At 63.2% G+C, this 57,332-nt stretch carries 49 protein-coding genes and 2 pseudogenes (1 of these 51 running past the window's edge); 31 read left to right on the forward strand and 20 right to left on the reverse strand.

Annotated elements, in window-relative coordinates:
• The first annotated feature begins 37 nt into the window (after window positions 1-37).
• Window positions 38-679, forward strand: a complete 642-nt coding sequence (locus BBA01S_RS29835) for an ureidoglycolate lyase (protein ID WP_027819654.1) — start codon at window positions 38-40, stop codon at window positions 677-679.
• Window positions 680-701: 22 nt separating this feature from the next.
• On the opposite strand, the gene BBA01S_RS29840 is transcribed toward BBA01S_RS29835, so the two are convergent.
• Window positions 702-1,382: a VIT1/CCC1 transporter family protein gene (locus BBA01S_RS29840; protein ID WP_027819655.1), complete on the reverse strand. Its 681-nt coding sequence runs from the start codon at window positions 1,380-1,382 to the stop codon at window positions 702-704.
• A gap of 150 nt (window positions 1,383-1,532) precedes the next feature.
• Window positions 1,533-2,405, reverse strand: a complete 873-nt coding sequence (locus BBA01S_RS29845; protein WP_027819656.1) for an AraC family transcriptional regulator — start codon at window positions 2,403-2,405, stop codon at window positions 1,533-1,535.
• A gap of 294 nt (window positions 2,406-2,699) precedes the next feature.
• Here BBA01S_RS29845 and BBA01S_RS29850 point away from each other — a divergent pair, with 294 nt between their 5' ends.
• The 3 genes from BBA01S_RS29850 (at window position 2,700) to BBA01S_RS29860 (ending at window position 5,491) form a co-directional block, all read left to right on the forward strand.
• Entirely contained in the window at window positions 2,700-4,148 is a 1,449-nt protein-coding gene (locus BBA01S_RS29850; RefSeq protein WP_027819657.1) for an MFS transporter, read from the forward strand.
• Between the two features lie 152 nt (window positions 4,149-4,300).
• Window positions 4,301-4,735, forward strand: coding sequence for a hypothetical protein (locus tag BBA01S_RS43315; protein WP_042298114.1), 435 nt, complete (start codon window positions 4,301-4,303; stop codon window positions 4,733-4,735).
• Window positions 4,736-4,879: 144 nt separating this feature from the next.
• Window positions 4,880-5,491 (forward strand): ATP-binding cassette domain-containing protein, encoded by a 612-nt coding sequence (locus tag BBA01S_RS29860; protein WP_027819658.1) that lies wholly within the window; start codon window positions 4,880-4,882, stop codon window positions 5,489-5,491.
• 100 nt (window positions 5,492-5,591) lie between these two features.
• Here the strand turns inward: BBA01S_RS29860 and BBA01S_RS29865 are convergent, their stop codons facing one another.
• The 3 genes from BBA01S_RS29865 to BBA01S_RS43320 form a co-directional block, all read right to left on the reverse strand.
• On the reverse strand, window positions 5,592-6,329 hold the full coding sequence (locus tag BBA01S_RS29865; protein WP_027819659.1) for a 4'-phosphopantetheinyl transferase family protein: 738 nt from the start codon (window positions 6,327-6,329) through the stop codon (window positions 5,592-5,594).
• 57 nt (window positions 6,330-6,386) lie between these two features.
• Window positions 6,387-6,953 (reverse strand): nitroreductase family protein, encoded by a 567-nt coding sequence (locus BBA01S_RS29870; RefSeq protein ID WP_245641634.1) that lies wholly within the window; start codon window positions 6,951-6,953, stop codon window positions 6,387-6,389.
• A 332-nt stretch (window positions 6,954-7,285) separates the two neighbouring features.
• Complete coding sequence (locus BBA01S_RS43320; protein ID WP_042298115.1) at window positions 7,286-8,107, reverse strand: helix-turn-helix domain-containing protein; 822 nt, start codon at window positions 8,105-8,107, stop codon at window positions 7,286-7,288.
• A gap of 313 nt (window positions 8,108-8,420) precedes the next feature.
• On the opposite strand from BBA01S_RS43320, the pseudogene BBA01S_RS48495 reads away from it, so the two are divergent.
• A pseudogene (locus BBA01S_RS48495) lies at window positions 8,421-8,921 on the forward strand (TonB-dependent receptor plug domain-containing protein); the annotation flags it as partial.
• Window positions 8,922-9,373: 452 nt separating this feature from the next.
• On the opposite strand, the pseudogene tssC reads toward BBA01S_RS48495, so the two are convergent.
• The 3 genes and pseudogenes from tssC to tssH form a co-directional block, all read right to left on the reverse strand.
• Window positions 9,374-10,411, reverse strand: a pseudogene (tssC, locus tag BBA01S_RS46175) (type VI secretion system contractile sheath large subunit); the annotation flags it as partial.
• A 69-nt stretch (window positions 10,412-10,480) separates the two neighbouring features.
• Window positions 10,481-11,017, reverse strand: a complete 537-nt coding sequence (tssB, locus tag BBA01S_RS29895) for a type VI secretion system contractile sheath small subunit (RefSeq protein ID WP_027819663.1) — start codon at window positions 11,015-11,017, stop codon at window positions 10,481-10,483.
• A gap of 31 nt (window positions 11,018-11,048) precedes the next feature.
• Window positions 11,049-13,748 (reverse strand): type VI secretion system ATPase TssH, encoded by a 2,700-nt coding sequence (gene tssH / locus BBA01S_RS29900; RefSeq protein ID WP_027819664.1) that lies wholly within the window; start codon window positions 13,746-13,748, stop codon window positions 11,049-11,051.
• Window positions 13,749-14,380: 632 nt separating this feature from the next.
• Between tssH and BBA01S_RS47115 the strand changes: the two genes are divergently transcribed.
• The 5 genes from BBA01S_RS47115 (at window position 14,381) to BBA01S_RS29930 (ending at window position 19,578) form a co-directional block, all read left to right on the forward strand.
• Window positions 14,381-15,046 carry a TagK domain-containing protein gene (locus tag BBA01S_RS47115; RefSeq protein ID WP_167336053.1) on the forward strand — a complete coding sequence of 222 codons (666 nt, stop codon included), beginning with the start codon at window positions 14,381-14,383 and terminating at the stop codon, window positions 15,044-15,046.
• A complete protein-coding gene (locus tag BBA01S_RS43330) occupies window positions 15,043-15,924 on the forward strand; it encodes a type VI secretion system accessory protein TagJ (RefSeq protein ID WP_052391943.1) in 882 nt (293 codons plus the stop codon). Before BBA01S_RS47115 ends, BBA01S_RS43330 begins: the two co-directional genes overlap by 4 nt.
• On the forward strand, window positions 15,921-16,463 hold the full coding sequence (gene tssE, locus BBA01S_RS29920; RefSeq protein ID WP_042298117.1) for a type VI secretion system baseplate subunit TssE: 543 nt from the start codon (window positions 15,921-15,923) through the stop codon (window positions 16,461-16,463). Before BBA01S_RS43330 ends, tssE begins: the two co-directional genes overlap by 4 nt.
• Window positions 16,464-16,552: 89 nt before the next feature.
• On the forward strand, window positions 16,553-18,448 hold the full coding sequence (gene tssF / locus BBA01S_RS29925; protein WP_027819668.1) for a type VI secretion system baseplate subunit TssF: 1,896 nt from the start codon (window positions 16,553-16,555) through the stop codon (window positions 18,446-18,448).
• 26 nt (window positions 18,449-18,474) lie between these two features.
• Window positions 18,475-19,578: a type VI secretion system protein TssA gene (locus BBA01S_RS29930; RefSeq protein WP_027819669.1), complete on the forward strand. Its 1,104-nt coding sequence runs from the start codon at window positions 18,475-18,477 to the stop codon at window positions 19,576-19,578.
• Window positions 19,579-20,241: 663 nt separating this feature from the next.
• Here BBA01S_RS29930 and BBA01S_RS47120 read toward each other — a convergent pair.
• Window positions 20,242-20,499, reverse strand: coding sequence for a hypothetical protein (locus tag BBA01S_RS47120; protein WP_156966130.1), 258 nt, complete (start codon window positions 20,497-20,499; stop codon window positions 20,242-20,244).
• Between the two features lie 271 nt (window positions 20,500-20,770).
• On the opposite strand from BBA01S_RS47120, the gene BBA01S_RS43335 reads away from it, so the two are divergent.
• The 5 genes from BBA01S_RS43335 to BBA01S_RS29960 all read left to right on the forward strand — a co-directional run bounded on the left by BBA01S_RS43335 (window position 20,771) and on the right by BBA01S_RS29960 (window position 26,220).
• Window positions 20,771-21,589, forward strand: coding sequence for an IclR family transcriptional regulator (locus tag BBA01S_RS43335; RefSeq protein ID WP_042298118.1), 819 nt, complete (start codon window positions 20,771-20,773; stop codon window positions 21,587-21,589).
• Window positions 21,590-21,651: 62 nt separating this feature from the next.
• Window positions 21,652-22,353 carry an amino acid ABC transporter permease gene (locus BBA01S_RS43340; RefSeq protein ID WP_052391945.1) on the forward strand — a complete coding sequence of 234 codons (702 nt, stop codon included), beginning with the start codon at window positions 21,652-21,654 and terminating at the stop codon, window positions 22,351-22,353.
• Window positions 22,354-22,499: 146 nt separating this feature from the next.
• Entirely contained in the window at window positions 22,500-23,306 is an 807-nt protein-coding gene (locus tag BBA01S_RS43345) for a substrate-binding periplasmic protein (RefSeq protein ID WP_167336054.1), read from the forward strand.
• A 252-nt stretch (window positions 23,307-23,558) separates the two neighbouring features.
• Complete coding sequence (locus BBA01S_RS29955) at window positions 23,559-25,685, forward strand: putative bifunctional diguanylate cyclase/phosphodiesterase (RefSeq protein ID WP_027819670.1); 2,127 nt, start codon at window positions 23,559-23,561, stop codon at window positions 25,683-25,685.
• 196 nt (window positions 25,686-25,881) lie between these two features.
• A complete protein-coding gene (locus BBA01S_RS29960; RefSeq protein WP_167336055.1) occupies window positions 25,882-26,220 on the forward strand; it encodes a PilZ domain-containing protein in 339 nt (112 codons plus the stop codon).
• Here BBA01S_RS29960 and BBA01S_RS29965 read toward each other — a convergent pair whose 3' ends face one another.
• Window positions 26,221-27,192, reverse strand: a complete 972-nt coding sequence (locus BBA01S_RS29965; protein WP_027819672.1) for a Dyp-type peroxidase — start codon at window positions 27,190-27,192, stop codon at window positions 26,221-26,223.
• Window positions 27,193-27,512: 320 nt separating this feature from the next.
• Between BBA01S_RS29965 and BBA01S_RS29970 the strand changes: the two genes are divergently transcribed.
• From BBA01S_RS29970 to BBA01S_RS43355, 3 genes are all read left to right on the forward strand, one after another.
• The gene (locus BBA01S_RS29970) at window positions 27,513-28,352 is read left to right on the forward strand and encodes a TauD/TfdA dioxygenase family protein (protein ID WP_027819673.1); all 840 of its coding nucleotides are present in this window, start codon (window positions 27,513-27,515) and stop codon (window positions 28,350-28,352) included.
• Between the two features lie 101 nt (window positions 28,353-28,453).
• Window positions 28,454-29,956 (forward strand): MFS transporter, encoded by a 1,503-nt coding sequence (locus BBA01S_RS43350; protein ID WP_084162639.1) that lies wholly within the window; start codon window positions 28,454-28,456, stop codon window positions 29,954-29,956.
• Window positions 29,957-30,018: 62 nt separating this feature from the next.
• Window positions 30,019-31,443: an MFS transporter gene (locus BBA01S_RS43355; RefSeq protein WP_245641628.1), complete on the forward strand. Its 1,425-nt coding sequence runs from the start codon at window positions 30,019-30,021 to the stop codon at window positions 31,441-31,443.
• Here BBA01S_RS43355 and BBA01S_RS43360 read toward each other — a convergent pair.
• The gene (locus BBA01S_RS43360) at window positions 31,427-32,371 is read right to left on the reverse strand and encodes a LysR family transcriptional regulator (RefSeq protein ID WP_052391948.1); all 945 of its coding nucleotides are present in this window, start codon (window positions 32,369-32,371) and stop codon (window positions 31,427-31,429) included. The two genes, BBA01S_RS43355 and BBA01S_RS43360, sit on opposite strands and share 17 nt — an antisense overlap.
• 310 nt (window positions 32,372-32,681) lie before the next feature.
• Between BBA01S_RS43360 and BBA01S_RS29990 the strand changes: the two genes are divergently transcribed.
• The 6 genes from BBA01S_RS29990 to BBA01S_RS30015 all read left to right on the forward strand — a co-directional run bounded on the left by BBA01S_RS29990 (window position 32,682) and on the right by BBA01S_RS30015 (window position 38,900).
• Window positions 32,682-34,901, forward strand: a complete 2,220-nt coding sequence (locus tag BBA01S_RS29990; protein WP_156966131.1) for a TonB-dependent siderophore receptor — start codon at window positions 32,682-32,684, stop codon at window positions 34,899-34,901.
• A 37-nt stretch (window positions 34,902-34,938) separates the two neighbouring features.
• Complete coding sequence (locus BBA01S_RS29995) at window positions 34,939-35,871, forward strand: ABC transporter substrate-binding protein (protein WP_027819675.1); 933 nt, start codon at window positions 34,939-34,941, stop codon at window positions 35,869-35,871.
• 36 nt (window positions 35,872-35,907) lie between these two features.
• Window positions 35,908-36,525, forward strand: coding sequence for a nicotinamide riboside transporter PnuC (pnuC, locus tag BBA01S_RS30000; protein ID WP_027819676.1), 618 nt, complete (start codon window positions 35,908-35,910; stop codon window positions 36,523-36,525).
• Window positions 36,526-36,548: 23 nt separating this feature from the next.
• Complete coding sequence (locus BBA01S_RS30005) at window positions 36,549-37,724, forward strand: phosphotransferase enzyme family protein (protein WP_027819677.1); 1,176 nt, start codon at window positions 36,549-36,551, stop codon at window positions 37,722-37,724.
• Complete coding sequence (locus BBA01S_RS30010) at window positions 37,721-38,611, forward strand: sulfurtransferase (protein ID WP_042298121.1); 891 nt, start codon at window positions 37,721-37,723, stop codon at window positions 38,609-38,611. The genes BBA01S_RS30005 and BBA01S_RS30010 overlap by 4 nt, the downstream gene beginning before the upstream one ends.
• Before the next feature lie 103 nt (window positions 38,612-38,714).
• Window positions 38,715-38,900, forward strand: a complete 186-nt coding sequence (locus BBA01S_RS30015; RefSeq protein WP_156966132.1) for a hypothetical protein — start codon at window positions 38,715-38,717, stop codon at window positions 38,898-38,900.
• Between the two features lie 18 nt (window positions 38,901-38,918).
• Here the strand turns inward: BBA01S_RS30015 and BBA01S_RS30020 are convergent, their stop codons facing one another.
• Complete coding sequence (locus tag BBA01S_RS30020) at window positions 38,919-39,338, reverse strand: DUF6691 family protein (protein ID WP_042298122.1); 420 nt, start codon at window positions 39,336-39,338, stop codon at window positions 38,919-38,921.
• Window positions 39,335-39,781 carry a YeeE/YedE family protein gene (locus tag BBA01S_RS30025; protein WP_027819681.1) on the reverse strand — a complete coding sequence of 149 codons (447 nt, stop codon included), beginning with the start codon at window positions 39,779-39,781 and terminating at the stop codon, window positions 39,335-39,337. The genes BBA01S_RS30020 and BBA01S_RS30025 overlap by 4 nt, the downstream gene beginning before the upstream one ends.
• 257 nt (window positions 39,782-40,038) lie before the next feature.
• Here BBA01S_RS30025 and BBA01S_RS30035 point away from each other — a divergent pair, with 257 nt between their 5' ends.
• Entirely contained in the window at window positions 40,039-40,914 is an 876-nt protein-coding gene (locus tag BBA01S_RS30035; protein ID WP_027819682.1) for a LysR family transcriptional regulator, read from the forward strand.
• 49 nt (window positions 40,915-40,963) lie between these two features.
• Here the strand turns inward: BBA01S_RS30035 and BBA01S_RS30040 are convergent, their stop codons facing one another.
• The gene (locus tag BBA01S_RS30040; protein WP_027819683.1) at window positions 40,964-42,163 is read right to left on the reverse strand and encodes a multidrug effflux MFS transporter; all 1,200 of its coding nucleotides are present in this window, start codon (window positions 42,161-42,163) and stop codon (window positions 40,964-40,966) included.
• A gap of 143 nt (window positions 42,164-42,306) precedes the next feature.
• Complete coding sequence (locus BBA01S_RS30045; RefSeq protein WP_084162642.1) at window positions 42,307-42,978, reverse strand: lipocalin family protein; 672 nt, start codon at window positions 42,976-42,978, stop codon at window positions 42,307-42,309.
• Window positions 42,979-43,241: 263 nt separating this feature from the next.
• Between BBA01S_RS30045 and BBA01S_RS30050 the strand changes: the two genes are divergently transcribed.
• A complete protein-coding gene (locus BBA01S_RS30050; RefSeq protein WP_027819685.1) occupies window positions 43,242-43,547 on the forward strand; it encodes a hypothetical protein in 306 nt (101 codons plus the stop codon).
• 206 nt (window positions 43,548-43,753) lie between these two features.
• Here BBA01S_RS30050 and BBA01S_RS30055 read toward each other — a convergent pair whose 3' ends face one another.
• From BBA01S_RS30055 to BBA01S_RS30075, 5 genes are all read right to left on the reverse strand, one after another.
• The gene (locus BBA01S_RS30055) at window positions 43,754-44,653 is read right to left on the reverse strand and encodes a hypothetical protein (RefSeq protein WP_027819686.1); all 900 of its coding nucleotides are present in this window, start codon (window positions 44,651-44,653) and stop codon (window positions 43,754-43,756) included.
• 125 nt (window positions 44,654-44,778) lie between these two features.
• Entirely contained in the window at window positions 44,779-45,066 is a 288-nt protein-coding gene (locus BBA01S_RS30060; RefSeq protein WP_027819687.1) for a hypothetical protein, read from the reverse strand.
• A gap of 281 nt (window positions 45,067-45,347) precedes the next feature.
• Window positions 45,348-46,421 (reverse strand): NAD(P)/FAD-dependent oxidoreductase, encoded by a 1,074-nt coding sequence (locus BBA01S_RS43365; protein WP_052391949.1) that lies wholly within the window; start codon window positions 46,419-46,421, stop codon window positions 45,348-45,350.
• Window positions 46,411-48,231 carry a LodA/GoxA family CTQ-dependent oxidase gene (locus tag BBA01S_RS43370; protein WP_052391950.1) on the reverse strand — a complete coding sequence of 607 codons (1,821 nt, stop codon included), beginning with the start codon at window positions 48,229-48,231 and terminating at the stop codon, window positions 46,411-46,413. The genes BBA01S_RS43365 and BBA01S_RS43370 overlap by 11 nt, the downstream gene beginning before the upstream one ends.
• A gap of 31 nt (window positions 48,232-48,262) precedes the next feature.
• On the reverse strand, window positions 48,263-49,570 hold the full coding sequence (locus tag BBA01S_RS30075) for a ferritin-like domain-containing protein (protein ID WP_042298123.1): 1,308 nt from the start codon (window positions 49,568-49,570) through the stop codon (window positions 48,263-48,265).
• Window positions 49,571-50,057: 487 nt separating this feature from the next.
• Between BBA01S_RS30075 and BBA01S_RS43375 the strand changes: the two genes are divergently transcribed.
• The 5 genes in view from BBA01S_RS43375 to BBA01S_RS43385 are tightly spaced (at most 12 nt apart) and all read left to right on the forward strand, a layout consistent with a single transcriptional unit that may run on beyond the window.
• Window positions 50,058-51,056, forward strand: coding sequence for a sterol desaturase family protein (locus BBA01S_RS43375; RefSeq protein ID WP_052391951.1), 999 nt, complete (start codon window positions 50,058-50,060; stop codon window positions 51,054-51,056).
• Window positions 51,053-51,949: a hypothetical protein gene (locus BBA01S_RS47665; RefSeq protein WP_052391952.1), complete on the forward strand. Its 897-nt coding sequence runs from the start codon at window positions 51,053-51,055 to the stop codon at window positions 51,947-51,949. The genes BBA01S_RS43375 and BBA01S_RS47665 overlap by 4 nt, the downstream gene beginning before the upstream one ends.
• On the forward strand, window positions 51,946-54,393 hold the full coding sequence (locus tag BBA01S_RS30090; RefSeq protein WP_167336056.1) for a penicillin acylase family protein: 2,448 nt from the start codon (window positions 51,946-51,948) through the stop codon (window positions 54,391-54,393). The genes BBA01S_RS47665 and BBA01S_RS30090 overlap by 4 nt, the downstream gene beginning before the upstream one ends.
• A gap of 12 nt (window positions 54,394-54,405) precedes the next feature.
• A complete protein-coding gene (locus BBA01S_RS30095) occupies window positions 54,406-56,358 on the forward strand; it encodes a non-ribosomal peptide synthetase (protein ID WP_027819690.1) in 1,953 nt (650 codons plus the stop codon).
• Window positions 56,355-57,332 carry the start of a non-ribosomal peptide synthetase gene (locus BBA01S_RS43385; RefSeq protein WP_027819691.1) on the forward strand. Its footprint extends 3,267 nt past the window's final position, so 978 of the gene's 4,245 nt are visible here — the first part of the coding sequence; the start codon lies at window positions 56,355-56,357; its stop codon lies off the right edge, out of view. The genes BBA01S_RS30095 and BBA01S_RS43385 overlap by 4 nt, the downstream gene beginning before the upstream one ends.

Below are 57,332 nucleotides of genomic sequence, written 5' to 3' on the forward strand. Positions count from 1 at the left end.
CTAAGCTGGTCGCTGTTTGATTTCCTGTGAGATTGATATGAGCAAAGCGATCGATTACCTCAACCCGGTGCTTCCCGCAGGCCTGCGGCGCGTGGCCATGCCAGTGATCGACGCGACGCCGGCGACGCTGGAGGGCTACGGCAAACTGGTCGCCGACCCGTCGCAATGCGAGGTGGAAATCGTGCAGTGGCCCGCTGCGGGCACGCGGCCGATCGATGCGGGTACGGGCAACGAAGCGGGGACGACGCAAGGTGTCTTCGTCAGCGAATGGCGCGGCGACATTCTCTATGGCCGTAACGAGGCAGTGGGCGGCCACTATGTGCTTGCGTACGCAACGGAACCGGAGCAGGCAAGCGAGGCGCACGCGCGCAAGCCAGAGCGCATGTTGCTTTGGCATGCGAACTATCATCCTGACGGCGGGCAATTGTTTTTTCCGCTCGACCGCCGCCCGTTCTATGTGCCGCTGGCCTTACCCGGCGACGATATAACGCCGGAGAAGTTCGTGTGTTTTCGCTTCGATGGGCAGCACGGACTCTATATTCATCCGGACATCTGGCATGAAGGCGTATTTACGCTAGAAGGCACGCAGCGCTTTTTCGACAAGCAGGGCGCTGTCCATGCGCGTGTGTCCGTCGAATTCGCGGCTGAATTTGGCTGCCTGCTGGAGGCGGCTATCTAAGCGGCAATCCAGGCCCCCAACGTCAGCCGCCCAGCGCAATGATCGATGCAGTCAGCACGGCGCCGAGCAACGTCATGGCGAACCCGGCTTTCATCGCGCCCGCGCCGGTATAGCGCCCGAGCGCAAAGCCCGCGCCGAACAGCATCGCAAGCGTGAGCACGCGTGAAATCACGAGCGCCGTGACGTGATCCTTGACGAGCAGGAAGGGCAGCGCAACCGGAAACGTCGATACGACGACCAGCAGAAAAATGCCGAGCGCCCCGACAAGGTCAGCGCGTTGCAAATGCGCGCGCGGCGGCAACGTGGGCGCTGCGGCGAGACGCGCGCGGATCTGTTCGAGTTCGGCATCGTCGACGAGCGGCGCCAGCGCTTTCGGCAGTGCATCGCGCAAGGCCCGCACGGCGGCGGCGCGATCCGGCTCGCGCCTGACGGTCAGGGCGAGCGTCAGGCGCTGCCCGCGATCGGCGAGCGTGCGCACGAGAAACATGACGGCGTCAGCGAGACCCCAGGCGAGATTGCAGCCGAGCGCGGCAAGGAACAGCTTGCGGCCCGCGTCCTCGCCTGCCGTAACGGCCTTGATGGCGCCCACGAAGGTCAACGCCATGAACAGCCCGAAGCAGAGTTCGGTCACGCGATCGACCGTGTTGAGCACCGGCTCGCGTTGTTCCTGCGTGGCGGGCCGGGGCGGCGTCGTGGTGGTCATAGGGCCTCGTGCGTGAGGAGATGAGCGGCTGCGCCTTGGCGTTTCGGACGTACAGGCGTAAAAGATACGCCATTGCGCGCAAGGCCAGGCCGCTCGTGGTACGACGCACCGCACGACTTGCCATCCAAGACCCGGATCGGGACTTTCGCCTCATGCAAGCGGAATATAAATATCGGTCTGCCACTGATCGTGAGGCGTTTCGGGAAACACGCTCAGGTAGTGAAAGAACAGCGGCTGGTCGCGCAGTTCTTCTCCGCTTGCGGGCAGCCAGTCGCGATAGACCGGATAGATCGTCTCGCCGATATGCTCGGTCGAGCCCACGTGCCGCACGACTGCGTAGCGGCCACCTGCAATGAACAACTCGCGGACGCTGTAGCTATTGGGCGCAACGGGCTCGTCGATCTCGCCGCAGATGTCGAAGCGGAATGCCTCGGCGGGCGTCGTGTCCGGGTTGCTACGCGGGATGCCGAACGTCCGGCTCGTTGCGACGGGCGACTGGCCGCTCTGTTTGCGCCAGTCGATGAACTTGCGCACGCTTTCGTTGACGAGCCCGGTGGGCCCGCAGTGTTCGAGCGCGGCGACACGGGTCTCGGCAAAATCGAGAATTTGCACTTGCATGGTCAGTTTCCTTGAAAGGTAGGGGACGACAAAATTCGCACTCCAGACCTGCCAGGCCGGCCGCCGCCGGAATGCACTGGGCGACGCCCCGAATGCACGCTTGAACGCACGGCTGAAGGCTTCGGGACTGTCGAAGCCCGCGTCGAACGCTGCATCGAGCACCGAACAGCTTTCCCTCCCGGCCAGGCGACGGGCTGCCTGGCGCAGGCGCATCAGCTGCACGTAGCGTGCGACGGGCATGCCCACATAAGCCGCGAACTGGCGATGAAAATGGAACTTCGAGAAGTTCGCGATGCGGCTGAGTGCGTCCACCGAGAGGTCGCCCTCCAGGTTGGCGTCGATGTAGGCGAGAATCGCTTCGAAACGCTGTGTATAGGTGCGGGTCGCGTTGGCTGGGAGCTGCATAAGCGGCGGGTCGTGGTTGTGCGAATGAGGCCATGGTCGGCCATCTGCTGACATCGTGCCTAGCCGAACTTGCTCGATTGTTCGATTGCTCGCGATGTATTGCGCGAAAGCGAGCGAAAGCCATGCGCGGCAAAGTTTATCGGAAGCGACACGCAGTTTTCCAAAAGCGCCAATGACGTTTGCATTCTGGCTGCATGCCGTTCTTCTTCTATTGCACCGCTTAATGGCGACCTCTACTGGATCGAACGGCAGCGCCGCGCCCCGCGACGCTGCTGTTCCCAATCAGAGGACGTCATGCGAATTGCTTCCGCTTCTCCCGCCACGGAATCCCGTGCGAGCGCCGCTGCGCGGCTTGAGCGCCTGCCGTTTTCCGGCTATCACAAGCTGATTTTCACCATCATCGCGCTGGCGTTTTTCTTCGATTCGGTCGATCTCGGCACGATGACGTTCGTGCTGGGCTCGATCAAGAAAGACTTCGGGCTCTCGAACGCCCAGGCGGGGCTGGTGGCCAGTTCGAGCTTCTTCGGCATGACGCTGGGCGCAGCCGTTGCGGGGCTGCTCGCAGACCGTTTCGGGCGGCGGCCGGTGTTCCAGTGGAGCATGGTGCTCTGGGGCGTCGCCTCGTATCTGTGCTCGACGGCGCATGACGTGAACATGCTGATCGTCTACCGCATCCTGCTGGGCTTCGGCATGGGCATGGAGTTTCCGATCGCGCAGGCATTGCTTTCCGAATTCGTTCCGGCGGCAAAGCGTGGCCGCCTGGTCGCGCTAATGGACGGATTCTGGCCGCTTGGCTTCATCACAGCCGGGATCGTTTCGTATTTCGTGCTGCCGGCGCTGGGCTGGCGCACGGTGTTTGCGCTGCTCGCCATTCCCGCAGCGTTCGTGCTGGTCGTGCGCCGGATCGTGCCCGAATCGCCTCGCTGGCTGGAGCACCGCGGGCAGGAGGCCGAAGCGGATCGCGTCGTCGCGCAGATCGAGGCCCGTGTGATGCGATCCACGGGGCTGGCAAGCCTGCCCGCGCCTGCGCGCCTCGCACAAGCCGTGCCGGTGCGCGGACGCAGCGCATTGCGTGAAATCTGGAGTCCTGAGTATCGGCGCAGGACGGTCATGGTGTGGGCGCTCTGGTTCTTCGCGCTGCTCGGCTTCTACGGGCTGACTTCGTGGCTTGGCGCGCTGTTGCAGCAGGCGGGTTTCGCGGTAACGAAGTCGGTGTTGTATACGGTGCTGATTTCGCTGGGCGGCGTGCCGGGTTTTCTGTGCGCGGCCTGGCTGGTCGAGGTCTGGGGCCGCAAGCCGACGTGCGTCGCCTCCCTGCTGGGCGGTGGCGTGATGGCCTACGCGTATGGACAGACCGCATTGCACGGCGCGAGCATCCCGATGCTGCTTGGTACGGGCCTCGTGATGCAATTCTTCCTGTTCGCGATGTGGGCCGCGCTCTACACCTATACACCCGAACTTTACGGCACCGGCGCGCGCGCGACGGGTTCCGGATTCGCCTCGGCGATAGGCCGTGTCGGCTCGTTGATCGGCCCCTATGCGGTGGGCGTCGTCTTGCCGCTCTTTGGCCAGGGTGGGGTATTCATGCTGGGCGCGCTGTCGTTTGCCGTCGCGGCGCTGGCTGTCTGGACGCTCGGCATCGAAACAAAAGGCTTGTCGCTCGAAGCGCTCACGTCATCTGACGCGGACGCACCCGCCATGCAGGCAGCGCGCAACGAGGTCTGGAAAAAGGGGATGAACTGATATTGGCCGCTGAATTGAGAGGGCGGGCCAATCCTTTCCGTTGAAACGCGAGGTAATGATCCGAGTTTTTCCAGGGTGGATCCGCATGGCTGCCGAGGCTTATTGTACGAACACGTTACAAGCTTCGCTGCTCCGCCACGGAGAAACCCGCCATGAAAAAAATCCAGATCGTTGTTGCATCCCTCGCCTTGACGGCGGCCGTTTCACTGCAAGTGCGCGCCGACGAGCCGCTTCCCCCTGCGCCTGGCCAACACGCGCCCATGTTTATGGGCGACCAGGGGCCGGCTCGTCCGTTCCCTGGCCCGGACTTCGACGTCATCAACGATCTTGAGCAGCTGCGCCGGCTGTATAGCCTGTCTGGACGGCCCGGGGATATCGTCGAGGTGTATCACGAAGTGCTCGACAAGTCGCACAATCCCGTTGTGCGTCGCTACGCCTACGACTCGCTCGCGCGCGAACAGCTGAAACCTGCGGATCCCGCAGCGGCCATTGCCACGATTCACGCAAGCCTGGAAGAAGATCTCGAACGCGCCAACCGCAAGCCGCGCGCCGAAGACGCCCAGAAGCAGGCAGCGCCCCATCCTTGAATTGCTGACAAAAACTTTCCCAAACTTTCGCGGCGCGGCGCGCGATATCGGTGCCAGTACCGCTAATCCGCATGGCTGTGACGGAGGATGAGTTACCATCGCACGAAAAATTCCTGTTTGATTTTTCGTTAGATTCACTCATCCATGCTCCGATTCGAAAACCTCGGCAAACGCTACGGCAAGCACGTTCTTTTTCACGGCCTCAATTACACGGCTGGCAACGGCTGCGTGGCGCTCTGCGATGAAAACGGCAGCGGCAAGAGCACCTTGCTGGCGATTCTCGCCGCCGCGCTGGACGCCGACGAAGGCGAGGTATGGCTCGCGGGCCATTCACTGCGCACCGACCCGCTCAAGGCGAAAGCGGCCCTCGCTTACGTACCCGAAGACTGCATGGACTACCCGCAGGAGACGGGCCGTGCATTTCTCGAACTCGTGGCGTCGGCCAGGAACACGACCGTCGACAGCCGTGCACTCGACCTGGCGAACCGGTTCGGACTCGCACCGCATCTGGACAAGCGTTTCGAGCAAATGTCGCTGGGCACGCGCAAGAAGCTGTTCCTCACGGCGACGTTGATCGGTGCACCGGCGGTCGTGATCGCGGACGAACCGGGTAACGGCCTGGACGCGCCCGCGCGTGCGGTGCTGGTCGATCTCTTCAAGACACTGGCCGCCGATCGCACGGTCTTCTTTTCGAGCCATGACCTCGCGCTGGCGCGTGCCTGCGAGGCAAAGATGATCAGCTTCGCGGATATGTGAGTGAGGGGCTTGTTGGGCGGCGGTTGAGTGGCATTGCTATGAGTGTCACCAAAGCAATGATTTGAGCGCTGAGGCAAAGCGCCCCCACACCGCCGCGCCTTCAAAACGTCCGGTTGAGCCACCCATACGCATGAAGCGTCGACGTCGAAAGCGGCGTGGCAATAGCGGCGCTGATATTGCCGGGCATCGGCAGGTCGATGACCTTGAACGCATTCCCGTCGTCGTCCTGCGTCACCGACATTGCGCCGATCCGTTGCGTGCGCAACGTTTTCACATAATCGACCGGCTGCGCCAGCAATTGCGATGCGCACGCGGCGCGCGCGCTCGCGAGCTTGAGTTCGGCGCCCGCGTTAGCCGTGTCCGGCATCACGGTTTCCAGGCCGAATGCATCGGCGCCCATGCCGAGCGTGATCCAGATGCCCGCGAACGCAATGCGCAGCGAAAGCGGCGTCGCGCAGTCCGGTTCGTGCAGCACCGGTTGGCCGTGGGCATCGTCGGAAAGCGTGATCGTCTCGGGCGCCTTGTCGAGCGCATCGCCAAGAATGCGGCGCAGCGCGACGCGTGCAATCGCGTAGCGTCGCGCCAGTGAGGGATTGCGATGGTGGCGCATACGCGCCAGTTCGTCGCGCGAGAGCCACAGCGCCGCTTCCTCGCGGCTCAAATGATCCCAGCTCGCTGCGAGCCGCCAGATCATCAGTTCGCCGCTGCGGGGCAGGGCGTGCTCCTTGCGCGTATGCAGGCCCGCGCGGTGCGGAATGAACTGGAGACCGGGCGTCGCGTAGATGGGGTGTGACGGATGGAAGCCGCGCGTGGCTCCCGCATGCGATGTGTCCCGCACGCGTCCTCCTTGTGGGTGTGATGGTGTGGCTGGCCTGCGCGTCGCGCGGCGCAATGCTTATTGCGTGGCCGCGCTGGTTGCGCCCGACCATTCGCGCACATAGTCGGTGTGGGGTGGTCGCGATTTTTCGGCGGCCGTTTCCGGCGGCGTGCCGACGAACAGGAAGCCGAGCACGCGCTCGTTGTCCGCGAAGCCCAGCGCATCGTGGACGCGTGCGTCGTAGCTGTCCGCGCCGGTGGCCCAGAATCCGCCGTAGCCCAGCGCGTGGATCGCGTTGAGCATGTTCATCGTCGCGGCGCCGAGCGCGAGCACCTGCTCGACTTCGGGAATCCCTTCGCTGTGCGAGATCGACGCCGCCAGTGCGATTACGAGCGGCGCGGCAAAGGCCCGGTTGCGGCGATGCGCGTGCGCCTCGCGGGGCGAGTCCGGCGTGCGCGACGCCGCGATATCGACCAGCACGTCGCCCAGCGCGCCGCGCGCCTCGCCGCGCACGACCACGAAGCGCCAGGGCCGCAGCTTGCCGTGATCGGGCGCGCGCATCGCGGCGTCGAAGATCAGGTCGAGTTCCGCGTCGCGCGGCGCCGGCTCGGCGAGCGGCCAGTGCGAGCGGCGCGAGAGCAGCATGTCGAGAGCCGCATCGGCTCGGGCCTGATCAGATGAGCTGGGCGAGGGCGACGTGGCGTTCGAAGCGGTGACGGTCGAAGAAGCAGGCGCGGAAGTCGTCATGAAGATCAAAGGCAGGCAGGAAGACTCAAGAGGGTCTCTATGATCGTCAATTTTTTCCGTAATTGCAAATGATTCGCATTCATGTAAAGACATGGCGATTCTGAACGGCATCGTGCGACAGGCGTGAAAGGCCGTGCCAGAGCGGCTTTGGCTGGGCTACAGGCGATCCGGAAATATTCGAAGGCGCGACGCATCGCTGGCAGCTCTAGAAGCTGCGCGCGCTGCCAGTTTTATTGCACTGGCTGCGCCGCGTCCGCTTCCAGCCTGCCGCGATTGCGCAGGAAGCGCTGCGGCGTCTCGCCCATCGCGCGCCGGAACATCGTGATGAAGGCGCTGGAGTTGCGGTAGCCCAGCTCGGTGGCGATCGTCGAGACCGGCATGCCCTTGGCGAGCCGCGAAATCGACTCGACAAGCCGCAGCCGCTGCCGCCACTGGCCGAAGGTCAATCCGGTTTCGTCCTTGAACGCGCGTTCGAGCGTGCTCTCGCTCGCACCCACGCGCATGCCCCAGTCGTTGAGCGGCGTGCTGTCGGCGGGCGCATCCATCAGCTGGCCGCAGATCTGTTGCAGGCGGCGATCTTTCGGCAGCGGCAACAGGCCTTCGGTGGCCAGCTGCGCCTCGCGCATTTCCTGGATCAGCAGCGGATCGATCAGCGCGGAGCGGCGCTCGGCGTTGCCGTTCTGCTGGTCGAGCACGAGCGCCGCCACCAGTTCGTGCAGCAGCGACGAAATCATCAGGACGTGGCAATCGCCCTCGTCGCGCGGAGCGACATCGACTTCGAAATAGACGGTGTACATCACCGCAGGGCTGACCGCCTGCAACTCGTGGGCGACCAGCGGTGCGATCCACAGCCCCCGGTAAGGGCCGAGCGTCCACGCGCCGTCGGGCGTGATGACGCGCAGCACGCCGCGCGTCGTATAGACGAACTGCGGCTGCGTATGGGAGTGCCAGCTTTCACTATCGCCTAACTCAAAGTTATAGCGCTTGGCGATGACAGGGCGCTTGAGATAGCGCCGCTGCATACCGTTAAAGCGTTGCCAGATCTCGGTCATTTTGTGAGCTACTGAGAAAAGTATCGCAAGACCGTCAAATTTAGACGGTTTCGCGTAGCTATTTGACAGGACGTCGGCGAAACACAGGCCGTATTCTATCGTCCTCGCGCCGATTTACGAATGACAATAGTAATGATTCTTATTTGTACTGAGGCCAAACTTAAATTTTGAAAGGGTGCGTGGGATGAATCGGGGATGTGTTGGGGTGACATCGAACAACATGGGTAACGGCGCGGTTAAGGCGGGAGCGGCTAAGGCGACGCAGGCGAAACGAATGAAGGTGCGCACGATGACGGCGGTCGTCGCACTGGCGATGGCGAAGATCGCCAGCGCGCAGACGGCGGCGCCCGTGGCGGCTTCGGACGCAGCGGCAACGCAGGCCACGCAGCCGGGGCAACAACTGCCCGCCGTGGTGGTGAAGGGCTCGCGCGACGCGGAAACGGCCACCGGCCCGGTGGTCGGCTACGTGGCCAAACGCAGCGAAGCCGGCACCAAGACCGACACGCCGATCATCAAGGTGCCGCAGGCGATCTCGGTCGTCACGCGCGACCAGATGGACGTGCAGGGCGCGCAAAGCGTCGCCCAGGCGCTGCGCTACACCTCGGGCATCAACCCGGAACAGCGCGGCACCAACACCGATTCGCTCGAATACCTCTACGCGCGCGGCTTCCTCGTCGACGAGTTCTGGAACGGGCTGCGCACACCGGGCCCGAACGGCGGCTTCGGCTACAACGTGACGAGCTTCGATCCGTACATGTTCGAGCGCATCGAACTGCTGCACGGCCCGGCTTCGGTGCTGTACGGCCAGGGCTCGCCGGGCGGCACGGTCAATCTCGTGAGCAAGATGCCCACCGACACGCCGTACCACGAAATCGGCGCGCAGACTGGCAGCTACGGCCGCATCCAGGGCTTCTTCGACATGAGCGGGCCGATCGACAAGGACGGCAAGGTGCTCTATCGCCTGACCGCCGACGGCTTCAACACCGGCACGCAGACCGATTACGTGAACCAGCAGCGTTTCTCGATCGCGCCGACCATCCAGTTCCGCCCGAGCAAGGACACCACGTTCACGATCTTCGCGAACTACCAGACGGATCCGGAAGCGGGCATCTACAACTCGGTGCCCTACACCTGGAAAAGCCGCAGCGAATATCCGGGCGAGCCGACCTGGGACAGCTTCCGCAAGACACAGGAATCGATCGGCTATCAGTTCGAGCATCGCTTTAACGACGTCTGGTCGGTCAAGCAGAGCTATCGCTTCATGCGGTTCTTCGAGAGTTCCGCTTCGCGGCGATCCGAGATGGCGATTTCCGTCGGGCACTTCATGTCGACACCACCGTCGTCTGTCGGGAACGTGTGGCAGGGCAGGTTGTCCACCGTGCCGCCCGATTCCACACCGCGGATCAGCGAACACCAGCCGTACGCCTTGAACGAGCGGTTGATGTTCACGCCCATTGCGTACGCAGCGTTGGCCCAAGCGTAGTTGCGGTGATCCGGGCCGTTGGTGTTTTCCTCGAAGTCGAATTCGTCGACCGGGTTCGTGCGCGCGCCGTACGGCAAACGCGACAGGAAGCGCGGCATCGCGAGGCCGATGTAGCGTGCGTCCTCGCTGTTGCGCAACGAATTCCACGGTGCATATTCGAGGTTCTGGTTAAAGATCTTCGAGAGATCGCGCGGATTGGCCAGTTCCTGCCATGACTCCATCTGCAGCACGGAGGGCGAGGCGCCGGAGATGAACGGCGTGTGCGCCGACGCCGCGATCTTCGCGATTGAGCCCAGCAGGTCGACGTCAGCCGGCGTGTGATCGAAGTAGTAATCGGCCACCAGGCAGCCGTACGGTTCGCCGCCGAGCTGGCCATACTCCTCTTCGTAAATCTGCTTGAAGAGCGGGCTCTGATCCCATGCCAGTCCCTTGTAGCGCTTCATCGTGCGGCGCAGCTCTTCCTTCGACACGTCCATGAAGCGGATCTTCAGGCGTTCATCCGTCTCGGTATTCGAGACGAGGTGATGCAGGCCGCGCCATCCCGACTCCAGCTTCTGGAAATCAGAGTGATGGATGATCAGGTTGATCTGCTCGGAGAGCTTGTGGTCGATCTGCGAAATGATCGCCTCGATGCTCTTGTAAGCGTCGTCGCTGATGGTGATGGACTGTGCCAGTGCCTGCTCGGCAAGCGTGCGCACGGCGTAGTCGACTGCCTCCCGTGCCTCGGAGGTCTTCGGACGAAACTCCTGCTCGAGAAGCTTCGAGAAGACATCCGGTGAATGTGTGCTGCGACTGGCCTGGTGTGCCTGCTGTGCTTCCATGATTTTCCTTCGTTATCCTGTTTAAATGAAAAGCATTTCGACGCGCTGTTGGCGTGAACCCCGGGGAATTCAGCCAGCCGGAGTTTCTGCGTTCGAGTCGTTTTCGATCACGGGCTTAGGTGCAGCAGCAAGCGAGCGCAGCAGCGCCGGATCCGCGAGCAGCTTGTTGATAAGCGATTCGGCTCCCGACTTGCCGTCCATGTAGGTCTGCAGGTTGGCGAGCTGCGTGCGTGCGGCGAGCAGTTCGCTGAGCGGCCCCACCTTCCTGGCGACCGCCGCAGGCGAGAAGTCCTCGATGCTCTCGAATGTCATGTCCACCAAGAGCTGACCTTCACCCGTGAGCGTGTTCTGTACCGCGAAGGCTGCACGCGGCTTGATGGCCTTCATGCGCTCATCGAAATTGTCGATGTCGATATCGAGGAAGCGGCGATCCGCAACGGCGGGCAGCGGCTCGACTGGCTTACCAGACAGATCGGCGAGCACACCCATGACGAAAGGCAGCTCGACCTTCTTCTCCGAACCGTAGACCTCGACGTCGTACTCGATCTGCACACGCGGGGCGCGGTTGCGCCCGATGAACTTCTGCGAATTGTTGGTGACTGACATGCATGGACTCCGTAGGCGTGGATAGGGCCGATCAGTGCGGATCGACCGTGGCGTGGAAAACAGATTCAGGCAGGGTCTTGAAAACGAGTGCCTGCATGGGAGGCGCCATGTCATCGCCGACATCGATCGCAATCGACTTCAGCGCGGCTTTTTCGGCCAGTGCATCCAGCCAGATGGCGGACAGTCTGGGCAGGATGTGCTGCTCGATGAATCCAATCAGGACACGGGCACCCGTCTCCTCAACGAGGCAGCGCGACACGACGTAGTCGACGACGCGTTCGCTGTAGGTGAGCACGACTCCCTGGTTCCCGGCCATGCGGCTCACGAGGCGCTCCAGATGCAGGCGCACGATGCCGGCGAGAGTCCCGCGGGCCAGCGGCCGGTAGGGTATGACGCTGACGCGCCCCAGAAATGCGGCCGGGAAAGTCTTGAGCAGCTCAGGCGCAAGCGCGCTGCGCAGTCCATCCTGATCGGGTGAGAGCGCCTCATCGGCACACAGGCTCGCGATAAGCTCAGACCCTGCGTTGCTGGTCAGCAGGATCGTCGTATTGCGAAAGTCGATGAATCGACCATCGCCATCTTCCATATAGCCCTTGTCAAAGACCTGGAAGAACATTTCGTGCACGTCGTGGTGGGCTTTCTCGATCTCGTCCAGCAGTACCACCGAATACGGATGGCGGCGCACCGCCTCGGTGAGCACGCCGCCCTCGCCATAGCCAACGTAACCCGGGGGCGCTCCCTTTAGACCGGATACGGTGTGCGCTTCCTGGTACTCGCTCATGTTGATCGTGATGAGATTCTGCTCACCACCATAAAGCGCGTCAGCAAGCGCCAGCGCGGTTTCTGTCTTGCCGACGCCGGAAGGCCCGGCGAGAAGAAACACACCCAATGGTTTCTTCGGGTCGGCCAGTCCTGCCCGTGCCGTCTGCACGCGCTCGCAGATCTGGAGCAGGGCGCCCGTCTGTCCGATGACGCGTGCTTCCAGCGTCACCGGCAGCGCGCGTACTGCAGCGATTTCATCCTTGACCATGCGGCCGGCAGGAATGCCAGTCCAGTCCGACACAATCGCCGCGACGATCGCTTCATCAACGACCGGGAAGACCATTGGGTTTTCACCCTGCAACTCGCGCAGCCTTTGTTCAAGCAGGCGAAGCGTCTCGCACATGCGGCTGCCTTCGTTGTGTCCCTCGTCACGCTGCGCGATGGCTTCATTGCGGGCGTCAAGCAGCGCCTGGGCAGCTGAAGCCTGTTCCTGCCAACGGGCTTCGAGAGCAATTTCCTCAGTCGCGAGGAAATCGATGCGCGCACGAACCGCGTTAATTACCGGGTTGGCGGGCAGACCCATCTGCAGCTCGCGTTCAAGCAGTTCAAGTTCGACGCGTGCAGCGGCCAGCCGCTGACGGACATCCTGAAGCTCCCGCGGCGCCGTATGCTGCGAGAGCGCTACACGTGCGCAGGCCGTATCCAGCAGGCTGATGGCCTTGTCGGGTAGCTGGCGCGACGGGATGTATCGATGGGATAACAGGACTGCTGCCTGGACAGCCTCATCAAGCACAAGGACACGGTGGTGTTCGGCAAAGCCTGCCGTGACTCCGCGCACCATGTCGATGGCTTTGGCCTCTTCGGGTTCCGCGACCTGCAGAACCTGAAAGCGTCGCGTGAGAGCAGGATCCTTTTCGATGTGCCGCTTGTACTCCGACCAGGTGGTCGCGCCGATCGTGCGGATCGTCCCGCGGGCAAGCGCCGGCTTGAGCAGATTCGCAGCATCGCCTGTGCCCGCCTGACCGCCTGCGCCTACCAGTGTATGGATCTCGTCGATGAAGAGCACGATGGGTACGGCAGATCTGGCCGCCGATTCCAGCACGTCTTTCAGGCGCTTTTCAAATTCCCCCTTCATGCTCGCACCGGCGAGCAGTGCCCCGACGTCAAGTGCCATGAGGCGCACCTGGGCTAGTTGCGGCGGCACCCTCCCGTTTGCTATGTCGAGCGCGAGTCCTTCGACTACTGCCGTCTTGCCCACCCCGGCCTCGCCGGTAAGCAGCGGATTGTTCTGCCGGCGCCGCATCAGGATGTCGGTCATTGTGCGGATTTCATGCTCTCGACCGATTACCGGATCGATCTCACCTGCACGTGCACGCGCCGTCAGATCCTGGCAGTACTGCTCAAACGAGCCGGTGCCCGGGGCATTCCCAATAGCTTGAGACGCTTCACCTGGCAGGGCTGCAGAAAAATCGCTGTTGTCGTAGGGCTGCTCGCCCGCTTCCGGAGAACCGTCAATCCATGACTGCAGCGTCTCGGCCAGATTGTCCGAAGGAATGCGGCCGAATGCAGGCGAAATCGCAAGTAGCACACGTCGCAATTCGGGCGAGCCGAGCAGTGCCGCGATGAGCCATGCGCCACGAATGCGCCGCTCCCCGAACTCAAGGGTAGTATTCACCCACGCGCGCTCAATTGCATGCTCAACATCTGAGGAAAAGTCGCACGCTGAACTGGTGCCGGGCAGCGCAGTGAGTGCGCGTGCGATGTCATGGTCAAGGACATCGCGGTCGATGCCCGCATGCCGGACGATCCGGTGCAGATCACTATCAGGTAACTGCAGGAGCTGGTTAAGCCAGTGGGAGAGCTCGATGAAGCGGTTTCCCCTGAGCTTGCAGAAGGCACTCGCCGATTCAATGCTGCGATACAGCGTAACCCCGAGTTTGCCGAACAATACGCGGCGTGGAATTGCCATGGCTTTTGACTTGTATGGAACCGCTTTTTTGATAGATAGCTGATCCGTCAACTCACACTACAAATGCGTCAGACCATCTTCCTTTAAGCTTGAACTGATACTAAAAAAATTTCATTTCTGTAAACGTTCGCTTTGGCGTCGTGATTGAAACGCGATTATCAACAGCAATCTGCCACCACGTCAAATCTGTCGCGGCGATCGTACGCCTATGATTTATCGTTATCTGAACGCAAACATTCATTCGAATCTAAAATTGAGAATTCGTAAATTTGACTTACCTCAATGTGCAGTTAAATCGTTAGGGATAGGAAAAAATACTTTCATGGATGAAAGAAGATCTTTCCGCCATGATGGGTCGCTAAACCCTACTAAATAATCAGATTGTTTTTCGGATTTATCTTGGTCGAATTTTTTAGCAAGTCACTATTGCTGGATTTTTCACCTGAACAGGAGATGTGATGGATCATGCCATGGATTGTGGCGTGTAGACATAAGCGCGGCATTGTGTGTTAATCGCTCAAAGTCTCTGAGCTGTACTTAATGCCTCAGACATCAAGGCCTTGCGGGTACGAGCCAAATGTTGGCCGGTGGATCAGCTTATGTGGATAACCAGGTGGTTGCGCAGTAAGTCGATGGGTATCGATCGCATCGAAGAACCAACGGGTTTGTCGCAGCCTGCTGGCGATATCGGGAATACAGCCCGAACAGATGCCAGTCGCAGCCTGCATCGCGGGCGGGAGGATGCATACCCGCGCGCTGGCCGGGAAGAACATGACGCCCCGATCTTTGATCTTCTCGGCTCACACCTCGGAGATCACGGCCAGGATTTCTATCCAGCAGCTGACCAGCATGTGCCGCAGTCGACTTCTATTGATGGCAGCGGTCTGATGGGTACGCTTTACGTCCACTATTGCAAGGCACTCGATGCACCACAGTCCCTGATGAGCGGGGCGTGGGTGTCGTCAACACCGTCCCTGCCACTCAGCACATCTACCCATGAGCACGACCCGACATGGGATAGCCACGCAGGCGGTGCAATCAGCGGACTCTTTCCGGACATCGAACGGGTAGATCAGGCGTTCGGCCGGCTCGGCATAGGAGAAGCACTGGATCTCGGCGGTGACGATGGTGTTCCGGAAATCCTGAGACTTTTTGCACCACCCGAATACAGCGCAAAACCGCACGGCGAGCCGGTACGACCACCGGCCTTGACGCAGCGTGAGCACCATACCCTGGCGATTGACAGCCCGCTCACAGAACTGAATGGCTCCGCCGGACAAACCAACAATCATTCATGACCGATTCCGCAGAAACACACCTGTCTCAACATCTGACAAGCCAACCAGCCATTGCGGAGCGGATTGCCGCCACCGAGTCGCTGGTGCGGCAGCACCCAGGCGATGCGTCGCATCGATGGGCGCTTTTCCAGTGGTTGTGCATCTGCAGTGAATGGGAGCGCGCGATGCGTCAGCTCCAGGTCTTTGGCCAGCTCAACCCCGCTGGTCTTCCGCTGGTACAGGCCTATCGTGATCTCGTGAGGGCCGAGCGCTGGCGCGAAGACGTGATGCTGGGACGCAGGCCGCCTGGCTTTGTGCTGGACGACATACCGGCATGGATGCAGGGGATGATCAATGCACTGGAGCTGACTGCGCGCGGCGAAGACGCCGCTGCGGATAGCGTGCGCGAGCAGGCACTTGATACCGCGCCATCGACGTCGGGCCACGCGGGTGACACAAGCTTCGACTGGATCGCTGATAGTGATTCACGTCTGGGTACGGTGTACGAAATCATGACCGCAGGATCCTATCGCTGGCTGCCGCTGGATGACATTGCGACATGGACAATTTCCGCGCCCACGGCACTGATTGATCTGGTCTGGGCACCCTGCACAGTCACGCTCCGCGATGGGACGCTCGTGCACGGATTCACACCTTCGCGCTATCCGTTGCCCGCATCGCTGCCTGGTTCAGACTATGTGGCGGGCAACGATCGGGATGTCCTGCACCTGGGATGTCAGACTGTGTGGCATGAAACCGGGCGCACAGGTGTAATCGCGCAGGGTCGCAAGTGCTGGACAACGAGTGCCGGGGATGTCGGACTGTTCGACTGGCTCACGTGCAGCCTTGTCACTGCGCAACGACTGGCAGCGACTCAACCGGCGACGATCCCGCAATGAGACGACGCAAACACGACGTCATACAGCCTGCGGATACGCGACGCCGTCAGGACAACTATCTGATGCCCACGCTGCTTGACCGGCTGTCCGATCCCGCACCGCACCGGCTGCATGAGAGCCCTGGCGAATATGCCATGACGCGCAACCAGATGCGCGACATCATCCAGCGTGACCTGGCTTACCTGCTCAATACGGCAAATCTGGGTGACACGCTGGACGTCTCGCAGTACCCGCTGGCTGCCGCCTCAGTGATCAACTATGGCGTTCCTCCTCTGGCGGGAACGCATGTCGTCAGCCGTAAGTGGGAAGATATCCAGCGTGAAATACGCAAGGCAATTCTCAATTTCGAACATCGCCTGATCCCTGATGCGCTAGTGATTGAGCGGCTCGAAGGCGAGGGGGGCGGCCATTACGGGGATCTGTCTTTCGAGATCCGCGGCATGATCCGGATGGATCCCTATCCACTGGAATTCATGGTTCAAAGCACGCTCGATCTCCAGACAAGCCAGATCCACGCGACATCAAAGCGGATGGGCTGAATGTCCATCTGGTCTTTTCCTGATCCCTGCGTTGCCATCGCCATAACAGGCATGTCGGTCGCGTCTACCCGAAAAACAGAGTGCCCTGTATGGATTCACGGCTGCTGGATTATTACACCGCTGAGCTAGGCCGTCTGCGCGAACACGCGGCAGGTTTCGCGCGGCAACACCCAGCGATCGCAGCACGTCTTGGTGCGCCGGAACCTGAAACAGTCGACCCTTACGTCGAGTTCCTGATTGATGCGTTCTGCCAGATGGCCGCGCGCATGCGGGTCAAACTTGACACCGAATTTCCGCGGTTTGCGGCACGACTGCTGGAGAGTTTCTACCCGGGTTATCTCGCGCCCACGCCTTCTATCTCAGTGGCCCGTGTCTACCCGCGTCAGGCAGGCAACCACTATCCGGCGGGCTACAGCCTGCCCCGTGGCACGATGTTCACGTCGCGCGTCGCACGTGACGAAAAGACGGCCTGTCAATTTCGAAGCGCACAGGACGTCGTCCTGTATCCCCTGGAAATCAGTGATGTCCGGCTCACCGGAATCCCGGCTGACATAACCGGGCTTGAGCGCTACGTCGCGCCGCAGCGCTACGTCCGTGGTGCCATGCGCATGCGGTTGCGCACAACCGATGGCACCAACATCGCAGATCTTCCGGGACTGGAGCGTTTGCCCATTTACCTGTGTGGCGACGAACCTATCGCATCGCACCTCTTTGAATTGCTGCATGCTGCCAGTGTGGGTACGGTCATCGGGGAGCCTGCTGGATCTGGCGCGACTGGTCAGGCGGGTGGGGTAGCCGGTGGTTCGATCGCTCATGAAGGGCTTGGCATTGGCCAGGGGCTGTTGCCGCTGACCTGGTCAAAGTTTCACGGACACAATCTCCTTCGCGAGTATTTCGCATGCCCGAGCCGATTCTACTTTTTTACGTTGACCGGGCTTGCTGACGGGTTCCGGCGCGTCCACGCGCGTGAGGTTGAAATCGTCGTGCTACTCGACCAGCCCACAGACCGGCTGGCCAGTCGGGTGGATGCGTCACGGATGGCGCTGTTTTGCACGCCTGTGGTCAATCTCTTCCGCCGGCGTACCGACCAGTTCGAAATCTCGCCAGGTGGTACGGATACCCTGCTGGCCTCATCCCGCCTCGATCCTCTCGACTATGAGGTCTTTGCCATCGAGCGTGTTACCGCACAGCAAACCCCCACCTCGACTGGCGTCGAGTTCCGGCCAATGTTTGAAACCCTGAACCGGGACAAGGGCAATTACGGTCGCCACTTCGCGTTGCGGCGCGAACAGCGTTGCGCATCTGACGCCGCACGACAAAGCGGCACGCGTACCGCCTATATCGGCACGGAGACATTCGTCTCGCTCGTCGACCAGCATGATGCCCCGTGGAATGGCACATTGCGCTACCTGAGCGCTGACGCGTGGGTGACAAACCGCGACCTGCCCATGCTGGTTCCAAGAGACGGGGTTGACGATCTGGACGTGGATCTGGAAGGCGCACAGGAGGCCATCCGGTCGGTAGGGCTTGTCCGTCCCCCCAGTCTGCCCCGACAACCCGATGCCGGCCAGCGTATCGCATGGCAATTGATCAGGCATCTGAATTTCAACTATGTGCCGATCCGGAACATGGATCATCGCGTCGGCGGCCGCAACATACGTGACCTCCTGCGACTGTTTCTCGGGCGCGGCGACATTCGTGGGCAGCGCCAGGTGGAAGGCCTGATTGGTGTGGAAACCCGCGCGACCGAGCTCATGCTCGAGGACAGTCGACCCTTGATGTTTGGCCGCAGCGTTGCGACCGTCCTGACAGTCGACGAAACCGGCTTCTCCGGGACAAGTCCCTGGCTTCTGGGTCTGATGCTCGAGCATTTTCTGGCCCACCATTCGTCGACCAGTGCGTATTCCCAGACCGAGCTGCACTCCATGCAACGCGGAATGATTGCCCGCTGGCCCGCACGCGTTGCGCCGTCGGGCCATGCCTGATTCACCGATTAACCAGGAAGACCACCATGAGCCGCGAGAAGCGCAAGGACACACAGAAAACAGTAACGTCGCCTCTCACGCATGACTGGATGGTTCCGGTCGAAGACGCGCTTCCGTGCGGGAAAGACCTGGAGTACGACCCCGAGTTTGTGGTGCTGGGTGCCGCGCTCGCCACTCGCGCAGATGCGCAGTATGGTGACTTCGTCGGCGCGCCAGACCCCGTCAGCTGGACCGACGTGGAACGCGATTGCCGGCGCCTGATGATGCGCAGCAAGGACATGCGGCTGGCCATCCTGTACACGCGCTGCTGCACGCGTACAAGAGCGGCGGCAGGACTGGCCGAAGGTCTGGCACTGCTCGTCGCGTGGCTTGAGGCATGGCCAGAAAAAATCCATCCGCAGCCTGACGTAGATGAGGATCGTGACGCTGCGCTGGAAATTCGCATGAACGCCTTGCAGTCCCTGACTGACACTGACGGGCTGCTGGCCGACCTGCGGGAAATTGCACTGGCCCGTTCGACCGCCACACGGCTGCAGGTAAGAGATGTGGAGAGGGCGTTCGCGCATCCAAGAGCGGCAGATGCGCTCGCCCCTGAATCGGTCACGCGGCAGCTTGAAGAACTGCATGCGCAGCAGCCATCGCGGGTGAATGGTTTTGATGATGCGGCCAGAAGCGTCGTAGCCATCGATGCATGGTGTCATGTGCATCTCGGCGCATACATTCCCGATCTGTCTGCCCTCACCCGGTTGCTGGCCCCTCTCGTAACTGCGGTGAATGCCGTGAGTACGGTTGCAACCCCAGACGAACTCGCGATGGAGCCGGCGATGCCAATGGAAGAGAACGAGACGCAAGAGAGCCGCGAGCCTGATTCTGTTGACGCGGCCGTGCGAGCACTGGCGTTACGCGAAGACGTGGCGCCTGCCACGATACCTCCTGCGGCTGAACCCATGGATCGACACGCAGCGCTCGGTCTTATCCAGCAGGCTCGTGCGTGGTTCGAGCGGCACGAACCCAGCAGCCCGATTCCGGTTTTGCTTCGTCGTGCAGAACAATTCGTTGGCAAGCCATACGTTGAAGTTATCAAGGCAATTCCAGCTGACTTGCTTGTGCAATGGGAGGGCGGTCGGTAACGAAAAGTAAATCAACAAAAAACTGATAGCGCTCGATACGATGGGGATCGTGATTCTCCGGATACCGCTGGTACACGTCGCCAATGGCGATTTCCATCACAGAAGGGGCATCAGGCCCGCCACCGCGCCGCCCCTGAAACTGCATCCAGAATCTCGAGCGCGCCTCCTGCTTAAAGACATTATACCGATAATGTCTAAATGACTTCCTAAAAAGTTAGATATCAATCGTAATGCGTAATATTACCGAGTGAAAATAGGCGGGAGCTGGCGTCGTTCCAACGTATGCGTGCTCGGTGCTGGCGGCACACGCAAGGGAGTCGGCCCAGGTCACATGGGGGAAAACGGCAAGCGTGCAGCCACATCGGCTGCAGTCGCAGTTCAGCAAGGGAGCAGGTGGATCGGTCGAAACCGGAAGCAGGCAATGCGGGAGAGCGTCGACGCGTGGCGCCGGTGGAGCAATAGCGGACAGGATCCTCAAGATCGCCTGGATTGATTGCTGCGTGATCGCTAAACGGCGCTTACGGAGCGCAGCAAATGCCGCCTTCCCTGAAATCAAGAAAAGCCGCGGCGAACAACACGAATTAGATGGGCAAACGCAGCAAGGTGCATGAACACCGCGCTGGCCAGAGGCCTTGCACCTCTGCTTCCCCGCCCATATCCAAACTAAGCCTTCAGTGACTCAAGCAGCCGGTCGATCTCGCCGAGCTGTCCCTTCGACAGTTGATTGCACTGCGCGATATCGCGCAAGCGTTTGCGCCAGTAGGCAGGCGGCAAACCTAGATCGTTCATTTCTTGCGCAGACAATCGCCCGAGTACCGACTTGATATGCCGGATATCGTCATGAGCGAGCTTGAGTGAATGAGCGCCCGATAACTTCGGGCTTGCGCCGACATCTAAACCCCGTTCCGACATGATGCCCATTGATTTTCGCCTCAGGAAGCGGTGACGCGCATGCCATGCGCATATCGCCGGCCTGGTGACGTCCTCTTGCCATGTATTTGGGTCGATCGCCCGCTGAGTGCCGCGCGTCGAACGGAGCCGAATATTTATTTGTTCGTTCGGCACTACCGAACCGCGTTCGGTAGTGGTATTTATGGTAGGTTCCACAATGATGACTGTCAACAACGACCACGAATAACAACAACGCTGGCCGTCGGTTCGCTCGGTTCAGCAACCGCAAGAACACGAAAAAATGACACAAGCAGCTCAAACCACTGAAGATCGCTACGCGCTTCGCAGTGTCAGCCGGGCGCTCGACGTCCTGGAGGCCTTGGCCTCCTGCGGCAGCGAGGGGCTCACTGTTGCCGAAATCGCGACGGTCATCGGCGTTTCAAAAAGCACGGCGTTCGCGTTGCTGCAGACCTTGCTCGCGCGCAGCTATGTCATCGATGTCCGCCTGGGCGGCTCGCGGCGTTATCGGCTGGGCTTTGCGCTCGTGCATCTCGGGGATCGTGCGGCGGCTGATGTCGGGGTGTCCCAGGTCGCCATGCCGGTGCTGCGCGAACTGACCGAGGAGACCGGCCTCACGTCGCGGCTCGCGGTGCTTGACGACGACGGCTACGCCGTGGCGATCAGCCGTGTCGATGCACCGGGCATCGTGCGGATCGCCTCTGCGCTGGGGCAGCGCGAACTGCCGCATTGCTCCGCGCTCGGCAAGTCGCTGATGGCGCTGCTGCCGCCCGCGCGCGTCGTCAAGCTGCTCGCGCATACCGGCATGCCGGGGCGCACGCAATACACGCGCGTGACGCCTGCCGAGCTGATGAAAGACCTGATTCTCGTCGCCGAGCGCGGCTACGCCTTCGACGACGAAGAGGACAACATCGGCGTGGTCTGCGTGGGCGCCGCCATCACGAACCGCGATGGCGAGGGCGTCGCGGCGATCAGCGTGACGACGCTCAAGTCGGGGCTCAGCGACGACGATCTGCACGCGCTGGGGCGCACGCTGCACGCTTATGCCGAACGCATCAGCGGCATGCTCGGTGCACAGCCGCAGCCTGTCGCGCGCGGCTGACGCCCAATCGTTCAAAGAAAGCCGATCCTCGAACCCGCACCTGCACGACGGGCAGGACATTCATGCCGACGACCATCCTGGAACTGTTCGATCTTCACGGCGCGAGCAGCTATCTGCCCGATCTGCTGCGCGGCGCGCTCACGAGCCTTGAGCTGACGTTGTGCATTCTTGCGCTGAGCTTGCCGTTCGGCCTCGTGCTGGCGCTTGCCCGGATCAGCCATGCGCGCTTGCCGCGCACGCTTGCCGCCGCCTATATCGAGTTGATTCGCGGCACGCCTGCGCTGTTGCAGCTTTTCTATATTTATTTCGTGCTGCCATCGTTCGGGCTTCGTTTCGATCCGTTCATCGCTGGCGTGATCGGGCTGTCGATCAATTACTCGGCCTATCTTGCCGAGGTTTACCGCGCCGGCATCAAGGCGGTGCCGAAGAGCCAGGTCGAAGCTGCGAAGGCGCTCGGCATGTCCGGCGGCCAGACGATGAAGCTGGTGGTGTTGCCACAGGCGCTGCGCATCGTGGTGCCGCCGCTCGGCAACTACGCGATTTCGCTTTTCAAGGACACGTCGCTGGTGTCGATCGTGACGGTGAAAGAACTGATGTTCACGGGGCAGATTATTTCTTCTACGAATTTTCAGTACGCGACGGTTTTCACAATAATCGGCGCGATATATTTGGCGCTCTCCTGGCCGAGTGCGTACGTCGTGCGCTGGCTGGAGCGCAAGATGGGGAGTCCACGCGTGGCGAATTCAACAACAAACCGGCGATGACCGGCACGCACTAGCTGTAAGAAAAACGAAATCACGGTTGTTTCTTTACGTCGCTGTTTCTGTACGTCACCAATACTCAAACTCTGGAGTGTTTCGTGCGAAAAATAATATTGGCGCTTGTCGCCATTCTCGGGGGGCTGGTTACGTTGACGAACGCTTATGCGGACGGCAACGGTGCGATCACCGGCGTCAGTTTCGAAGGCGGAGATGGCTCTTACGCGCGCGCGGTGCGCAACGGCGTGACGCTTGCCATTGCGGCCGATCCACCATCGACATTTCTGGACGACAAGACCCGCGCATTCGATGGGGCGGACGTGCGTATCTTCAAGGAAATTACCAAACGTCTTGGCATTACCAAGGTCAAGTGGGACATCATGCCGTTCGACGCGATGATTCCCTCGTTGCTCTCGGGCCGCTCGGACGTCATCGTCGACAATCTGCACGCCAATGAGCAGCGCCTGCGCGTCGTGGCGTTCACGAGTCCCGCCTACTGGTATGGCTCGGCGATTGCCGTGCAACGCGGCAATCCCTTGAAGATTCACGGTTGGGACGACTTTGCTGGGCATACCGTCGGCACCTTGCGCGGCAGCATCAATCATCAGTTGCTCGGCGCTCGCACCGACCTCAAGGAACTGAAGCTCTATACGAGCAGCGAGGCCGAATTCGCTGACCTGATCGCGGGGCGCATCGACGTTGCAATGGAGGACGACATCAAGATCAGCATGTTCCTCAAGCAGCATCCGTCGTCGGCGATCGAAATGGTGGGCGATTACCGGCCGTTGCCCCAGGAGTATGGCTACGCGCGTTACGCGCTGCGCAAGGGCGATGTCGACTTGAACCATGCGGTGTCGAGAGCACTGGATGAGTTGCGCGCCGATGGCACGCTGGCGTCGATCCTCAAGCAGTTCGGTTACAGCGACCGCAATCTCTGGTATTTCCCGGTTAAAAACTAGGACGAAAAACCGCCGAAATTCGCTGTAACGCAGTGAAAGACCGATCAAGCGTGGTCGCCCTTAAGATCCGGGCGCATCTGCCGATATGAAAATAGTCGTTACGCATCGATGCGTCCGCAACATTAAACAAACCACGCCGCGCTGAGAGACGCGGCGCGTGCGTGCCTCGCCAGCCCAACGCTGGGGGCGTGCACGGCAATGAGACTTGATCAGAGCGACGCGCAACGGCAATAAGCGCGCAAAGGGCCACGAATGAACGGTGTCTATAACCCGCTGTTGACGTGTCTGTCGGTGGTGGTCGCCTTCCTCGCCTCCTATACGGCGCTCGAAGGCGCCGCCATGCTCAGTGCGGTGACCAGCAGCCGCTGGCGTCACGCCTGGCTTGCGGCCAGCGCTTGCGCCATGGGCATCGGCATCTGGTCGATGCATTTCATCGGCATGATCGCGCTCACCTTGCCGATTGCGGTGGGCTACGACCTGGACGCGACAGCGGGCTCGCTCGCGCTGGCGGTGCTCGCCGCACTCGTTGCGCTCGCAACCGTTAGCCGCGGCTGTCTCTCGGCGCGCCGCCTGCTGGCTGCGGGCATCGTGATGGGGCTGGGCGTGGCGGCCATGCATTACACCGGCATGGTCGCGATGCGCATGTCGCCGTCCATCGACTACGATCCCGCGCGCGTTGCGCTATCGGTGGCCATTGCGATTGGCGCGTCCATCGCCGCGCTGTGGCTCGCGTTCCATCTGCGCGACTCGCGCCGCGAAAACATCGTCTGGAAGCGGCTGGGTGCGGCGGCTGTGATGGCGTTCGCGATCTCCGGCATGCACTACACGGGCATGAGCGCCGCCACCTTCGCGGACACAAGCCGCTGCCTGAGCACGCACAAGGTCGACGCCAACGCGCTCGCGCTGATCGTGGGCGTGGCCTCGACGGTCGTGCTGATCGGCACGTTGTGGATCTTCGGCACGCAGGCCAACCGTCTGTCTGCATCGCTCGACCGCGCCACGAATACGATCCGCCACCTGGGCACGCACGACGCGCTCACCGACCTGCCCAATCGCACCTGGCTGATGGCGCGCGCGAAGGAACTCGCGCAACGCACCGCGCGCACCGGTGGGGCACTCGCCGTGCTGTTCATCGACCTCGATGGATTCAAGGTGGTCAACGATACGCTCGGCCACAAGATCGGCGACGATCTGCTGCGCCAGGCTGCTACGCGCATTGCCGGCTGCGCGCGTCAGGGCGATTTGGTGGCGCGGCTCGGCGGCGATGAGTTCGTCGTCGTGACGGCGTGGCAAACGGGCATGCCCGGTGTTCCGGGTATGTCGGGCTCGCTGAACAACGATATCGGCGACGTGGCGGACGCCATCGCGCGGCGCATCCTTGCAGGCCTTCGCGATGAATTCGTGCTTGCCGAGGCGCTGCCCGTGCGCATCGGCGCGAGCATCGGCATTGCACTCTCGCAGGACGCAAGCGTTGCGCTCGACACGCTACTGAGCCACGCGGACTGTGCGATGTATGCCGCCAAGCGCAGTGGCCGCAATATGTTCCGCCGCTTCGAGGACAGCATGAGCCGCTCCACGCTGCGCTCGCTGCACATCCAGCGCGACCTGCACGTGGCGCTGGCCAGTGAGCAGTTCGAGCTCGTGTTCCAGCCGAAGTACTCCGTCGATGGCCGCGCCATGACCGGCGCCGAAGCGTTGCTGCGCTGGATCCATCCGGTGCTTGGCAGCGTGCCGCCGCTCGAATTCATCCCGGTTGCCGAACGCGCGGGCTTGATGATCGCCATCGGCGACTGGGTGCTGCGCGAAATCTGTGCATACCTGGTCGAATGGGAGCGCGAAGGCCTCCGCTCCATGTCGATTTCGATGAATCTCTCCGCGATGCAGTTCAACCTGCCGGGTATCGTCGAGCGCATCGACGCGATCGTCACGGCAGCGGGCGTGCCGCCCGAGCAACTCATGTTCGAGATCAGCGAGGCCACGGCGATGCAGGACGTCGATCGCACGCGCGAGGTCGTGCAGGCGCTGCGCGATCGTGGCTATGCCGTGGCGCTCGACGATTTCGGTACGGCGCTGTCGAGCCTCGGTCACTTGCAGGACTTTCGCGTCGACCAGATCAAGATTGACCGTGCCTTTGTGAGCGGGCTCGACGATACGTCTTCGCGCAGTTCGGCGCTGCTTTCGGCGGTCATGGCGCTGGCGCGCGTGCTCGGCATCGAAGTCGTCGCGGAGGGCGTCGAAACCGTTGCGCAGTCGCTCAAGTTGCTCGCGCTCGAATGCGACCAGATGCAGGGTTTCCTGTGCGGGTCGCCACTTGCAGGCGACGAATTCAGGCGCGCAATGTCGGGCTCCCTTGCCAGCTCGCTCGCATTAAAAAACTAGTTGTGTGCGCATAGTTTTAATCAGTGATGCGCGCTTGCGGCCAATCACGTTACAATTCACGCGCTGCTTCGCAATTAAATAAATATTTCCTTTTACGGGAAATTCGAGGGCAGGACTTTAACAAAGTCCATAGAAGCGACCAGCGCACGATAAAAATAAATCTTGAGAAACGGGTGTCATTTATATGGCAAGTGAAATGGATTTGCGGCGGGACGTCCGCACACCCATGCTGTTCGGGCCGTTGCTGTTGAACAAGGACGGAAGGGCGCTCGCCCAGGTCGCCGACCTGAGCTCGCACGGCGCGCTGCTGCACGCACGCAGCGGGCTGTTTTCGCGCGGCGAGACGGTATCGGGCTGGCTACAGTCATCGGCGGTCGATGGCGACGATGAAATCGTTGTCGTGGTTGCGCTCGAAGTGCGCTGGATTGCGGAAGATCGCGAGCGGGGCTGGAGCCGCGTGGGATGCGAAATGCGCCCACTGGACTCGCGCTCGAAATCGCGCCTGCGCAGCCTCATTGCGAAAGCCGCGCCGTAACTACGGCGCGAGGTCGCCCAGGAACTTGCGCGCGGGGGCGAAGAACGTCACGCCGGTGACGGCCTTTGAAAAGTCCAGGATGCGGTCGTGCAGTGGCGGCGGATCGCCGATAAACATGCGCTCCAGCATTTTCTCGATCACCCAGACGTGCCGTGAATAGCCGATAAAGTAGGTGCCATATTCGTTGCGCCCAGGCGCTGCGAACGGCATGTTGTCGCGCAGGATATCGTGTTCGCCGTCGGCATCCTCGATCGTGCAAAGCGTCTTGTGCGACTTCTGGCCTTCGGTTGCGTCCGGTAATTCCGTATTGTCGAACTTCCGGCGGCCAATAATGGCTTCCTGCGTCTGCACGCTTTGCGCTTTCCACGCCGCCATGTCGTGCAGATACTTCTGGATCACGACATAGCTGCCGCCCGCATAATCGGGATCTTCGTTGCCGACGATGGTGGCGAAGGGCAGGTCGAGTCCATCGGGGTTGGCCGTGCCGTCGACAAACTGCAATAAATCGCGGCCGTCAAAATAACGGAATCCCGCGACGTCGTCGACCACCTCCACCGCGTTGCCGAAGGCTTCCAGCACGATCTGTTCGAATTCGATGATGACGTCCATCGATTCCGCGCGGATGTGATAGAGCAGGTCGCCTGCGGTCGAGACGGCGGTATGTTTCGCGCCGCGCACTTCCTTGAACGGCGTGAGTTCCTTCGGCAGCGGTTTCGCGGTGAGCGGGCCCCACGCGCGGTGTGAGATGCCGACGTTGCAGGTGAACAGTCCGCCATGCGCCCGGATGCGCACGTCCTTGACGAGATCGTCGGTGCTGGCGAGTACCGCTTGCGCAGTGGCAATCGACGCGCTGTCGTCCTTCACGACCAGCACCAGAAACGCGGCGGCTGCGGTGATGGGGGCGTCGATGGATTGCGGTTCCGTGTCCAGCGCGCGCTGCGCGTCCGGGGTCGGAGACGATGGCTGGGTCACAAGCCCTCCTGTCGCAAGGTGGACAACCCGTGCACCATAGCACCGATGCGCCTGCTTCATTTTCTGCGTGCCAGCGGCGTTTTGTACGAGGATTGCGGCAGCTGACACTCGTGTGCCGTATGCGTTAGCAGCGGCTTTATGACTCGATTGGATAAACGTATCGAATTTGCTTCGTTGTCGGCGTGGATGGGCGCACGTAAATTGAACGCTTTGGCACTCTTAAGGCAATTCGCGTGACGACGACCGCCCATTCGCACGAACTTGAGGTTCGAGAGGTTCAAGAGGTTCAGGACGCTCAACCCGCGCGGCAGCACTTCGATATCCGCGCGCTCGACGCGCCGCTGGGCGCGGAAGTCATCGGCCTCGATCTCGCGCAACCGCTTGGCAGAGAGGATTTCGCGCGTCTGCATCGCGCGCACCTCGATCACCACGTGCTGGTCTTTCGCGACCAGCGCATCACGCCGGAACAGCAGATTGCATTTTCGCGGCGTTTTGGCCCGCTACAGATTCACGTGCTGCATCAGTTCGCGCTGCCCGGTCATCCGGAGGTGCTGATCGTCTCGAACATCGTCGAGAACGGCAAGCCGGTGGGCCTGGGCGATGCGGGCCATTTCTGGCATTCGGATCTCTCATACAAGGAAAAGCCGAGTCTCGGCTCGATGCTGCATGCACAGGAATTGCCGCAGGAGGGCGGCGATACGCTGTTCGCCAACATGCATCTGGCGTGGGACAGCTTGCCCGCGCACCTGCGCCGCGCAGTCGAAGGGCGGCGTGCCGAGCACACCTATCTCGCGCGCTACGCCGAACTCCAGGCGCGCAGTCCGTGGCGGCCCAATCTTTCTTCGGAGCAGGTCGCGCAGGTCAAGCCGGTCGTGCATCCGGTGGTGCGCACGCACCCGGAAACGGGCCGCAAGGCGCTGTTCGTCAGCGAGCATTTCACCACGCGCATTGTCGATTTACCCGACGACGAAAGCCGCGCGTTGCTCGATGAACTCTTCGCGCACAGCGTTCGCGAGGAGTTTGTCTACCGGCATATCTGGCGCGAACACGACATGGTGTTCTGGGACAACCGCTCGCTGATGCATCTCGCGGCGGGCACGCCCAACCATCTGCGCCGCAGGCTCTATCGCACGACGATTGAAGGCGACGCGCCGTTCTGAGCCTAAAGTCCAACATTCCCGCGCTGTCGATAAGGATTCGAAAACTCGTTCGTTGTGCTGGATGAATCGCCCTCGTATAACTGCACGCTGTTCTTGCCGTCATACAGGGGAAAATCTTGAGCACTCTCGATATCGAAGCGGCCGCTTCGGCGTCTGCTTCTGCGTCCGCTTCGGCGCATCATTCTGCGCCGGTTCGCTCCGCCAGCGACGTGTCGCGCCTCATCAACGCCAGCACCGCGCGCACGAGCCACGCGCGCGTGATCGTGCTGCTCGCGCTCGGCGGCGTATTTCTCGATGCTTACGACCTGACCACGTTGTCCTATGGCATTCAGGACGTCGTGCGCGAGTTCAACCTGACGCCCGCGCTAACCGGCTTCGTCACGTCGTCCATCATGATCGGCACGATTCTGGGCAGCCTGGTGGGCGGCTGGTTTACCGATCGCATCGGCCGCTATCAGGTCTTCATGGCCGACATGCTGTTCTTCGTGGTGGCCGCTATTGCCGCAGGACTGGCGCCCAACGTGTGGGTGCTGATCGCGGCGCGCTTCGTCATGGGGCTGGGCGTGGGCATCGATCTGCCCGTCGCGATGGCGTTTCTTTCCGAGTTCTCCAAATTCCAGGGCAGCGGCAACAAGGCATCGCGCCTCGCGGCGTGGTGCCCGATGTGGTACGCGGCGTCGTCGGTGTGCTTCCTGATCGTGTTTGCGCTGTATTTTCTGCTCCCGCAGGAGCACGCCGGATGGCTGTGGCGCGCTTCGCTGATTTTCGGCGCGGTGCCTGCGCTCATCATCATCGCGGTGCGCAGCCGCTTCATGAACGAATCGCCGCTGTGGGCCGCGAACCAGGGCAAGCTCGACGACGCCGTGCGCATCCTGCGCGAATCGTATGGGATCCATGCACATAAAGCCGATGTCGCGCCTGCGCCAGGCCACGCGCCCAGTCAGCCGCCCGTGAGTTTTCGCGTGCTGTTCCAGCGACCTTATCTGGCCCGCACAATTGTCGCGAGCGTAATGAATCTGTGCATTCCATTCGAATACACGGCGATTGCGTTTTTCCTGCCGACGATTCTTTCGCAGTTTCTCGGCGCGGGCGTGTTCGAAACGATCTCGGCGTCGCTTGCGCTCAACGTGTTGTTCGCATTGACGGGCGGCCTGCTCGGCATGCGGCTCGCGCATACGCGGCCTTCGCGCCATGTTGCGCTAGCGGGTTTTGCGCTGCAATTCGTGGCGCTCGTCGCGCTGGCGCTGCTGGGGCATCCGCAAACGGCGCTGGGAATCGGCATTGCGCTCGCGGGTCTGGGCGCGTGGCTGTTTGCGGAAGGCTTTGGCCCAGGTGCGCAGATGATGATTTATCCGGCGCTTTCCTATCCGACTTCGATTCGCGGCACGGGTCTCGGTTTTGGGCGCGCATTGTCGGGCATTGGCAGTGCGGTAGCGCTCTTTGTATTGCCGATCCTCAATGCGCGCCTGGGCACCGATATGTTCTGGGTCGTGGCGCTGGCGGCGATCATTCCCATCGGCTTTCTCGCGCTCGTGAAGTACGAACCGACCGAACACGATATCGACGATGAGGACACGCACGTGCGTGAACGCGCTGCTTCATGAGGGCGAGTGAAAGTCCAGGTAGAGCGCCGGAGGCCGGATTCGAGACCCATCACGCGCGGCCTGTGTTAGGCATTTGCGTGGCGATGGGCTTCACGACGCTGCTCGACCAGACGATCTTCGGCCTGGCGTTGCCGCGCCTGCGCGACAGCCTGCACGCGTCGCCCGATGAGCTACAACTGATCGTATCCGTCTATTCGATCGCATTTGGTATCGCGCTCGTGCCTGCGGGGCGGCTGGGCGACCTGATCGGGCGGCGCCTGCTGTTTCTCGTCGGCCTCGCGATGTTTAGCGGCTTTAGCCTCGTGGGCGGGCTGGCGGGAACGGCGCCGGTGCTCATCGTCGCGCGCCTGTTGCAGGGCGTGGGCGCGGGCATGATCAACACGCAGGTGCTCGGGCTGATCCAGGATCTGTTTCGCGGCGACAGCCAGGCGCGGGCGCTCGGGCGCTATGCGTCCGCGGGCGGACTGGCGGGGCTGGCTGGGCCCGTGCTGGGAGGCTTGATCCTCGCGCTCACGCCCGCAGAAGTGGGCTGGCGGCTGATGTTTCTCGTCAACGTGCCATTCGGCGTCGTGATTTTCTATCTGGCTTTGCGGCATTTGCCGCACGGCCGCGCGTCGGCCGGGAGATTTTCTGTCGATGGCATGGGGCTCGTTTTGCTGAGCGCCGTGACGCTGTTTTCGATGTTGGCGACGCTGCAACAGGCCGATACGCTGCTATCGGCGCGCACCTCGCTGCTCGCAGCCGTTGGCACGGCCGCGCTGTTCCTGCTGTGGGAGCGGCATTATCAGCGGCGCGGCGGCTCGCCGATTCTCGGCGCCGGATTAACTGGCTCGCCGGGTTATGTGCTGGGCACGCTCGTCGCGATGTTTCAGTTCGCGGGCGGCACTACCTTCGGCATGGTCACGACGCTGTTCTTTCTCGACGGCCTGAAAACCGGGCCGCTCCTGTTTGCGCTGCTGTCGATTGCGCCCGCCCTGGGCATGATGGTGTCGTCCGCGCGTAGCTGGCGCTTCGCGGCGCGCTTTGGCCGCATGGGCGTCGTCGTGGCGATCGCGGCTTATATGGCGGCGCTCGTCTTGCTCGGCGCTGGCGTGCTGCTGTTGCCGGCGATGGGGATCTTGCTGCTGTATCCGCTGCCCGGCTTGCTGCTGGGTGCATCCGGTGGCCTGATTCACGCGCCGAATCAGGCGATGGCGCTCGCGGAAGTCGGCGCGGGCGAGGGGCGCGGCACGGCCGCAGGCTTTTTCCAGCTATCGCAACGGCTGGCGTCGTCCATTGGCATGTCGTGGGGGATCGGGCTGTTCCTTGACGGTGCGAAGGCGCATGGCGGGCTGCTCGCATGGCGTCACGCGTTTGCCGAAGCGCTGATCCTGATACTCGGCCTGCTGGGCGGCGCGCTGGCTGCCGCGCTGGGCGACTGGCTCCGTCGACGAAGAATCCGTGCGGTGCGCGTCGGCGCGCTGGGCAGTGCTACAGGGCTGGACTGAGTGCTTTGTAGTTCGCGTCGTGGTTCGCTCTTTTGTTCGCTTCGTCAGTCTCTGCGTGCGGCAGTAGCGCCACGAAATTCGCCACGATCGAATCGATGCCCGCTTCGATGTCCGCCTGGCGCCACGTCAAGCCGACGTCCCAGCGCGCGTCGGCGTCCTTGATCGGCAGGCACACGACCTTCTCGCCGGGCGAGTGCAACGCCGATTCGTGCATAATCGACACCCCCAGCCCCGCGCCGACCAGCGAGAGGATGGTGAGCGACTCGTTCGCATGCTGCACGAAGCGCGGCTCAAAGCGGCGCGACGCGCAAAAACGCACGATGTGATCGTGCAGGCCCGGCGCGCGCGAGCGTTGCAGCATCAGGAACGGCAGCGTCTGCAAGGCGTCGATGTCGAAGCCCGTAATCGTGCCCGCCAGCGCGCGCGGGACGACCAGCGCAAGCCGGTCGGAGAGGATGCGCCGGTGCGCAAGCCCGGGTTGCACCGGCAGACGCACGAAACCCGCCTGAAGGCTGCCTTCGAGCAGCCTTTCCATCTGTTCCGCCGACGACAGATCATGCAGCGCGACCTCGACCTCGGGAAAGCGCTCGCGAAAGCGCGGCAGCACGCGCGACACCGTTTCCACCGTCGAAAAGCTATAGCCGATCGCGAGGCGGCCGACTTCGCCGCGCGCGGCCCGCTTGCCCTGCGAGAAAACGCGTTCGGCCTGCTCGACAAGGGGACGCGCTTCGCCGAGAAAATAGCGGCCCAGCACGGTGAGTTCGGTGCCGTGACGGTCGCGTCGAAACAGCGGCGCGCCGAGGTCGTCTTCGAGGCGCTTGATCTGTTTGGTCAGCGCGGGCTGGGAGAGATTGAGCGTCTGCGACGCAAAACCAAAATGCAGCGAGTCTGCGAGCGTGACAAAGGACTTGAGTAAATGGAAGTTCATATCCGCGAGTTATCACCGCCTGGAAAACATGTCATTAGACCGCGCGGCGCGGCTATGTTCGAATTCGGTTTCGCGCAGTATAGCGGGCGGTTTTACGTCGGAGTGCCATGTAATTCATATATGGAATGACGTGATTTAGTTATTCGAAAATCCGTATGCGGACACGTTGAAAACCGTGTCAACGCAACGGCGCCGTCGCTCGTTCAAGGGCGGATCTACTTGCAGGTATTAAATGAAAAAATTGTCGGGGGGAACACGCGGAGCCGTCGCGCCGCGTGGCAGGGCGGGCGCTTTTGCGCGTCCGGTGGGAATGAGTCTGGGTTTGAGCTTGATGGCGCTGCATCCACTGGCAATGGCGGCGGAACAGGCCGCAAGTGCTGCAGCCGATGCGGCGTCCACAACCGCAACGGCATCTGCAACCGCATCTGCAACGGCCGCCAGCGACGCCCAGGTCTTGCCGACGGTCACGGTCAACGGCGCGAACGGCAACGGCTGGCGTGCGCGCACCGCGTCGGTCGCGGGTTATGACAACGCGCCGCTGCGTGACACGCCGGCTTCGATCACGGTCGTCACGCGCGCCCAGCTCGACGACCAGCAGGCCAAACGCCTGAGCGACGTGGTGCGCAACGACGCGTCGGTGAACAACGACTACGCGCCGGTGGGCTACTACGAAGGGTTTTCGATTCGCGGCTTCGCACTCGACCCGGCCAGCGCCTATCGCCTGGACGGCCTCACGCTGTCGGGCGAGCAGAACGTCGCGCTGGAAAACAAGGAGCGCGTGGAGATCCTCAAGGGTCTGGCGGGCATCGACAGCGGCGTGATCGCGCCGGGCGGCGTGGTCAACTACGTGAACAAGCGGCCCGAGAACGTGGCGAGCGTCACGGCGGGCGTCGACAGCCGCGGCTCGACTTCGGCGGCGGTGGATCTCGGGCGGCGCTTCGGCCCCGACGATCAGTTCGGCCTGCGCGTGAACGCCGCGAAAGAGAACATGCATTCGTATATCGACGGCACCAACGGTCGTCGCAGCTTCGGCTCGATTGCAGCGGACTGGAACATCAACCCGCAGGCCAGCCTGCAACTGAACGCCGAATTCCAGCAGTGGATCCAGCGCTCGGCATCGGGCTATCAATTGCTGGGCGGCACGGTGGTGCCGTCGGCGGTGTCGTCGTCGAAGCTGCTGGGCGCGCAGTCCTGGGCCAAACCCTTGACCACGGATGCGCTCTACATCAATGGCCGCTTCGACTACGCGTTCAACGACAACTGGCGCGCGTATGTGTCGGCGGGGCGCAGCCGCACGATGATCGACGATAACGTCGCGTTTGTGTATGGCTGCTATTACGCGGCGAGTTGCAGCGCGGGCAGCACGTCGCCGTACTTCTTCGGCGCGAACGGCGACTACGACGTCTACGACTACCGCAGCCCCGGCGAGTACCGGCGCAACGACGAAATGCGCGCCGCCGTCGACGGCAAGTTCACCACCGGCGCGCTGCGCCACGACGTGCTGTTCGGCACGAGCGCGCTGCATCGCGTGGTGCATCTGTCCGATCCCGTCTATGACTACGTGGGCAGCGAAAACATCTACGGCCCGGACGAGACCTTCTCGCCGTCGCCCAATTCGCCCAGCGTCTCGTTTCCGCAGCTCGACGCGTGGCAGTACTCGCTGTTCGCCACTGACCGCGTGAGCCTGGGCGACCACTGGCAGGTGCTGGCGGGCGGCCGTGCCGTGTTCCTGCGCCAGAAGGCCTGGACGAGCCAGGACGGCCCCGAGACCGGCACCGACAAATCGGCGCTGCTGCCGCAGGTCGCGCTGGTCTACAAGCCATTCGAGCCGCTGTCGATCTACGCGTCGTACAGCAAGGATCTGTCGCTCGGCGATCAGGCTCCGGTGCGGGCGAGCAATGCCTATTCGTTCCTGCCGCCGGTGGAGTCGCATCAGTACGAGATTGGCGCGAAATACGACTGGGCGAACCGTTTGAGCCTCACGGCCGCGGTCTTTTCGATCACCAAGCCGTTCGAATACGCGCAGCCCGATGCGTCGGAGTCGGGCTACACCTTCGTGCAGCACGGCACGGAGCGCCACGACGGCATCGAATTGTCGGCATCGGGGCGCGTGAGCGAGCGGGTGTCGGTGACGGCCAGCGTCGCCGCGATCCGCGCGCGGGCCTACGATTCCGGCACGCCCGCTTACGAAGGGCATCAGGTGATCAACGTTCCGGCGCTGCACGCAGCCCTCAACGCGGACTGGGCCGTGCCGGGCCTGCCGGGCTTCGACCTGCTGGGCGGCCTCGAATACAGTTCGAGCCGCAACGCCAACGAAGAAGGCACGGCGCGCGTGCCGGGCTGGATCGTGGTCAACGCGGGCGCGCGCTACACGACGAAGATCGCCGGCCACCGCACGGTGGTGCGCCTGTGGGTCGATAACCTCTTCAACCGCTATTACTGGCGCGATGCGGGCGAGCAGCAGGGCGACGCCTATCTGTTCCTGGGTGCGCCGCGCACGGCGCGCCTGTCCGTGACGTACGACTTCTGAGCGGGCCTGGCCTGACCTGATCCGTGGAGAACCCGGCATGACCCGTATCACCCTGATGCTCGAATACTTCCACCCGTGGACGAATGCCGCGGGTTTCTATCTGGCCCGCGACGAAGGCTGGTTCGCGCAAGCGGGACTCGACGTGGAAATCGTCGTGCCCGATCCGGCGCGCGGCGACGCGCTGGCGCATCTCGCGCGTCACGAGGTGGACTTCGGCGTGTTTCCCAGCAACCGGCTGTTCGTGCAGCGCGAGGCGGGCCGCCCGCTCGTTGGCATTGCGGCGATCAACCACCGCGCGCTGGAGACGATCCAGACCGTGGCCGCGACGGGCATCGAGCGCCCGCGCGACCTCGCGGGCCGCCGTCTCGCGCTGAACCCGACGCCGCGCGGCCTCGCGATGGTGCGTCACCTCGTGGCGCACGACGGCGGCGATCCGGACGCCGTCGCCATCGTCGATAGCGGCGTGCGCGAACTCCCGCCGGAAAGCTTTCTTGACGGCGAAGCCGATGCGTCGTTCGGCAGCTACTGGGCGTGGGACACGCTGCTGCAAACGGGCGTGCCTGATGCGCAGCGCCGCATCTGGCCCGTCGATGAGATCGGGGCGCCCGCCTATCATAGCTACCTGCTCGGCGCGCACGAGGACACGCTGGAGACGCGCGGCGAAGTCGTACGCGGCTTCCTGGCGGCGGCGCGGCGCGGTTATCTGGCGGTGGCGCAGGAACCGGCGCGCGCGCTGCCGTCGCTGGAGCGCGTGATTCCGTACTTCCCGCGCGCGCTGCTGACGCGCTCGCTGCCGCTGATCGCCTCGACGTGGACTCACGAGGGGCAATGGGGCGTGCAGCGCGATGCGCTCATGCATCCCTACGCGCAGTGGCTTGGCGCACACGGCGTGCTGCGCGACGCTACGCAGAGCGCGCACGCGTTCACGAACGCGTTCCTGCCCGACGACGCAAGCCGATCGGCACAATAAAGCCGCCCGTACACGACAAGGAAACTTCTACCCATCATGTCTGCACTCGAAATCGTCGGCGTTATCGTGAGCGCGCTGGCCATCTGGCTCACGGCGCGCCGCAAGATGCTGTGCTGGCCGATTGGCCTGGCTTCGGTCGCGCTCTACGGCTGGATTTTCTTCGACGCGAAGCTGTATTCCGATGCGCTCTTGCAAGGCGCGTTCGCCGTACTCCAGGTCTACGGCTGGCAGCGCTGGTATGCGCAGCGACGCGCGCCGGTTGCAGGCGACGCCAAGCCGGTCGTGCCGGCCGGCGACGTGACGTTCGCGCGGCTTGCGCCGGATCTGCTCGCTGCGGTCGTGATAAGCGTGCTGCTTGGCGCGGCGATGGCCCGTTACACCGATGCGGCGCTGCCCAGGGTCGATGCCGCGCTGACCGCTTTCAGCCTCGTCGCGCAATACTGGACGGGACGGCGCTATATCGCGTCATGGACGCTGTGGATCGTCGTCGACGTGATTTACGTCGGCATGTACGTCGTCAAGGGGCTGTACCTCACGTCGGGCCTGTACGCGCTGTTCGTGGTGCTCGCGGCGCTGGGCTGGCGCGACTGGTCGCGCGCGCTGCGTGCCGCCCGCGAAGATGCGCCTTACGCTGCCTCTGAGAGCCGCGTCTGATGGCCGATGAAGCAATTCAACCGATGAAACACGATAACCCGCACGACAGCGGACACGCGCCGCCGCAATTCACCGTCGACGGCGAGAAAACCGAGCGCGACTGGCCGCTCATCACGCGCGATGAAGTCGAGCGCCTGCTGGCGGACTACGATGGTCTCGCGCCGCTCGCGAAGATCGCGTGGCACAGTCCGCGACCGTTTTCGGCGGCGGTGCTGGTGCATACGCTCGATGGACGTGCGTGGTTCGTGAAGCGCCATCACGTGCGCCTGCGCAGCGCGGCGGGGCTGGCGGAGGAGCATGCCTTTATCGCCCATCTGCGCAGCCGTGGCCTGCCGGTCGCCGATGTGCTCGCCGATCGCGCGGGCCGCACGGCAATCACGCGCGATGACTGGACGTGGGAGCTTCACGCGGCGGCGCCAGGCATGGACGCCTATCGTGGCGTGATGTCGTGGAAACCGTTCCTGGACGCGAGCCACGCGCGCTCGGCGGGGCGCACGCTGGCGCGGCTGCATCGGGCTGCGGCGGACTACGATGCGCCCGCGCGTGCGTTGCAGCCGCTGCTGTCGAGCTTTCGCGTGATCGGTTCGCCGTCGCTCGAAACGGCGCTGGAGCAGTGGGTGCAGGCCCAGCCGGGGCTGGCGCGCGCATTGGCGAAGCACAACTGGCGCGCCGATATCGCCGCAACCATCGCCCCCGCGCACGCACGGCTCGCGCCCTTGCTGCCCGAGCTGCGCCCGCTCTGGACGCATGGCGACTGGCACGCCTCGAACCTGCTGTGGACTGACGCGACGCCGGGCGCGCAGGTGCGCTCGGTGCTCGACTTCGGGCTTTCGGATCGCACCTGCGCGGTCTACGACCTCGCGCTCGCCATCGAGCGCAATGCCATCGACTGGCTGGCGGCCCCGGCGGCCTGCACGGTGGAGTACGAACACATCGACGCGCTGCTGGACGGATACGAATCGCTCGCGCCCCTGAGCGATGCCGAATACGCGGCGCTGATCGCGCTGCTGCCCATTGTCCAGACGGAATTCGCGCTGCTCGAAGTCGAGTATTTCGACGATATCCTGGGCGACGAAGCGGGCGTCGTGGCCGCCTACGACGGCTACCTGCTGGGGCACGCGCGCTGGTTCGAGCAGGACGAGGGGCAACGGCTGTTGACGTGGCTGCGCGAGCGCCGCCGCAAGGAGAGCAAAACATGAGCGATGTGCATGACGACGACGCGGCCCGGCGCGCCCGCATCCTGATCGATCCCGTTGAGCTTGCCGCAAGCCTTGGCGCGCCAGGACTGGTGGTGCTCGATGCGCAGGTGGAACTGCCTTCGCCGCGCTTCGACGGCGACTATCGGGTCGCGAGCGGTTACGACGGCTGGCTCGAACAACGCGTGCCCGGCTCGCGTCACGCCGACCTGAGCGCAGCATTGAGCGCGCCGCACGAGGCGCTCTCATTCATGCGGCCCGCGCCGGCGGACCTGGCGCGCGCGCTGGCGGCGCTTGGGGTTGGCGCGGTGTCGCGTGTCGTGGTCTACGACCGCAGCGATGGTTTCTGGGCCGCGCGGCTCTGGTGGATGCTGCGCTGGATCGGCGTCGAAGCGAGGGTGCTCGACGGCGGCTGGCGCGCGTGGCGCGACGCGAATCTGCCGGTGGAACGCGGCCCGGCACCCGCCGTGGAGCCTGCCGATGTCATCGAGGTGCGCGAGCGTCCTGGCATGTGGGCCGACCGAGCCGACGTCGAAGCGATCGTCGCAGGCGATCAGTCCGCCACGCTCGTCTGCGCGCTTTCGGCGGATCTGTTCGCGGGCAGGGCGGCAAGCCGCTACGCGCGGCGCGGACATATTCCCGGCAGCGTGAACCTGCCTGCGCGCACGCTGCTCGATTCGACGGGGCGTTACGCAGCCACGCCGATGCTGCGCGAAGCGCTCGGCACGCTGGCGGCGGGCGCGAAGGTCTGCGTCTACTGTGGCGGCGGAATTTCCGCTGCGGTGGATGCGCTCGCGTTCACCTTGACGGGGCACGACGACGTATCGATCTACGACGGTTCCTTGCAGGAATGGGCCGCCGATCCCGCACTGCCGCTCGTGAGCGCGTAAAGCCTGCGTCGATCAAGCTGCTAAGCATCGTAGAAATGCTTGTTTGGCGGCGGCCCGGGCGATGACTAGATTGGACGATATGCCATCCCGCGAGGATATCGTCATGTCCCAACTCATCGCCCAGCGCCTCTGGAGTGTCTTCAAGCGCGACCGTAGCCACGCCGAACCGGCCCATCCCGACGCCCACGAACAGGCCGAGCGCGCCGCGCTCTACGCGAGCCACGGCTATTTCCACTCCAGCTTCACGCCGCTGCTCTTTCCCTTTGTGCCGGAGATCCCGCTTGAGTAAGGGTGACGATGGCGACGCCTATCGCGCGCTCGTCCATCGATACACCCACCATCCGGCCATCATCGAAGGCAGGAAGTAGAGCGCCTCGATATTCGGCTGCGCGAGCAGCGCAATGGCCGGGCCGGGGCAATAGCCCGCTGCGCCCCAGCCGATCCCGAAGATCGCCGCGCCCGCGATCAGCTTGCCGTCGATGGCCGTGGCGCTCGGCAGCGCAAAGCGCTCGTCCAGCACGGGCTTCCTGCGGCGCAGGATGAAATGAAACGCGAGGGTCGCCACCGTCACCGCGCCGCCCAGCACGAACAGCAGGCTGCCGTCCCACGCGCCGCTCACATCGAGAAAACCCAGTACCTTTTGCGGGCGCGTCATGCCCGACAGCGCCAGGCCGCCGCCGAAGAGGAGGCCGCACGCAAAGCTCGTCAGCAGTTTCAGGGCGTTCATTGCAGTCCGAGTACGTGGCGCACGAAGAAGGTCGTGACGATTGCGGTGAGGAGAAACACAGCCGTGGCGAGCGCCGAGCGGCGTGAGAGGCGCGCCAGCCCGCACACGCCGTGTCCGCTCGTGCAGCCGTGCGCGAGCGCGGTGCCGTAGCCGGTCGCGAGGCCCGCGAAGATCAAAAGTGCTGGCGGAAAACCCGTGCGAGCGTGCGGCGCGAGATCGGCATGACCGAGCGAGCGGGCGAGCGCGTAGCAGGCCGCTGCGCCCGCAATCAGGCCGAGCAGGAATGCGGCGCGCCAGGCGGCGTCGCGGCGCTCGCCCCAGATCAACTGCCGCGCGATGCCGCTGATGCCCGCGATCCTGCCGTTGAGCCAGAGCAGCAGGGCAGCGGACAGCCCGATCAGCAGGCCGCCTGCGAGGGCGCTATAGGGGGTGAAGTGAGTCATGGCGATATAGGGAGGACTGCGCGAACGCGAATGATACGGCACGCCGCGGCGCGCCAGTTCGATTGGCGGCGTCGGTCATCGCCTTCATGTTTCCGGCGTTCGTCGGTTCCGCAAGCGTTGCAGCGTGACATCGAGACTGGCGCGGCCGCGACTGGATTGCAAGAGATTGAAGTCGAGGATATCGAGATTGAGCGCACAAAATTCAACACGTAAAATCGCGTGAAAAAATGCTGGAAGCAGTTGGAAGAAAGAACGACATGAACTGGGATGACGCAAGGGTATTTCTGGCGGTGCATCGATCCGGCACGCTGCGCGAGGCCGCCGCCAGACTGGAAGTCGATCAGGCTACGGTGGGTCGCAGGCTTGCGGCGCTAGAAAAAGCGCTCGGCGCAAAGCTCTTTCTCAAGACATCGACGGGTTTCGTGGCCACGCCAATCGGCGAGGAATCGATAGCCGCGGCAGAGGCCATGGAGCACGCGGCCAGCGAATTCGAGCGCCGCGCGCAGGGCGCCGACGACCGCCTCGAAGGCGAAGTGCGTGTGACCACCACGGATTCGCTCGCCGTCGATTTCGTGTTGCCTGCACTGCGACGGTTGCGGGTGCAACATCCTGCGATCCGGGTGGTCTTGAGTACGTCGATCCAGGTATTGAATCTCGCGCGGCGCGACGCCGATCTCGCGATTCGAACGGTGCGCCCCGAAAATCCCGATCTCGTGTGCCGCAAGCTGGCGGAATGGGAGGTCGGTCTGTTCGCGAGCCGCGAATATCTCGCTGCACGCGGCGAACCCGAACGCGGCAAAGCGTTCGACGGCCACGACCTCGTGATGTATCAGCCTTCGATCACGCGCAACCAGGATGCGTCCATTTGCGGGGAGCCGACGACCAACGGGCGCGTCGTCGCCGAGGTCAGTTCGAGTCTCATGCTGGCGACCTCCGTGCGTGCGGGCATTGGCATTGGCGAATTGCCTGTTTATATGGCCAGGACGGATGAAACGCTCGTGCGCGTCTGGCCTGATCAATCGCGCGCGCGTCCTTATCAGGTGTGGCTCGTGCTGCACGGCGACCTGAATCGCGCCGCGCGGGTGCGCGCGGCAATCGATGCGATTGACGAGTCCTTCGAGCGATTGCGCTAGGGTGTCATTGACGTAAGCAAGGCGCGCGGGTGCATTGCCCGCGCAGCGATCAGCGCCAGGCGCCCTTGCGGAGCATCAACGTGCGCCGCGCGGCGTACCAGCGCGGCACGATCGCGAGCGCAGCGACCAGCGCGCAGCATGGCACGCCGATCGCCAGCACATGGCTGCCGGTGCCCAGCAGGCCGCTTGCTGCGGCCGCCGCGAGCGAAGCGCTGCCGATCTGGAAGAAGCCCACCAGCCCGGAAGCCGTCGCCGCCCGTCCGTGTTCGCTTGCGATCGCACCCGAAACCGCAAGCGACAGGGAAGAACCGTTCGAGAGGCTCACGAGGAACATGGGCAGCACGATCGTGAAGACGTGCGCCATGTCCCAATACTGGAATACGATGAAAGCAATTGCGCCCGCAACGAAACACGCGACCCCGACTACGACAATCGAATCGTACGAGACCCGGTCAAGCAGGCGGCGCGAGACCAGATTGGCGGAGATGATGCCGAACGTGAGCGGCAGATACAGCCAGCCGCTTTGCTGCTCGGACAGGCCAAATCCCGAGAAGATGAACGGCGACTGCGTCAGGTAAATGAACCAGGCGCAATAGATCGCGCAGACCACGAGCGTGTAACGCACGAATGCGCGGTCGCGCAGGACGTCGGCGAAACCCGCGAAGGGATTCATGAGTTGGTGCGATGCGCTGGCCACGCGCGTCTCCTTGAGGCGTGCCAGCACCAGGCAGAAGGCGAGCAGGCCGAACGCGGCGACGAACAGAAAATCGCTGCGCCAGCCGAACCACGCGGCCAGGTTGCCGCCAATCGCAGGCGCCAGCGCGGGCGAGAGCGAGACCAGCGGATAGACGACGCTATATACCTTCGCGGAACTCTTCTTGTCGCAGGTATCGGCGATGATCGCGCGGCCGATCACGAGGCCCGAGGCGGCGCCAAGCGCTTCAAGCATGCGCCACGCCAGAAAGCTGGTGAACCCGTTGGCGCTTGCGCAGCCAAGCGAGCCCAGGACATACAGCAAGATCCCGGCAGAGAGCACCGGTTTGCGTCCCCAGCGATCGGAAAGCGGGCCGTAGAACAATTGCGCGCAGGCCAGCGCAATCAGATAAGCGGAAACCGTTTGCGGCATTTGCCAGGCGCCGACGGCAAATTGATGCGCCATGGCGGGCATGGCCGGGAGGTAGACATCGGAGGCGATGAGGCCGAAGGCGCTCAACATGGAAACGACGAGGATCAGTGAAAAGTTCGACATTCGCATAGCGGGGATGGTGAGCGACGCGCCGATGGTAAGCCGCGTGCGCCGCGTTGCGAATGCGTGAAACTGCATGGCAGTCGTGCGTTTTTGCAATTCAGGTTCGCACGTGTCGATTGCCGCTGTGCATGCGGCGGTTCGCGTCAGTCTCCGCCATCCGGCCTGGCGAATCCCGGCTGACCGACCTGGCTGGGCATTTGCGGTACGCGCCTGAATAGCGACGTGTCGTAGCCCATCGAGTCGAGTCGCGCCAGCAGGGCGCGATATTGCTCGTCGTCGATCTGGGGTTGACGCGCGAAAATCCAGCCGAGCTTTTTGCCCGGATAGCCGAGGAGGGTGTAGTGGTAATCGGGATCGACATACAACGTAAGCTGCGTCACGTGGATCGGCCAGAAGAGTCGCACGCTCCACTCGCCGCCGTCGCTGCCCGGTTTGACGGTATCGAGAAACTGGTAGCGCCGCTCAGGTTCAGCGAATCCGCCTTTACGTCCGACGAAAACGTCGTCGATACGACCGTCGGCGCGCAGCGTCCATTCCGCGCGGCTTGCGACGAAGCCGCGCTCGGCGAAGTACGGGATATTCGCGATCACGTACCATCGGCCCATGTAGCGCGGCAGGTCTACCGGCACGCTCTGTAGCGGCAGCGCGGCGCGCGGATTGGGGTTCGGCGTTCCGCTCGTGCATGCGGCCAGGGTCAGGCAGGCGGTCACGTATAGCAGTCGGGCCAGCGCTGCAGCGCACCGTTTTCGCGCTCGCCCGAGATGGGAAAGCGCGCCTGGCACACGGGCGGCAAGGGCGCAGAGCGCGTCGATCATGCTGGCAATCTCCGTGCACACGCGTGCATTTCCGTGTGCGTTCGCGTTACGAAGTTCTCCTTGTTCTGGTCATATACGAAGGAACAGGCTAAGCGGATTTCTGGGGCCAGGGACGCGTTATTCGAATGATTCATCTAGCACATTCGTCGCTGAAGTGTTGGCTGTAGCGATTTAGCGTAGTTGCAGCAAGTCCTGGCGGCGATTACCGTCCTTTTACGCCGTCGATCATGAACGGCGACACGCTAAAACCTGAGAGACCTACAATGACCGATCAGTTTGTTTCCCGCCGCAACGGCGGTGAGCGAACGCGCGTATGCAGCCTTCCATGCGGGGAAGTTCTCGTCGATATCCGCTATGGCGACGGCGTGACCAGACTCAGCGATCTCGACCACGTACAAACGCCTGGCGAAATCGGAATCGTCGTGCTCGATTCAATTGAGCGCGTCGCCGAACAGCTTCGCGCACAGAGCGAAAAGCTCAATAGCGGCGATGCGCTGATCGTGTTCGTGGCAAACGAAGCGCTGTATTCGGCGGCTGTGGATATGCTGAAAATTGGGGCTGGCGCGTAGCTGCGCGGGAGCGCCAGGGCATCGGTGGTTCGCCCCTGATCGACACGTCGCGCCAGCATGCGCGTCAGTCAGGGCTGGAACCGGACATTTCTAAAGAGCCGCAACATTCAAAACTGCGATAATTAAGATTATGTTAAATGGTGCGCTATGAGGCTGGCAGGTATCGCGGTACTCATATCGCGATGTGATCTGCCCGGCGCAGAATTTTAACCGCCCAGATACTCAGATGCAGTCAAAACAGAGGCCGCAAAAACGACAGCCTTACTGGCGCTGCACACCACGCTAACATTCATCTTCCCGTCGTGATCGAATCGCAGTTTTGTCACCGCATCATCATGACAAAAATAATACGGCCATATCCCTTGGGCGCCGGCTTCGATGATCCGGATCTGGTCGGCCTTGCTGAATATTGCGGTCGATGAATATTGCAGACTGACACCGGAGGCGATGCAAAGGCCGCCCACTAATCGCTGCATATTGCCATTTGCGCCGAATGTCGTCTCCCAGGTGATCGGCGAGTCGGGATTCCACGGAAGTCCAGACTTCCTGGCATAAGCTAGCGAAAGCGCAGACGATACATACCAATCTGACGACGGCGTGGGTGCGAAGAAAACCGAATGCGCCAACTTGAACTGTCCCGAGACATCGCCAGACGCGAACAGGTCACTCGGACTGCTTGCGGGCAAGCTGTCTGTCCACAGACCCCAGAATGGCGGATCGGGAACTTCGTCGTTGGAGAAGTCAAAGCTGACAGACGGGGCCGCCTGAAGTTGCTTGCTCAGGGCCGCCGTTCCAGCACTCCATGCTGCAGGTTTGGTGCCCCATGCGCTCAGGCGTTGTTTCGCAGACTTGATCGGATCAAGCGGGTTGGTTCCCGCGATGAGCGAATTGATTAAAGCAGAATAGGCGTCAAAAAACGTCTCGCGGCCAGTCGGCGCAAAAACGGGCGATCGTGCGGGAAGGACATCCAGGTACGACCATAGATCGTTATCGTCGTCGCTCAATACGGCGGCCGGCTGCAGCACCTGCCCTCGTGCTGAATCGATACCGATCGAGGTAAATTCAGCCCTTGAAAATGCTTGCTGCAAATCGACGAACGACGTCATGATTTCCCCCTTTTTTAAATTGCAGACAATTCGTGTGCGCAATTCGAATGGGACACCGAGGCTGCGAAACGCCCTCCTTGACCGATAAGGAAGGCGTTTTTCAGGGAACGCTCAGCGTGTTGATATCAACCGTAAAACTGGCGGGTCAACAGCTTCGAAGCTTGCTCCTCGTGACCGAGGTACGCGGCAGCCGCGAGCACGATACAACCGATGACCACGGGAACATTGGCCTTGCTCGTGATGTTCACCGTCATCCGTCCATCCTTGTCAAATGCCGCACTGGTGCTCGAACCGCCCGAGCCCCCGGAACAATAGAACGGCCACAGCCCGCTGCCCTGATTGTGCTGGATCTGACTTTGCTCCGACTCGCTGTACTGCGCAGCGGAGACGACTGTGATGAAAGGGAACTGCAAATGACAAAGTAGTCCGCATCTATCCGGGCAAGCCTGGATATTCGCCTTAACCGGTGAGGCGTAGACGCGCCGTTACAGGGCGATCTACTCTCGAACTGACGGTCTCCTTTTTTTGACTCGCACTCATCCCATTGCGTCGTCAATTTTTTGAACTCTAACGCTCGTGCATCGATATTCGGCACCTATCTTTGTAAACAGGCGATCTGTTTCGGAATCCATATTATTTAATGCCCGGCAGACTCAGGCTCGCCTCACAGAAGATCGGCAAAAGTCACTTATTGTCAAACGCGGCGGCGGCTCCAGAACGCTCGATCTGCCCAGCGTAATTCGGATGCATAGTGATGCTGGCGTTCCGCCACGAATCGCCTGAAAGCGGTGTCGGCAAGCGCCGCATAGTCGCGAGCGCTTTCGCTGCGCCCGTCCAGCATGTCCCTGACGACGGGGGCCGCATTCAGCCCGTCGCGCAGTGCGCCTGCGATCCCAGACGAGGTTAGCGGATCGAGCGCCATCAACGCATCGCCGACCGCGAGCCACCCCGCTCCCCCAGCGCGATCGACGCAGCCGCTATGCGCCGCGAAAGCATGCACCTGCAACGGCGCGTGAGGCAGCGGCACATGCTGCCGCAGCATGCGCGTCGCACGCCACGATGCGGCGTAGGCGTCAAATGCATGGAGTCCATGGGTTCGCGCAAGATCGGCATCGGTCATCAGCGCCACGAGCGTGCGGCCGTCCGGCAGTTCGAGCGCATACCACCATCCCAGCTCGCATGATTCGACCAGCGAATAGCCAGCGAGATCAGCGCTCGCGCCCGCGTGCACGACCAGCGCGACGAGCTTGTCGAGTTGACGCCGCCTGCCGCCAAATCGGGTCGCCAGTGGCGCGCGTCGTCCCGCCGCGTCGATCACGATGCGCGCGTGCAGTTCGCGCCCGTCACGCAGGCCCAGGCACCAGCCGCCGCGATGTGCTCGAAGGGTATCGATGCCGCCGCACGCGTGGATCGTCACGCCGCGCGCCTGGACGCACGCGCGCAGTTGCTGGTCGAACATCGTGCGATCGAGATGCCAGCCATGGGCGATGCCACGCAGCATGAATGGCTCGCGGCGCGCTGTCTCGCCGCCCCATAACGACAGATTGCCGTGATACGGACGATGCACCCGCCAGTCGATCGCCTGCGCCGCGCCCAGTTGATCGAGCAGCCTTCGCGTATCGGGAGCGGCCGATTCACCGACCGAAAACGCGCGCGTGAGCGGCCGCTCGACCATGGTGACGCTGCAATCGCCGACCAGCGCGAGTGCCGTCGCGCAGCCGGCGGGCCCTGCTCCCACCACCAGCACATCGCAGACCTCAACGGTCATTGCGTTCCTGCCCGTCCGGCTTGCCGGGATAGAACGGGCGCGGCAGGCTGCGCTCGACTTCCACGAAGCGCTGTTCGCCCTGCACGGTCTTTTCCATCACGAAGCCCAGACCGCTCCAGTAACGCACCATATCGGTATCGTCGGGGAAGACGATGAAGTCGGGCGCCATCTGGTCGAAGTCCGTGCCGATCCACGGCACCTGACGCCCCGAGTGCAGGTCGGGCGGCGGCGGCGCTTCGGCGGCGAACGCCGCGACCTTCAGCGGCGCGGGTTCGAGATAAACGAACTCGGGACGCTGCGCGGGCCACCACCAGAGCGTGCGGCCATCGAGCGGCTGCGCTGCGCATTCGTTGAAATCGGCCTGCCAGGGCACGGCCATGTAGCGCGTGACGTCGCCCGGCTCCATGCCGCGCGCGGGATCGTAGCCCAGGCTCAACGGCCCATGCGGAACAAAATGATTGCGGATACGGAAAGGCTCCGCATAGATCGCCGCTTCGCGCGAAATCCACGTCATTTCGATGCCCGGAGAGAACGGGCCTCCCACGCAGTTGTCGAGCACGCCGCGGGTGAGCGCCTGCGGGCCCGCCTCGACAGGCGGATGGTTGACGAAGTGCCCCGCCACCCATTGCTGGAGAAAGAAATACTGCGTGTCGGTAAGCCGCATGTACTTGCTGGTGGCCGTTCCCGGCTTCAGGCAGTTGTCTCCCGCGAGGTACGGCATCATCGTCGCGCCGCTCTTGCCGATCAGCGTGTTTTCTTCGTAAGGCGGCCGCAGCACATCGGCAATGTACTGGCGCAGACCGTGAAATTCGCTGGCGCCCGCGCCGTCCGGCCCCAACGCGCCAAGCTTCGCGAAATCGAACTTGTGCGGTTTCGATGGAATCGCCGCGACCCACGGATAGAAAGTCGCGCGCTCGATCAGCGGCTGGATCTCGCTCTGGAAATTCGGCAGATAGCCCTGCGCGCCCGAGCGCCAGAAGGCGCCGTCGTAAATCTCGGGATAATGGCCCGCGCGCACCATCGCATCGAAAATCGTGTCGTGCAACGTGACCAGGTTGGGCAGTTCCGGCGCGTACTTGGGCGGTGCCACCAGCACGTGCGCCGACATTGCTTCGGCATGCGAACCATCGTCGAAAAAGAGCGTCGCGCCAACCGGGCCGTCGGAGGTATCGTCCCACCAGCCGTCGTTATTGGCATATTCGTTGATCGTCGCGTCGGGGTCGGCCGAACCGGACACGCCGTAGCCGCCCAGCACGAGCAGGCGCCCCTGCGCGTCGGTACGCAGTTCGCCGAGCGTGTCGATCGAATCGTGCATCGGATACAGCGGCTTCGGCGGAAAATGCGCGCCTTGATATTCGGGCGGCACGTTTGCGAGATCGAAATGTACGCCCGCGCGATTCGCACCGGCAATCTGGCGCGGCCCGGCATCGATCAACAATAGATGGCGGTCTTCGGCCGCGGCATTGCGCAGCGGATGATTCGGCGCATAGCCATGCTCGCCTTCCGCGGGCGCGAAGGTGTACCAGGACGACTTCTTGTTGGCCAGGTGCACGGTCCAGCGAATCGAGCTGATGCCAGCGTGGCCCGGCGTGACTTCTTCAGCCACGCCGTTGTCGATGCGGTACACGCGAAAACGTGCGGCCTGACGGCACAGACGGCCTTCTGCGTCGCGAAAATCCTGCTGCTGGAATGGGCTGCCGTCGGGATTTTCGGGCAGGCCGCGATAGTCTTCCGGCCCGACATAGAACTTCTCCGGCGCATTGCCGACCCGGGCTACGCCGATCGCGGGAAAAATCTTGTATTCAACCATCGAGGTTCTCCGCCTGGTCTCAGTTGACTGCTCAATTGACCGAATGCATGGACGACGCGGCTTCGAGCCGCACCAGTTCCGCCTGTATGCCGGTCAGCGTCTGGGCGACCGCATCGCGTTCGGCGCGATCGGCCACGGTGCCCTGCACCACGTCGCGCGCCTGTTCGAGATAGTCGCCGAGCTTGCCGAGATTGGCGCCTGGCTCATAGACATAGGTAGGCGCCGCATTCGGGCCGACATTGCCGTCACCATTGCTGTGAACGGGCGTCTGCATCAACTGGCGAGCGAGCCGTGGCATGACGCTGTGCATGAGCGGCAACGCGCGGCTCAAGAACGCATCCGGCGCGCCCTGGCCGGGATCGACGAAGCTCTGCTCCAGTGCGTCGAGCATCGCGCTGTAAGCGATATCGAACAACTCGGCGAATTTGAGCGCAACCGGATTGGACAGGTCGCTGCGCTGCGGATTGGCAAGGATTGGCCAGGTAGCGGGGAAGTTGGCCGTGTCCAGCGCGACCGTGCGGAACTTTTTGAAATGTGACATTTCATAAGGCGTTCCGCTGATCGGCCCATAGGTGCCGTCGGTGCGCTTGCCGTAATAGTTATAGGTGCCCCAGGGGCTGAGCGGGATCATCGGTTCGACATCGGGGATGCTGCCCTCACCTTGCTGCACGATCTGCTGCACGCCAAGCTTCGCGCTCGCGAGACTGGTCACCTCGACCGGATCGCCACCGAACTTGCCGAGATAGATCGTGGTGCGCTGGCGCATGCCCGGCGCGGCCTGAAAGAGGGGCGTGACGCCGTGATAGCGTTCTAGTCCGTCGATCAGCGCTTCGTAGAGTTGTGCGATCGTGTCGTACTCCGAGCCCTGCGGAGCGGCATGCGGCGGAGCCGGACGCTCGATCGCGGTGAAGGTGTTCTGGAACACGTCGATCGACGCGCGCGACAGGCCGATGAAAGGTGTGCTTTCCGGGTTGGCATGCGGCAGATAACAGGGGTAGACCGGCACGGCCGCGCCCGTGAGCCGCGGTCGCCCGCCAATGGCGACCAGCAGGTTGGCCGCCTGGTTCACATGGAACATTTCCTCCATGACCACGCTGCGCAGCGTCTGGTAGGCCTCGCTTGCCGGATCCTTGATCGAATACAGCGCCGTCAAATACGGCGGAATCGTTGTCATCTCAACCTGTATGGCGAGCTGGGCCGCATCCTGCAGGATCTTGCGGCTATCGACCTCGCCTGCCTGCGCGGCGTAAGCCATCGCGCGCGGCCCGCTCGCACCCGCGCCGTTGAGACGATCGAACAGATTGCCGAATGGCTTATCCGAATCCGCGATGTGGGGCATCGTGCACTCCTTATTATTCGTCATGACGTGCGCAGCCCGACCCGTCTGCACGAGGCAAACAGGTCTCACTGCTGGCTGCCGGCATGGCCGGCGAAAGTGGAATCGGGTCGAGCGCTGGCTATCCTGAATCGACCGCCAGAAACTGCCCGGCGGCTAGAAATTAGCCTGATGCCATAGCGGCCGATACTATCCGACTGGATAGGTCAATCCTCATTTCTTGCAGCGGCGCGGCCCGCTGGCTCGAATGAAAGTGTTTGTTATCGCGGGCCGGACACTTTTACAGGTTCGCGCGGAAGTGTTCATTCCCTCCTTCATCGCTTTCTTGGGATACTCGGCGCCATATCGAGCGCAGCGGCCAGGCGGCGGCGACGTCGCGGACGTTCGCCATGCCCAGCGCGGATCACGGCGACAGCCACGCCGCTGCCTGACGGCAGCGCGCAGGCCAGACCCTGCGTCGAACCACGCGACACAATAAAGAGGATTACTGATGGTGTCCTTACCGATCACCCTGCACGAAGCCGCCAGGCGCAGCGTCGGCGTCGTCTATCTGCTATTCGGTTTTGCCCTTTATTATTCGCTGCATCGTATCGCGCCCGGGCATCCGATCCTCGTCTATTACGCGGCAACGGTCGGCATGATGGCGTTCACGCAGATGCTCGAATGGCTGCTTCCTTACGAGAAAACATGGCGTCGGCCTGACGACCAGTTCCTCAACGAGATCGCCAGCACGTTCATTTCCGCACTGCTGGGCCACACGACCGGGCGCTTCGTCGCTTTCGCGGTGTTCGGCTGGCTCGTGCTGCACTGGCGCGGGCCGAACGGAGCGGCGTTCTGGTGGCCGACGGACTGGCCGTTCGCCATGCAGGTCGCGCTGTCGTTCGTGCTATGGGAGTTCGGTCTGTACTGGAGCCATCGCTGGATGCACGGCTGGGCGTGGCGCTTTCATGCCTTGCATCACAAACTGCGCCGGCTGTCCTGGCTCAACTCGGGCTACGGTCATCCCATCAGCTTCTTTCTCACCAGTCTGTGTTCGTACGGCATGCTCGCGCTTTCGGGCGCGCCCGCCGAAGTGCTGATTTTCAACAGCTTTCTTTCCGCGTCGATCAATTTCCTCAGCCACGCGAATCTCGATTTGAAGTTCGGCTGGCTCAACTACGTGATCAATGCGCCCGAAACGCATCGCTGGCATCACGTGAAAGACCATCCCGCCGCATTCAACAAGAATTTCGGCACGCAGTTGATGCTCTGGGATCTCGTGTTCGGCACCTTCTATTACCCGAAAGACCAATTGCCCAGCCGCAATCTCGGTGACGACGCCTATATGCCCGCCGGTTTCTGGGCGCAGTGGCTCGAACCGTTCGTCAAGGACAAGGCCGCGCGCTGGCCGCACGCCATTCCCGCCCAGCGTACGGATTTCACGCTGGGTCGCATTCCTGCCCAGCCTCGCACTGTCGATATCGGCACGACGGAGGGCGCCAACTCATGAACGCCACTTTCATGCATCCACCCGCTATCGCTCCGGCCCGCGCGCACACGAGCGGCACCATCGTCCATTCGCGTTACCGCCTTGAATACAACACGCGCGCGCAGCCGATCGGCATCGAACGCGGCGCCCAGGTCGCCGCGGATCTCGCACGCGGCCTGCCAGCTTTCAACGTGGATCAGTATTTCGGCTCGCAGCCGACCATCTTCGAAGACTACGATCATGTGGTCACCGCCTACGCGCGCGACTCCGGTCGCGCGGTATCGCTGATCGCCGCGCGCTGGCTGGGCAACGCGGATCTGCGCTTTCTGTATCTATGGACGGCGATGGTCGCCGACGACTATCGCAACACCGGCGTATTCCGCCGCTCGCTGGCGTGGTTCTTCGAACGCGTCGCCGCTTCGGAAGGCGATCAGGCGGTGCCGCCGCTGATCGTGACCAAGACCTACAACCCGGTGGTCTACAAGGTCTTCAGCATGTTCGCCGCCACCGGCAGCGCCGTCGATCTGTATCCGCGCATTCCGGCGGCCTCGCAATCGCCCGAGATGATCGACCTCGCGCGCCGCGTCGCGCATGCGATCAGCCCCAAACTCCAGCTGATCGAACAGACCGGCGTGGTGCTCGGCGGCCAGGCGATGGTCGCGCCGGACTTCTTCCCGCTCATGGAGCAATCGAAGGATCGCCACGTCAACGCGCATTTCGAGCGCCATCTCTCGCGCGCCGACCAGATTCTCTGCATCGCCCGCGTGCCCGATGTCGACCGCGCCGCGATGCTCGAAACGCTGGTCTGCGCGCATCCGCAGGGCACGCCGCGCACGCAGCACCGTCAGCCCTCACGCCATACCCACGCCGAGCCTGCCGGATTCGCTTGCGATCGCTCGCCGTTCAAAGCATGAAGTCCATCACCCGTCCCATGACCCTGCTGAATCCGCCAGCCCGCCGCCTTGCGTGCGTCTCCCCCCTCGCTTCGATCGTTCCACTAGCCGCCGCCGTCGCCGCCAGCCTGCTGCTGGCCTCCTGCGCGGGGAGCGTGGTGCAACCCTCGTCCGCCGAACTGATCCGCACCGAAGGCGGCGTCGTGCACATCAGCGCGCCGGACTTCGCCAGCCTGGGTTACGGCATGGCCTACGCCTATGCCGAAGACAACATCTGCATGCTCGCGGATCACCTTCTGACCGTGCGCGGCGAGCGCTCGAAGTATTTCGGCCCCGACCTCCCGGCCACCCCGAGCGTGCACGGCGAATACTCGGCCCAGGTGCAGTACACGCCGGGTTTCGTGAACGAGCAAAGCGACTTCTTTTATCGCGCCTACCTGGATTCCGCCGCGCTCGAACGCAGTGAAGAGGCGCTTTCGCCCGACGCGCGCGCGCTGCTGGGCGGCTATGTGGCGGGCTACAACCGCTATCTCGCGCAACACGCGCAATCGCTCCCGGCGGCCTGTCACGACGCCGCGTGGGTCAAGCCGATGACGCCCGACGACATGCGCCGCCTGATCGCCGAAAAGGCCATTCACGCGACCGGCGAGTATTTCCGCGCCGCCGTGCTCGCGGCGCAGCCGCCCGTTGCGCCTTCGCCGGAACCGTCCGCACCCCACGCCGGCAATCCACCTGTGCAATCGCCTGGCGAGGCGCGCGAAGCGTGGATCGCGGGACTCGCCTCGCACGATCTGGGCAGCAACGCGCTGGCAATCGGCTCGGCGCTCTCGCAGGACGGACGCGGCCTGCTGCTGGGCAATCCGCACTTCCCATGGTTCGGCCCGGATCGTTTCTACGAAGCCCATCTGACGGTGCCAGGACGCTACGACGCCATGGGTGCGACGCTGGGCGGCCTGCCCGTCATCGTGATCGGTTTCAATCGCGACATCGCCTGGACGCACACTGTCACCACGGCGCGCCACTTCGCCTTGCTGCGTCTCGCGCTCGATCCCGCCGATCCCACGCATATGCGCTATCGGATTGACGATAGCTGGGCGAGCATGGTGCGCAAGCTCGTCAGCATCGATGTGCGGCAAGCCGACGGCACGCTTGTCAAGCGCCAGCGCGCGTTCTACACGACGCCGCTTGGCGCGGTGATCGCCGCTCCCTCGCTGGGCCTCAAATGGGACGCACAGCACGCGTACGTGCTCAGCGACATGAACCGCAGCAACCTGCGCATGATCGACCAGTGGCTCGCCATTGGCGCGGCCAGGCGCGTGGACGACATCGCGCAGGCCGAGCAGCGCTATTCCGCCATGCCGTGGGTCAACACCATTGCCGCCGACCGTTCGGGCGCAACGCTGTTCGAGGACTACAGCACGGTGCCCAATATCGCGCACGCCGCGCTTACACAGGGCTGCCTGCTGGATCCGCGCCTCTTCGTGCTGGACGGGGCACGCGCCGCGTGCGGCGCCAACGCCGGGCCGGACGGCATCTTCGCGCAGCACGTCGCACAGATGCGCCACCCGCGTCTCGAACGCAGCGACTATGTCGCCAACTCCAACGACAGCTACTGGCTCGCCAACCCCGCTGCGCCCATCACCGGGCTGCTGCCGGTATTCGGCTCCGAAAACTCGGCGCAATCGCTGCGCACGCGTTTCGCGTGGACGCGCATCGAAGCGCGCGCACAGGGGCGCGACGGTCAGCCGGGCACGCGTTTCGACACCGCCGCGCTTGAGCGCCTGATGTTCGATTCCGATGTCTACGCCGCACAGCTGCTCAAGCCGCAGATCGTGGCGACCTGCGAGGCGGCGCATCCGGCAGGCGACGTCGCCCAGGCCTGCGCCGTGCTGGCGCGCTGGGACGGTCGCGCCGATGCCGCCAGCCGTGGTGCGCCACTGTTCCGGCTGGTGTGGGCGCGACTCGCCCACGCCGATTCGCTCTGGGCCGTGCCGTTCGACCGCAACGCGCCGATGGCCACGCCACGCGGGCTCAATCCCGCCGCATCGGACGCGGTCATGGCCGCGCTGCGCGACGCCGCCGCCGACATGCGCGCGGCGCAGATGCCGCTCGACGCGGCGCTCGCGAACTTCCAGTACTCGACGCTGCGCAACGAACGCATCGCACTCGATGGCGGCCCCGGCGAAGACGGCCTTTACAACGTGGTTTCGTCGGGCACCCGCTTCGACCGCCGTCCGTTTGGCGAAATCGAATCCGGCAGCAGCTATATCCAGCTCGTCGGCTTCGACGCGAACGGCCCGGTTGCGCAAGCCCTGCTGACCTACGGCCAGGCCACCGACACGCAATCGCCCTGGTTCGGCGACCAGATCCGGCGCTTTGCCGCTCACCAGTGGATCGCACTGCCCTACGCGGGCGCCGACGTGCTCGCGCACGCGCAGGGGCCGGTCGTGCATCTTGCCTACTGAAACGGCCTGCTCATGGATTGCCGTCAACTGACCCAACATCTCGCCGGACTTCACGATCGGCATTTTCATTATCTCGACGCAGCGGGCCAGGCCTGCCGGCGTGCGTACGCTGATTTCGCACGCGACGTCACGACCTTGCGCGCGCGGCTCACAGAAGCGGGCATCGCACCGGGCGAGCGCGTCGGCATTCACGCCGCGAACAGCGTGGACTGGCTGCTCTGGGATCTTGCGCTGATCGACCTTGGCTGCATCGTGGTGGCGCTGCCCGACGACATCGTGCGCCAGCACGGCGCGCAGGTGTTCGAACGCTTCGGTCTCCGACTGATTGCGCTGGGCAAGACCAGCCAGTCGTCGAAGCTCGAAGCGTGCGCCGGGACGTTGCCCATCGACGCCTGGCGCACCGCCGCGATCGAGCCACGCGCCGCTGACGCGTCGAGCCTCGGCGATGATGCCTGCGCGCTGGCGTTTTCGTCGGGAACGGCCGGCGTGCCGAAATGCCTCGTGGTCAACCGGCGCGGCATCGAGTGGGACACGGCGCACTACTTCCCGCAATTCGCGCCGGGCCCGCGCGACCGCATCCTGCTGTTCCTGCCGTTCACGCACCAGCAGCAGCGCCTGCTCGCCTATGCCGCCTTTTCGCTGGGCACGTCGATCGTGCTGACCCGCCCCGAACAGCTATTCGACGCCTTGCGCCTGCTCCAGCCCACACTGTGCCTCGCGCCGCCGCTCTTTTACGAAGGCATTCACGAGCGTTTTCTGGGCCGCGTCGAAGCCATGGCGCCGTGGCAACGCGCGTTGCTCGGGCGTGCGCGCGCGCTGCTGCCGCGCCTGCCTCGCGCGTGCAGAAAGCCGCTGCAACGGGCGCTGTTTGCGCCTATCCATCGCGCGCTCGGCGGGCGGCTGCGCATTGCGGTGACGGGCATGGCGCCGATCCGGCGCGCCACGCTCGACTTCTTCGGCGAGATCGGCGTGGCGCTGCATGAAGCGTATGGCCTCACCGAAACCGGCGTGATCGCCTCGAACGTGCCGGGCGCGAACCGCCCAGGCACGGTGGGCCGCCTCGTGCCGGGCTGCCGCGTGCAGCTCGCACCCGATGGCGAAGTCATGGTCGCGCGCGAAGCGAACGCCTGCCTCGGCTATTTCGAACCTGGTGCCGGCGTGAGCCCGTTTGTGATCCATGGCCTCGTGCCGACCGGCGATATCGGCGCATTCGACGCCGACGGCTATCTCACCCTGCGCGGGCGCAAGAAGGAAATCATCATCACGGCGCAAGGGCACAAGATCCATCCCGAAGTGGTGGAAGCGCGCCTGAACGCTTCGCCGCTTATCGTCCGCTCGGTGGTGTTCGGCGATGCGCGCAAGCATCTGAGTGCGCTCGTCGTGGTGCGGGACGACCCGGCGCAGCAAGCGAGCGAGGCCGTCCACGCCCATGTCGCGCACGTCAACGAAACGCTCGGCGACACCGCGCGCATCGGCGAAACGGTGCTAACCAACGTGCCATTCACGCTCCAGAACGGCCTGCTCAACGGCAGCCTCAAGGTCAATCGCCGCGCCGTGGCCGAACGCTTTTTCCCCGCCTGGTTCGCCTCCACGCCAGACGTGACCCATCTATCCGACGTCCCCGATCTGCCCGGCCCGCGCGGCGCACACGCGGCGGGCGAGCCGCCCTGCGAACCAGACCCCGGCCTGTTCGCGCTGGTGAAGGACGCATGGGAATTCGCGCTCGATATGCGGCCGATCGACCCGCACGCCAACTTCTTCGAGATCGGCGGCGACTCGCTGTGCGCGATGCGGATCATCACGCGGCTGCAAGGCAAGATCGACACCGCCCTCGACCCCTCCGTGCTCTTTCTGGAGCCGACGATTCACGCCATTGCCAGCAAGCTCACCCGTGAGCGCCTCGACGCGGCGCAATCGCGCGAGCTTGCCGTGGACGCCACCGCCTACGAGGAGGGCTCGCTATGACGATGCCGCACCGTGCAATTCTGGAAATGCTGGTTGATGGCGTCGCCCTCTGGCGCAGCGCGGATCAACTGAATTTCCGTGCGCCGCCGCGCGTGATGGATGAAGCGCGCATGCGCATGCTGCGCGAACACAAACCCTGGTTGCTGGACTGGCTCGACCGTCACGGCGCCACGCGCGAACAGCCGCTCACCGAACACTCGCTGCCGCCGTGCGAAACCATCGGCGAGCCCACGATCAACGGCGCCGAAGCGCCCGACACGTCCGCCGCACCGCTCACGCCCGCGCAGGAGGAAATGCTGCTGGCCGAGCGGCTGGGCTGCGCGAGCGCGTATGGCATGCCCGCCATGCTTCAGCTTGCAGGCGAACTCGATATCGACGCGCTCGCGCTCAGCCTCGATCACCTGCGCGAGCGCCACGCCACCTTGCGCACGCGCTTGATCGACACCGACGCCGGGCCACGCCAGCTCAGCGACCTGCCACATCGCGCGCCGCTTGCCGTGCGCGACCTGAGCGCCCTGCCCGCACACGAACAGGCTGCGGCAATCGACGCGCTCGCCGTGCAATGGGCCGATACGCGTTTCGATCTCGCCACCGGCCCGCTGCTGCGCGCGGAACTGCTGGTGCTCGGCGGCGCGCAATATCGCCTGCTGCTCAACCTGCATCACAGCATCGCCGACGGCTGGTCGATGTCGATCATGGCCGCCGACCTGACCGAGTTGTACCGCGCGCGAACCCAGCGCATACCCAGCCGGCTCGCCCCGCTCACGCGCCAGTTCGGCGATTACGCGTGGCTCCAGCATGTGCGCAGCGAGCGCGGCGCGTGGCAACGTCATGTGCCGTTCTGGCGCGCCACGCTGCAAGGCGCGCCCGATCGCCTCACGCTGCCGCAGGATCGCGCGCGCCCGCCCGTGCGCTCGTTTCGCGGTGACGAAGTTCCGCTGCATCTCGACGCCGCCACCACGCAGCAGCTCAAG

It is taken from the genome of Paraburkholderia bannensis NBRC 103871 (assembly GCF_000685015.1).
GTDB lineage: Bacteria > Pseudomonadota > Gammaproteobacteria > Burkholderiales > Burkholderiaceae > Paraburkholderia > Paraburkholderia bannensis.

Excerpts from the sequence above, each read along its gene's own strand:
- BBA01S_RS43365 (WP_052391949.1), bottom strand. The coding sequence starts at position 46,421 with ATGACCGTTGAGGTCTGCGATGTGCTGGTGGTGGGAGCAGGGCCCGCC.
- BBA01S_RS47115 (WP_167336053.1), top strand. The coding sequence starts at position 14,381 with ATGGGTATCGATCGCATCGAAGAACCAACGGGTTTGTCGCAGCCTGCT.
- BBA01S_RS30075 (WP_042298123.1), bottom strand. The coding sequence starts at position 49,570 with ATGCCCCACATCGCGGATTCGGATAAGCCATTCGGCAATCTGTTCGAT.
- BBA01S_RS30055 (WP_027819686.1), bottom strand. The coding sequence starts at position 44,653 with ATGACGTCGTTCGTCGATTTGCAGCAAGCATTTTCAAGGGCTGAATTT.
- tssE (WP_042298117.1), top strand. The coding sequence starts at position 15,921 with ATGAGACGACGCAAACACGACGTCATACAGCCTGCGGATACGCGACGC.
- tssH (WP_027819664.1), bottom strand. The coding sequence starts at position 13,748 with ATGGCAATTCCACGCCGCGTATTGTTCGGCAAACTCGGGGTTACGCTG.
- pnuC (WP_027819676.1), top strand. The coding sequence starts at position 35,908 with ATGTCTGCACTCGAAATCGTCGGCGTTATCGTGAGCGCGCTGGCCATC.
- BBA01S_RS29995 (WP_027819675.1), top strand. The coding sequence starts at position 34,939 with ATGACCCGTATCACCCTGATGCTCGAATACTTCCACCCGTGGACGAAT.
- BBA01S_RS47120 (WP_156966130.1), bottom strand. The coding sequence starts at position 20,499 with ATGGGCATCATGTCGGAACGGGGTTTAGATGTCGGCGCAAGCCCGAAG.
- BBA01S_RS29860 (WP_027819658.1), top strand. The coding sequence starts at position 4,880 with ATGCTCCGATTCGAAAACCTCGGCAAACGCTACGGCAAGCACGTTCTT.
- BBA01S_RS30040 (WP_027819683.1), bottom strand. The coding sequence starts at position 42,163 with ATGTCGAACTTTTCACTGATCCTCGTCGTTTCCATGTTGAGCGCCTTC.
- tssB (WP_027819663.1), bottom strand. The coding sequence starts at position 11,017 with ATGTCAGTCACCAACAATTCGCAGAAGTTCATCGGGCGCAACCGCGCC.
- BBA01S_RS43340 (WP_052391945.1), top strand. The coding sequence starts at position 21,652 with ATGCCGACGACCATCCTGGAACTGTTCGATCTTCACGGCGCGAGCAGC.
- BBA01S_RS29835 (WP_027819654.1), top strand. The coding sequence starts at position 38 with ATGAGCAAAGCGATCGATTACCTCAACCCGGTGCTTCCCGCAGGCCTG.
- tssF (WP_027819668.1), top strand. The coding sequence starts at position 16,553 with ATGGATTCACGGCTGCTGGATTATTACACCGCTGAGCTAGGCCGTCTG.
- BBA01S_RS30005 (WP_027819677.1), top strand. The coding sequence starts at position 36,549 with ATGAAACACGATAACCCGCACGACAGCGGACACGCGCCGCCGCAATTC.
- BBA01S_RS43320 (WP_042298115.1), bottom strand. The coding sequence starts at position 8,107 with ATGACCGAGATCTGGCAACGCTTTAACGGTATGCAGCGGCGCTATCTC.
- BBA01S_RS29870 (WP_245641634.1), bottom strand. The coding sequence starts at position 6,953 with ATGCTGCTCTCGCGCCGCTCGCACTGGCCGCTCGCCGAGCCGGCGCCG.
- BBA01S_RS47665 (WP_052391952.1), top strand. The coding sequence starts at position 51,053 with ATGAACGCCACTTTCATGCATCCACCCGCTATCGCTCCGGCCCGCGCG.
- BBA01S_RS29990 (WP_156966131.1), top strand. The coding sequence starts at position 32,682 with ATGAGTCTGGGTTTGAGCTTGATGGCGCTGCATCCACTGGCAATGGCG.
- BBA01S_RS43315 (WP_042298114.1), top strand. The coding sequence starts at position 4,301 with ATGAAAAAAATCCAGATCGTTGTTGCATCCCTCGCCTTGACGGCGGCC.
- BBA01S_RS30025 (WP_027819681.1), bottom strand. The coding sequence starts at position 39,781 with ATGACTCACTTCACCCCCTATAGCGCCCTCGCAGGCGGCCTGCTGATC.
- BBA01S_RS29960 (WP_167336055.1), top strand. The coding sequence starts at position 25,882 with ATGGATTTGCGGCGGGACGTCCGCACACCCATGCTGTTCGGGCCGTTG.
- BBA01S_RS30035 (WP_027819682.1), top strand. The coding sequence starts at position 40,039 with ATGAACTGGGATGACGCAAGGGTATTTCTGGCGGTGCATCGATCCGGC.
- BBA01S_RS29840 (WP_027819655.1), bottom strand. The coding sequence starts at position 1,382 with ATGACCACCACGACGCCGCCCCGGCCCGCCACGCAGGAACAACGCGAG.
- BBA01S_RS29930 (WP_027819669.1), top strand. The coding sequence starts at position 18,475 with ATGAGCCGCGAGAAGCGCAAGGACACACAGAAAACAGTAACGTCGCCT.
- BBA01S_RS30015 (WP_156966132.1), top strand. The coding sequence starts at position 38,715 with ATGTCCCAACTCATCGCCCAGCGCCTCTGGAGTGTCTTCAAGCGCGAC.
- BBA01S_RS29845 (WP_027819656.1), bottom strand. The coding sequence starts at position 2,405 with ATGCAGCTCCCAGCCAACGCGACCCGCACCTATACACAGCGTTTCGAA.
- BBA01S_RS30010 (WP_042298121.1), top strand. The coding sequence starts at position 37,721 with ATGAGCGATGTGCATGACGACGACGCGGCCCGGCGCGCCCGCATCCTG.
- BBA01S_RS29850 (WP_027819657.1), top strand. The coding sequence starts at position 2,700 with ATGCGAATTGCTTCCGCTTCTCCCGCCACGGAATCCCGTGCGAGCGCC.
- BBA01S_RS30045 (WP_084162642.1), bottom strand. The coding sequence starts at position 42,978 with ATGATCGACGCGCTCTGCGCCCTTGCCGCCCGTGTGCCAGGCGCGCTT.
- BBA01S_RS30095 (WP_027819690.1), top strand. The coding sequence starts at position 54,406 with ATGGATTGCCGTCAACTGACCCAACATCTCGCCGGACTTCACGATCGG.
- BBA01S_RS30050 (WP_027819685.1), top strand. The coding sequence starts at position 43,242 with ATGACCGATCAGTTTGTTTCCCGCCGCAACGGCGGTGAGCGAACGCGC.
- BBA01S_RS30020 (WP_042298122.1), bottom strand. The coding sequence starts at position 39,338 with ATGAACGCCCTGAAACTGCTGACGAGCTTTGCGTGCGGCCTCCTCTTC.
- BBA01S_RS43370 (WP_052391950.1), bottom strand. The coding sequence starts at position 48,231 with ATGGTTGAATACAAGATTTTTCCCGCGATCGGCGTAGCCCGGGTCGGC.
- BBA01S_RS43330 (WP_052391943.1), top strand. The coding sequence starts at position 15,043 with ATGACCGATTCCGCAGAAACACACCTGTCTCAACATCTGACAAGCCAA.
- BBA01S_RS43360 (WP_052391948.1), bottom strand. The coding sequence starts at position 32,371 with ATGAACTTCCATTTACTCAAGTCCTTTGTCACGCTCGCAGACTCGCTG.
- BBA01S_RS43375 (WP_052391951.1), top strand. The coding sequence starts at position 50,058 with ATGGTGTCCTTACCGATCACCCTGCACGAAGCCGCCAGGCGCAGCGTC.
- BBA01S_RS30090 (WP_167336056.1), top strand. The coding sequence starts at position 51,946 with ATGAAGTCCATCACCCGTCCCATGACCCTGCTGAATCCGCCAGCCCGC.
- BBA01S_RS43335 (WP_042298118.1), top strand. The coding sequence starts at position 20,771 with ATGACACAAGCAGCTCAAACCACTGAAGATCGCTACGCGCTTCGCAGT.
- BBA01S_RS29955 (WP_027819670.1), top strand. The coding sequence starts at position 23,559 with ATGAACGGTGTCTATAACCCGCTGTTGACGTGTCTGTCGGTGGTGGTC.